32 protein-coding genes and 2 pseudogenes (1 of these 34 running past the window's edge) are annotated in these 57,671 nt (G+C 76.1%); 16 read left to right on the top strand and 18 right to left on the bottom strand.

The features are described from left to right. Nucleotides 1–1,662: the 5' portion of an asparagine synthetase B family protein gene (locus tag ACIGZJ_RS34825; protein WP_396461044.1), read on the bottom strand. It extends 198 nt beyond the left edge of the window; 1,662 of the gene's 1,860 nt are visible here — the first part of the coding sequence; the start codon lies at nt 1,660–1,662; its stop codon lies beyond the left edge, outside the window. A 199-nt stretch (nt 1,663–1,861) separates the two neighbouring features. On the opposite strand from ACIGZJ_RS34825, the gene ACIGZJ_RS34820 reads away from it, so the two are divergent. After that, nucleotides 1,862–5,077, top strand: coding sequence for a S41 family peptidase (locus ACIGZJ_RS34820; protein ID WP_396461043.1), 3,216 nt, complete (start codon nt 1,862–1,864; stop codon nt 5,075–5,077). Nucleotides 5,078–5,132: 55 nt separating this feature from the next. Here the strand turns inward: ACIGZJ_RS34820 and ACIGZJ_RS34815 are convergent, their stop codons facing one another. The 7 genes from ACIGZJ_RS34815 to ACIGZJ_RS34785 form a co-directional block, all read right to left on the bottom strand. Beyond that, nucleotides 5,133–6,263, bottom strand: coding sequence for an XdhC family protein (locus ACIGZJ_RS34815; protein ID WP_396461042.1), 1,131 nt, complete (start codon nt 6,261–6,263; stop codon nt 5,133–5,135). A 78-nt stretch (nt 6,264–6,341) separates the two neighbouring features. After that, complete coding sequence (locus tag ACIGZJ_RS34810) at nt 6,342–8,231, bottom strand: hypothetical protein (protein ID WP_396461041.1); 1,890 nt, start codon at nt 8,229–8,231, stop codon at nt 6,342–6,344. Next, complete coding sequence (locus ACIGZJ_RS34805) at nt 8,228–9,310, bottom strand: monodechloroaminopyrrolnitrin synthase PrnB family protein (protein WP_396461040.1); 1,083 nt, start codon at nt 9,308–9,310, stop codon at nt 8,228–8,230. The genes ACIGZJ_RS34810 and ACIGZJ_RS34805 overlap by 4 nt, the downstream gene beginning before the upstream one ends. After that, the gene (locus ACIGZJ_RS34800; protein WP_396461039.1) at nt 9,307–10,425 is read right to left on the bottom strand and encodes a radical SAM protein; all 1,119 of its coding nucleotides are present in this window, start codon (nt 10,423–10,425) and stop codon (nt 9,307–9,309) included. Before ACIGZJ_RS34800 ends, ACIGZJ_RS34805 begins: the two co-directional genes overlap by 4 nt. Nucleotides 10,426–10,512: 87 nt before the next feature. Continuing rightward, on the bottom strand, nt 10,513–12,942 hold the full coding sequence (locus ACIGZJ_RS34795; protein ID WP_396461038.1) for a DegT/DnrJ/EryC1/StrS family aminotransferase: 2,430 nt from the start codon (nt 12,940–12,942) through the stop codon (nt 10,513–10,515). A 43-nt stretch (nt 12,943–12,985) separates the two neighbouring features. After that, nucleotides 12,986–13,783: a hypothetical protein gene (locus tag ACIGZJ_RS34790; protein ID WP_396461037.1), complete on the bottom strand. Its 798-nt coding sequence runs from the start codon at nt 13,781–13,783 to the stop codon at nt 12,986–12,988. Continuing rightward, the gene (locus tag ACIGZJ_RS34785) at nt 13,777–14,853 is read right to left on the bottom strand and encodes a hypothetical protein (RefSeq protein WP_396461036.1); all 1,077 of its coding nucleotides are present in this window, start codon (nt 14,851–14,853) and stop codon (nt 13,777–13,779) included. The genes ACIGZJ_RS34790 and ACIGZJ_RS34785 overlap by 7 nt, the downstream gene beginning before the upstream one ends. Nucleotides 14,854–15,028: 175 nt before the next feature. On the opposite strand from ACIGZJ_RS34785, the gene ACIGZJ_RS34780 reads away from it, so the two are divergent. The 3 genes from ACIGZJ_RS34780 to ACIGZJ_RS34770 are packed head-to-tail and all read left to right on the top strand — an operon-like array spanning nt 15,029 to nt 19,364. Further along, nucleotides 15,029–16,405, top strand: coding sequence for a 2Fe-2S iron-sulfur cluster-binding protein (locus tag ACIGZJ_RS34780; RefSeq protein ID WP_396461035.1), 1,377 nt, complete (start codon nt 15,029–15,031; stop codon nt 16,403–16,405). After that, nucleotides 16,402–18,573 carry a xanthine dehydrogenase family protein molybdopterin-binding subunit gene (locus tag ACIGZJ_RS34775; RefSeq protein ID WP_396461034.1) on the top strand — a complete coding sequence of 724 codons (2,172 nt, stop codon included), beginning with the start codon at nt 16,402–16,404 and terminating at the stop codon, nt 18,571–18,573. The genes ACIGZJ_RS34780 and ACIGZJ_RS34775 overlap by 4 nt, the downstream gene beginning before the upstream one ends. 14 nt (nt 18,574–18,587) lie before the next feature. Further along, on the top strand, nt 18,588–19,364 hold the full coding sequence (locus ACIGZJ_RS34770) for a class I SAM-dependent methyltransferase (protein WP_396461033.1): 777 nt from the start codon (nt 18,588–18,590) through the stop codon (nt 19,362–19,364). Nucleotides 19,365–19,413: 49 nt separating this feature from the next. Here the strand turns inward: ACIGZJ_RS34770 and ACIGZJ_RS34765 are convergent, their stop codons facing one another. From ACIGZJ_RS34765 to ACIGZJ_RS34755, 3 genes are all read right to left on the bottom strand, one after another. Then, nucleotides 19,414–22,143 carry a LuxR C-terminal-related transcriptional regulator gene (locus tag ACIGZJ_RS34765; protein ID WP_396461032.1) on the bottom strand — a complete coding sequence of 910 codons (2,730 nt, stop codon included), beginning with the start codon at nt 22,141–22,143 and terminating at the stop codon, nt 19,414–19,416. A gap of 59 nt (nt 22,144–22,202) precedes the next feature. After that, entirely contained in the window at nt 22,203–25,178 is a 2,976-nt protein-coding gene (locus ACIGZJ_RS34760; RefSeq protein WP_396461031.1) for a condensation domain-containing protein, read from the bottom strand. 283 nt (nt 25,179–25,461) lie between these two features. Continuing rightward, nucleotides 25,462–28,974 (bottom strand): AfsR/SARP family transcriptional regulator, encoded by a 3,513-nt coding sequence (locus ACIGZJ_RS34755; RefSeq protein ID WP_396461030.1) that lies wholly within the window; start codon nt 28,972–28,974, stop codon nt 25,462–25,464. 269 nt (nt 28,975–29,243) lie between these two features. Between ACIGZJ_RS34755 and ACIGZJ_RS34750 the strand changes: the two genes are divergently transcribed. The 3 genes from ACIGZJ_RS34750 (at nt 29,244) to ACIGZJ_RS34740 (ending at nt 42,406) form a co-directional block, all read left to right on the top strand. Next, nucleotides 29,244–30,593 (top strand): helix-turn-helix domain-containing protein, encoded by a 1,350-nt coding sequence (locus tag ACIGZJ_RS34750; protein WP_396461029.1) that lies wholly within the window; start codon nt 29,244–29,246, stop codon nt 30,591–30,593. A 164-nt stretch (nt 30,594–30,757) separates the two neighbouring features. After that, nucleotides 30,758–41,674 carry a MupA/Atu3671 family FMN-dependent luciferase-like monooxygenase gene (locus ACIGZJ_RS34745; RefSeq protein WP_396461028.1) on the top strand — a complete coding sequence of 3,639 codons (10,917 nt, stop codon included), beginning with the start codon at nt 30,758–30,760 and terminating at the stop codon, nt 41,672–41,674. Nucleotides 41,675–41,761: 87 nt separating this feature from the next. Next, nucleotides 41,762–42,406: a class I SAM-dependent methyltransferase gene (locus ACIGZJ_RS34740; protein ID WP_396461027.1), complete on the top strand. Its 645-nt coding sequence runs from the start codon at nt 41,762–41,764 to the stop codon at nt 42,404–42,406. 762 nt (nt 42,407–43,168) lie between these two features. On the opposite strand, the gene ACIGZJ_RS34735 is transcribed toward ACIGZJ_RS34740, so the two are convergent. Then, the gene (locus ACIGZJ_RS34735; protein WP_396461026.1) at nt 43,169–43,747 is read right to left on the bottom strand and encodes a TetR/AcrR family transcriptional regulator; all 579 of its coding nucleotides are present in this window, start codon (nt 43,745–43,747) and stop codon (nt 43,169–43,171) included. Nucleotides 43,748–43,853: 106 nt separating this feature from the next. Between ACIGZJ_RS34735 and ACIGZJ_RS34730 the strand changes: the two genes are divergently transcribed. The 4 genes from ACIGZJ_RS34730 to ACIGZJ_RS34715 all read left to right on the top strand — a co-directional run bounded on the left by ACIGZJ_RS34730 (nt 43,854) and on the right by ACIGZJ_RS34715 (nt 47,039). After that, nucleotides 43,854–44,669: an NAD(P)H-binding protein gene (locus ACIGZJ_RS34730; protein ID WP_396461025.1), complete on the top strand. Its 816-nt coding sequence runs from the start codon at nt 43,854–43,856 to the stop codon at nt 44,667–44,669. A 39-nt stretch (nt 44,670–44,708) separates the two neighbouring features. Then, the gene (locus ACIGZJ_RS34725) at nt 44,709–45,572 is read left to right on the top strand and encodes a haloalkane dehalogenase (RefSeq protein WP_396461024.1); all 864 of its coding nucleotides are present in this window, start codon (nt 44,709–44,711) and stop codon (nt 45,570–45,572) included. Nucleotides 45,573–45,635: 63 nt separating this feature from the next. Beyond that, a complete protein-coding gene (locus ACIGZJ_RS34720; protein WP_396461023.1) occupies nt 45,636–46,181 on the top strand; it encodes a dihydrofolate reductase family protein in 546 nt (181 codons plus the stop codon). Between the two features lie 228 nt (nt 46,182–46,409). Continuing rightward, complete coding sequence (locus ACIGZJ_RS34715; RefSeq protein ID WP_396461022.1) at nt 46,410–47,039, top strand: LysE family translocator; 630 nt, start codon at nt 46,410–46,412, stop codon at nt 47,037–47,039. An 83-nt stretch (nt 47,040–47,122) separates the two neighbouring features. Here ACIGZJ_RS34715 and ACIGZJ_RS34710 read toward each other — a convergent pair whose 3' ends face one another. Together ACIGZJ_RS34710 and ACIGZJ_RS34705 are read right to left on the bottom strand one after the other, a co-directional pair. Continuing rightward, nucleotides 47,123–47,788, bottom strand: coding sequence for a DUF4097 family beta strand repeat-containing protein (locus tag ACIGZJ_RS34710; protein WP_396461021.1), 666 nt, complete (start codon nt 47,786–47,788; stop codon nt 47,123–47,125). 185 nt (nt 47,789–47,973) lie between these two features. Beyond that, a complete protein-coding gene (locus ACIGZJ_RS34705; protein ID WP_396461020.1) occupies nt 47,974–48,159 on the bottom strand; it encodes a hypothetical protein in 186 nt (61 codons plus the stop codon). A gap of 201 nt (nt 48,160–48,360) precedes the next feature. Between ACIGZJ_RS34705 and ACIGZJ_RS34700 the strand changes: the two are divergent. From ACIGZJ_RS34700 to ACIGZJ_RS34690, 3 genes and pseudogenes are all read left to right on the top strand, one after another. After that, nucleotides 48,361–48,531: pseudogene (locus ACIGZJ_RS34700) on the top strand (ABC transporter ATP-binding protein); the annotation flags it as partial. 238 nt (nt 48,532–48,769) lie between these two features. Beyond that, nucleotides 48,770–50,197: a rifampin monooxygenase gene (gene rox, locus ACIGZJ_RS34695; protein ID WP_396461047.1), complete on the top strand. Its 1,428-nt coding sequence runs from the start codon at nt 48,770–48,772 to the stop codon at nt 50,195–50,197. Between the two features lie 201 nt (nt 50,198–50,398). Then, nucleotides 50,399–52,210, top strand: coding sequence for a zinc-ribbon domain-containing protein (locus ACIGZJ_RS34690; protein WP_396461019.1), 1,812 nt, complete (start codon nt 50,399–50,401; stop codon nt 52,208–52,210). Between the two features lie 316 nt (nt 52,211–52,526). On the opposite strand, the gene ACIGZJ_RS34685 is transcribed toward ACIGZJ_RS34690, so the two are convergent. Beyond that, on the bottom strand, nt 52,527–53,639 hold the full coding sequence (locus ACIGZJ_RS34685; protein WP_396461018.1) for a glycosyltransferase: 1,113 nt from the start codon (nt 53,637–53,639) through the stop codon (nt 52,527–52,529). Between the two features lie 1,031 nt (nt 53,640–54,670). On the opposite strand from ACIGZJ_RS34685, the gene ACIGZJ_RS34680 reads away from it, so the two are divergent. Continuing rightward, on the top strand, nt 54,671–54,952 hold the full coding sequence (locus tag ACIGZJ_RS34680; RefSeq protein WP_396461017.1) for a hypothetical protein: 282 nt from the start codon (nt 54,671–54,673) through the stop codon (nt 54,950–54,952). Between the two features lie 27 nt (nt 54,953–54,979). Here ACIGZJ_RS34680 and ACIGZJ_RS34675 read toward each other — a convergent pair whose 3' ends face one another. Then, nucleotides 54,980–55,204, bottom strand: a complete 225-nt coding sequence (locus tag ACIGZJ_RS34675; RefSeq protein WP_396461016.1) for a hypothetical protein — start codon at nt 55,202–55,204, stop codon at nt 54,980–54,982. 1,179 nt (nt 55,205–56,383) lie between these two features. On the opposite strand from ACIGZJ_RS34675, the gene ACIGZJ_RS34670 reads away from it, so the two are divergent. Further along, a complete protein-coding gene (locus tag ACIGZJ_RS34670; RefSeq protein WP_209415364.1) occupies nt 56,384–56,665 on the top strand; it encodes a MerR family transcriptional regulator in 282 nt (93 codons plus the stop codon). Between the two features lie 285 nt (nt 56,666–56,950). On the opposite strand, the gene ACIGZJ_RS34665 is transcribed toward ACIGZJ_RS34670, so the two are convergent. Together ACIGZJ_RS34665 and ACIGZJ_RS34660 are read right to left on the bottom strand one after the other, a co-directional pair. Then, the gene (locus tag ACIGZJ_RS34665; RefSeq protein WP_396461015.1) at nt 56,951–57,331 is read right to left on the bottom strand and encodes a CBS domain-containing protein; all 381 of its coding nucleotides are present in this window, start codon (nt 57,329–57,331) and stop codon (nt 56,951–56,953) included. 157 nt (nt 57,332–57,488) lie between these two features. Beyond that, nucleotides 57,489–57,671 (bottom strand): annotated as a pseudogene (locus tag ACIGZJ_RS34660) (ATP-dependent helicase); the annotation flags it as partial.

The raw sequence follows: 57,671 nt of genomic DNA, 5'->3' as shown, positions 1-57,671 counted from the left end.
GGCCGCCTTGTACTGCCCGGCGTAGGTGATCGGGTAGGGCACCTTGGCCCTGGCCAGCACCGAGTCGGGGAGGAGGTCCCGGGCGATCGCCCGCAGCAGGCTCTTCTCCCGCCCGTCGAAGCTCTTCACCTCGGGCGGGACGTTGTAGAGGAAGGTGAGCAGCCGGTGGTCCAGGAACGGGAACCGCACCTGGAGCCCGGCCGCCGCGGACAGCCGCTCCGAGTGGCCGACGCCCTGCTCCAGCAGCCTGGTCACCACCAGGTAGTCCACCTGCCGCGCCAGCGCGTGCACGGCCGACTCCCCGGGCAGGTAGGGCACCTCCGCGCTGGCCTCGTGGAAGCGCCGGTCGAGGTAGCCCGTGACGTCGATGTCGCGCAGCAGGTCGGGGGCGAACAGCCCGGTGCCGATGCCGTGCTCGACGCCGAACCTGCGGGCCCGCTCGATCCACGGGAAGCTCTCCAGCCTCCGCTCCCCGTCGATCGCTCCGCCGATCCCGCCGAAGACCGAGTCCGCGGCCTCGCCGCTGAGCACCACCGGCACCCGTCGGGCGACCTGGCGGCTGAACAGGTACGGCGTGGTGTCCTTGTCCCCGAACGGCGAGGGGTAGTCCTTGGCGGACAGCACGTCGGCCAGGGCGACCGGGTCGGACAGCTCCTCCGGGCGGACCGTCACCTCCCGGGCGTCGCAGCCCCAGAACTCGGCGACCTCCCGGGCGAACGGCCGGTCGGGCACGGCCGCGGCGGTGGACCCGAACACGACGGTGAAGGTCCGGGGCGGTCGGCCCGTCCCGGACGCGACCAGGCCGGTCAGCGCGCTGGAGTCGAGCCCGCCGGAGAGCAGCACGGCCGGATCGGTGCCCCGCGCGTCGCGTTCGACGGCGCTGCGCAGCAGCTCGCCCGCCCGCTCGATGGTGGCGTTGCGGTCGAGCGTGTGCGGGCGGGCCTCCAGCGACCAGTAGCGGTACGCGCGTTCGCCGTCCACGCCGATCCGGACGAGGTGCGCGGGGGGTACCTCGCGGACCCCGCGCAGCGCGCCGCGGCCCCACGGCCGGAGCTGGGTCAGCACTCCGCACAGTCCATCGGCGTCCAACTCCGGGGTGACCATGGGGTGTTCCGCCAGGACGGCCACGTCGGAGGCGAACACGGCGCCGTCCGCGGTCGGCAGGTAGCTCAGCGGCTGCACGCCCAACCTGTCCCGGCCGAGCAGGAGTTCGGACCGCCGGGCGTCCCAGATCGCGAAGGCGAAGCAGCCCTCCAGCCGGGGCAGGGCGTCCTGCCCCCAGGCCAGGTAGCAGCGCAGCAGCACCTCGGAGACGGAGGGCTCCCCCCGGTCCGGCGAGCCCGGCCGGCGGGTCGAAGCGGCCGCGGGGGTCGCGGTGGCCGTGCTCCTGGACGCCGCCGCCCGCCACAGCTCGTCACCGTTGTGCAGGTACCCGTCGCAGACGGCCATCGCCACGAGCCGCCCGTCCCGGTGCACCGCCGCGGGTTGCGCGGCGCCCGTCCAGGCGGCGTCGACCCGCTGCGCGAACACCGCGTGGCGGTCGGTCAGCCAGCCCTCGCCGGCCTGGCCCCGGGCCGCCAGTCCGGCCGCCAGCCGGGCCGCCGACAGCTCCTGTGCGGCGAGGTCCCGCCCACGATCCACCCAACCGGCAATTCCGGACATGCCCCTCCTCGGTCAACCCCACTCGGTGGCAGCGTGGCAGTCCGGACCGCCCGGGCCACTGCGGGAAGCCGCAACCGCCCCCGCGCCGCGGGCGCTGCGGCTTTCCGCAGTGACGGCCCACCCGCCGCCGTGACACCGTCCTGCTCCGGCGACCGGCGCGCACGCGAGCGCGTCGGCGGACGTCAACGGGACGAGATCGATGCAGGCTTCCTACCTCCGGTTCCCGCACCTGCGCGGCGACCTGCTCACCTTCACCGCCGAGGACTGCGTGTGGGCCGCCCCGCTCGAAGCCGGCGGCGGCCCGGGCGCCGTGCGCACCGGACGGGCCTGGCGGATCACCGACGGCGGGCAGCCCGTGGCCCGGCCGAGGATCTCCCCGGACGGCCGGCACATCGCCTTCACCTCGGGCTCCGGCTCCGACACCGAGGTGTGCCTCGCCCCCGTCGAGGGCGGCCCGGTGCGCCGGCTGACCCACTGGGGCGTCTGGCGGACCGCCGTCTGCGGCTGGACCCCGGACGGCCGGGTGGTGGCCACCACCACCCACGGCCAGCCCACCCAGCGCCGCCCCTGGGCGTACGCGCTCCCGGTCGACGGCGGTCCGGGCGAGCGGCTGCCGTACGGGCCGCTCGGCGACATCGCCTTCGGACCGCAGGGCCGGGTGGTGCTCTCCTCGGCCACGATGATCCGTGAGTCCGTGGACTGGAAGGGCTACCGCGGCGGGCTCGCCGGGAGGCTCTGGTCGGACCCGGGCGGCCCCGGCGGGCCCCGGCGGATCCTGGCCGAGCTGGACGGCTCGCTGGAGTGCCCGATGTGGGTCGGCGACCGGATCGCCTTCCTCTCCGACCACGAGGGCTCGGGCGCCCTCTACTCCTGTCTGCCCGACGGCGCGGACCTGCGGCGGCACACCGGACTGCGGGACTGCTACGCGCGGCAGGCCTCCACCGACGGCCGCCGCGTCGTGCACGCCCGGGCCGGCGGCCTCCACCTGCTGGAGCACCTGGACGCGGAGCCGGCCCCGCTGGAGGTGCGGCTGGGCGGCGGCCGCGCCCGGCTGCGGCCGTACCCCGTCGGCGCCGCCGACCGGCTCGGGGACGCCGGCCCCGACCACACCGGCCGCAGCAGCGTGGTGGAGGTGCGCGGCACCGTCCAGCTGCTGCCCCACCGGCGGGGGCCGGTGCGGGTCCTGGCGGCGGAGCCCGGTGTCCGGGCCCGCCTCCCGCGTGCCTTCCGCTCCGACGGGCACGCCATGGCCGCCTGGGTGACCGACGCCGAGGGCGAGGACGCCCTGGAGTGCGCTCCCGCACCGGCCGCCCCCACGCCCGCGCCCGGCGACGGGGACGGGAAGCGGCGCCGGGTCGCGGCGGGGCGGCTCGGCCGGGTGCTCGGGTTCGAGGTCTCCCCCGACGGCCGGCAGGCCGCGGTGGCCGCCCACGACGGCCGGGTGCTGCTGGTGGAGTGGGCCACCGGCGAGGTCCGCGAGCTGTCCGGCGGCGAGCACGGCGACGCGACCGGCCTGGCCTTCTCGCCCGACTCCCGCTGGCTGGCCTGGTCGCAGGCCGGCCCCCGCCCGCTGCGGTGGCTGCGGCTCGCCGACACCCGGACGGGGGAGGTCCTGGACGCCACCGCGCCGCGCTTCAACGACCACTCCCCGGCCTTCACCCCCGACGGGGCGTACCTGGCGTTCCTCTCCGAGCGGGTCTTCGACCCCGTCCCGGACACCCACTCGCTCGACATGTCCTTCCCGCTCGGCTGCCGCCCGTACCTGATGGCCCTGGCCGCCGGCACGCCGTCACCGTTCGACCCGTGGACGCCCGAGCCCTCCCCCGGCGACGGCCCCGCCGCCGCGGCGGTCACCAGGATCGATCCCGAGGGCCTCGCCGCCCGGACGGTGCCGTTCCCGGTCGAGGCCGGACGCTGCACGGCGCTGCGCACCGCCGGTTCGAAGGTCCTCTGGCTGCGGGAGCCGCTGGCCGGACTCACCGGTGCGGCGGCCGCCACACCCGGAGCCCGGCCCGCCGCACCGGCGCTGGAGGGCTACGACCTCGCCCGCCGGGCGGCGCTGGCGGCCGAGGAGGGCGTCACCGGCTTCGCCGTCAGCGGTGACGGCACCGGGCTGCTGCTGCGCCGCGGCGGCGGCACACTGCACACCAGGCCGGTGGACGGCGGTGCCACGGCCCCGGTCGACCTCGAACGGATCCGGGTGTGGGTCGAGCCCGCGGCCGAGTGGCGCCAGATGTACGCGGAGGCCGGCCGGCTGATGCGGGACAACTTCTGGCGCGCCGACATGTCCGGCGTGGACTGGGACGGCGTGCTGGACCGCTACCGTCCGCTGCTCGACCGGATCGCCTCCCACGACGACCTGGCCGACCTGCTCTGGGAGGTCCAGGGCGAACTGGGCACCTCGCACGCCTTCGTCAGCCCGCCCCCGGCCGGCGGCGACCCCCGGCTGCGCCCGGGCCTGCTCGGCGCGGACCTGGTCCGCGACGCCGGCCACCGGTGGCGGATCGCCCGGGTGCTGCCCTCCGAGACCTCCGATCCGCGGGCGCTCTCCCCGCTGGCGGCCCCGGGCGTCGCGGTGGCCCCGGGCGACGAGCTGGTCGCCGTGGGCGGCCGCCCGGTGGACCCGGTCACCGGGCCCGCCCCGCTGCTGCTCGGCACGGCCGGCCAACCGGTCGAGCTGACCGTGCTCACGGCGGCCGGAGAGCACCGAACGGTCGTGGTGGTCCCGCTGGCGGACGAGGAGCCGCTGCGCTACCACGACTGGGTCGCCGGCCGGCGGGCGCTGGTCCACCGCACCTCCGGCGGACGGCTGGGCTATCTGCACGTGCCGGACATGCTCGGCGCCGGCTGGGCGCAGTTCCACCGCGACTTGCGGACCGAGGCGGCCCGCGAGGGGCTGGTGGTGGACCTGCGGGAGAACCGGGGCGGCATGCTCTCGCAACTGATCGTGGAACAGCTCGCCCGCCGGACCGTCGGATGGAGCCGGGCCCGGTGGGCGCAGCCCGTCGGCTACCCGCGCACCGCGCCCCGGGGGCCCGTGGCCGTGCTGGTCAACGAGTTCACCGGCTCCGACGGCGAGGTCGCCGCCGCGGCGCTCCAGGCGCTGGGGGTCGGCCCGCTGGTCGGCGTCCGCACCTCCGGCGCCGTGATCGGCATCGACCTGCGCTACACCCTGGTGGACGGGACGGGCGTGACCCAGCCGAAGTCCGCCAACTGGCTCCAGGAGTACGGCTGGGACGTGGAGAACCGGGGCGTCGACCCGGACGTCGAGTCGGTCCGGACCCCGCAGGACTGGCAGGCCGGGCGCGATCCCCAGCTCGACACGGCGGTCGGGCTCGCCCTGACCACCCTCGAAACCACCCCGGCCCGGACGGCGCCGCCGCTGCCGCCCTCGCGGCGCCCCGGCCGCCGCTGACCGGAGGCGGGGCCTATACGCACGGCCGGGCTGAACGGCGGCTCGGCCGGCCGGGTCAGGACAGCGCCGGGGCGCGGTGGAGGGCCAGTGCCGATCCGCACAGGGGCGCGCCGGTGGCGCCGTTGCGGTGGGCGACGATCTCGGCCGCGATGGACAGCGCCGTCTCCTCGGGCGAGCAGGCGTTGAGGTCGAGGCCGATCGGCGAGCGCAGCCTGCCCAGTTCCGCCTCGGTCAGCCCCTCGGCGCGCAGGGCCGCCATCCGCTCGTGGTGGGTGCGCCACGAGCCCATCGCGCCGACGTAGCCCAGCGGCATCCGCAGGGCGTCCCGCAGCAGCGGGATGTCGAAGCGCAGGTCGTGGGTGAGCACGCAGACGGCGGTGCGGGCGTCGGTGGCGGTGTCCCGGAGGTAGCGGTCGGGCCAGCCGACCACCACCTCGTGCGCCCCGGGGAAGCGGTCCGCGGTGGTGAAGACCGGCCGGGCGTCGCAGACCGTGACCCGGTAGCCGAGGTGCGCGCCGAGGGGTGCCAGCGCGACGGCGAAGTCCGTACTGCCGAAGATCAGCAGCCGCGGCGCCGGAGCGCAGACCTCCACCAGCGCGGTGACCGGGCCGTCCGCGGTGGACAGCCGGACGGTGGCGGTGCGCCCGGCCCGCAGCAGCCTCCGGGCCTGCTGCTCCGCGGCGAGGTCGGCACCGCGGTCGCCGAGTGTCCCGACCGCCGTCCCGACCACGGTCCCGGCGTCAGCGGCCGTCTGGTCCGGGCTCAGGGCCAGGGCGCGGCCGAGCAGCCGGTCCGGTCCGGACACGATCCGGACCAGCGCGGCGGGGCGGCGGGCGGCGGCCTGCGCCAAGGCGAACCCGGCCGGCGGCTCCGCCGGGTCGATCCGCTGGACGAGGACCTCGACCGAACCGCCGCAGGTCAGCCCGGCGCCCAGGGCGGAGTCGTCGTCGTACCCGAAGCGGTGCAGCCCGGGCGGGCCGCCGTCGAGCACCTCGCGGCAGAGCTCGTACACCTCGCTCTCCACACAGCCGCCGGAGACGGAGCCGAGCACCGACCCCTCGGCGTCCACCGCCATGGCCGCCCCCGGCCGCCGGGGGGCGCTGCCGTGCACCGCGGCCACGGTGGCGACGGCGAACGGCTCCCCCCGCTCGCACCATGCCCGTAGTCCATCGGCGATCTCCAGCACTGTCGCCCTCCCGCTCTCGATGTCTCGTCCGGGTGCCCGGCACGCTCCGAAACGCCGGCCCGCTCCGACGTGCCCGGTTCAGGTCCGCGCGGGCACGACCGCGAACTGCCGGCGGGCGCCGGACACCGCGAGGTCCTGCACGGCGAAGACCCGGTAGTAGTGCAGCTGCGGCAGCGCGTCGGGCGCCACCCGCAGGGTGAACTCGGCGGTGTGGTCGCCCGCCGCGGAGAGCCGCACCCGCGCTCCGGGCGGCTCCACCGCGCAGGCGCCGCGCAGGAACGGCGGGAAGTACACGCCGAGCTGCACCGGAGCCCCGGGCCGTCCCTCGCTCAGGGCGACCGTCAGCACCGCCTCCGCGCCGGCCTCCAGTGTCGGCGGCCCGTCCGTCCGCACCCACAGGGCGCCGGACTGGCGGACCGCGACGTCCCCGCAGCGCGGGCACAGCACCGGTTCGGTGTCGGGGACCACCCGGGCCAGCCCGGTGAGGACGGTCCGGGCCGCCTCCAGCCCGCACACGCAGCCGAAGGCCTCGGGGGGCCCGGCGATCCGGCTGCGCCGGGCCCAGTGCTCGGGGTACTGCGCCAGCGGGTCCTGGGGGTCGCGGCGCAGCTGCGCGGCGATCGCGTGGTCCAGCGACTGGAGGTCGCTGCGCAGCCCCTCCCCGACGGCCGGCGGGTAGGGCCGGGCCGCCCTGGCGAGCAGCGCCAGGTACTTGGCGGCGAACCGTTCCAGCCTTGGCCGCAGCGGGTGCCGGGCCGGGAGCAGCCCGCCCGACAGGTAGGCGACGGCCCGGTCGACCGGTACCGCCAGCCGCTCGGTCGGCAGGTCGGCCGGCAGATCGGTCGGCAGATCGGGTCCGCGTACGGGGCCCGGTGCCGTCGGGAAGCCGTACTGGAGGTAGACCGGGCCCGGGGTGACGTCCGCGAGGCTGCGGTTGAGCGGGCCGGCCAGGCCGCCGGGCCGCTCGTGGCCGAGGTAGACCAGGTTCTCGGGCCGGTCGCTGTCGTGCACGCCGGGCGCGGCGACCACCGACTGGGCCGGGCCGTCGAGCGCCGCCAGCATCACCTGGTACCGGCTGTCGTAGGCCGCGGTGTCGGCGAAGGGGCCGTTGGCGCAGGAGGACAGCACCAGCTCGGCGGTCAGCACGTCGGCCGGGCCGATCAGCCGGTCCTCGGGTTTGAAGCAGGCGTGGCCGTGGCCGCAGCGCGGCAGGGCGCGTGCCGGGCCCGCGGGCACGTCGGCGCCCGCGCGCCCGCACAGCGTCCAGGTGCCCAGGTTCACGTGGTCGTCGCTGCCGTGGCCCTGGACCATGACCCGGCGCCAGGGGCGTCCGGTGAGCGCGCCCCGCAGGTCGCCGGCCCGCAGGTCCGCCTCGCCGAACACCTCGCCCGGGCCGCCCGCCGGCGGGGTGTTGGTCTCCGAGAACAGGGCCCGGCCGACGACCTCCGGACGCACGCTCACGTACTGCTTGGCGAGCATCCAGCTGAGCGAGGGCACGTCCCGGCCGGTGAGCAGGGTCGGCGAGCGGTCCTGGCCCGGCTCCCGGCCCAGCTCCCGGCCGGGCCGCAGCAGCGGGCGCAGCGCGTCGTGGCGCAGCTGCGGGTAGGCGGCGACCACCAGCACCGACCCGGCGGACGGCGGCACCTCCTCGGCGGAGTGCACCCAGCGCCGGGCCAGCGGGCGCAGCAGCGGCCACAGTGCCTCGTGGCCGTCGGCCGCACCCTGACCGGCACCGACATCGGCGCCGGTACCGGGACCGGCGGGCGGGGTCAGGAACAGGCCGGTGTCGCTGCACGGCGGGGTGCGGCCGGCCGCGTACAGCGGGGCGGCGTACGCGGCCGCCGCCGCCAGGTCGGGCCGCCCGGCGGTGAGCAGGGGCACCGGCGCGGTCGGCCGCTCGGCGCGCTCCCGGGCGCGGTCCCGGTACTCCGCCGGGTCCGCGCAGCCGTGGAAGAGGGGGGCGGTCACGGTCGGCGCTCTCCGTCGGGGCAGGGGGCGAGGCTGTCCCCGGCCGCCCGGACCAGCTCGATCAGCCCTTCCAGCGGCTCGATCCGGTAGGGCCCGTCGGCCGACGGCCCGAGCCGGGCCTCCAGCGCGTCCCGGGCCAGCTTGCGGTGCGGGTAGCGGAACCGGAGGAAGGCCCGGGTCAGGTCGGCGACGGCGGCGCGCAGCGGCGCTTCGGCCTCGGTGGCCGGGCGGGCGGCCAGCCGGGCGATCAGGCCGGGCCCGCCCAGCCGGGCCGACACCAGCTCCCGGTGGTCGGGCCTCAGGTACGGCAGGGCGTCGGTGGCGTGCGCGGTGAGCGTGCCGGTGCCGGGCTCGGCCGCGGCGGTGCCCGCGTACAGCAGGACGTCCAGGGTGAGGATCGGCAGGTGGGCGCCGCTGGGCGCCTGCCAGGACGCCCCGCCGAGGTCGATCGGCGGGAAGAACGGCCTGAGCTCCTCGGCGAAGAAGCGGCCGGTCATGCCCCGCCGCACCGAGTGGAAGAGCCGGGTGAACGCGGCGAAGGCCTCGCCGGTCGCGCGTGCGGCGGCGACCGCGTCACGGTGCCGGCCCTCGTCGACGGCCGCGCCGAGGACCACGCAGTGGCCGACCGCCTCGTCCAGCACCCGGGCGCCGGTGGCGAGTCCGGCGATGAAGAGCTCCTCCTCCGGGGTGCCGGTGAAGGTCCGCCGGCGCCCGCCGGCCGGGTTGCGGGTGGTGTAGGAGGGGAGGCTGTCGCGGGGCGGCTCGCCGATCAGCGCCCCCAGCCGGAGCAGTTCGGCGGCGACCCGGTCCGCGGGCGGGCGGCCGGGGTGCAGCCGGCACCAGGACGCGGCGACGATGCCGAGGTCGCGCAGCGCCGCCCGGGCCGGGTCGGGGTCGTGCACGTCGCCGGCGCGCTCGGTGAGCCGGTCGGCGCGGTGCTGCAGCGCGGCGGCGTCGCCGTCCCGGTTGAGTGCGGGGAGGTCGGCGAGCAGGGCGTCCGCGCCGAGCGGGTCCAGCGCGGCGACGGCGGCGTCGGCCTCGGTGTGCGTCGGCGCGGGGCTCACGGGCACGGGGCTCACAGCCATTCCACGCCCAGCTCGAAGAGGCTGTCCTCGACCTGCCGCAGGCGCGCCCGTTCGCCGCTCTCGGCCGTCGCGCCGGTGGCCACCGGCCGGCTCGGCAGGATGGTCAGGGCCTCCGCGACCCGGGCGTTGAAGCGGACGTTGGACGGCTCACAGCCGTGGCACAGGCTCGGTGCCTCGACGGCGAACTTGCGCCGCTCCTCGGCGAACACCGGGTCGTTCCACACCTCGCCGAACGGCCGGTCCCAGGCGTTGGCGATGGTCAGCGGGCGGCCGCGGTAGTGCGGGAGGCAGTTGCAGGCGGTCAGCAGCCCCTCCTTGGCGTCCAGGTAACCGACCGTCAGCGGGACGCTGCAGGTGGCGTAGGTGACCGACCGGCCGCGGCTGCTGTTCTGGATCTGCTCCTCGGTGGCGCCGAAGATCTCCGGGCCGAGCGTGTTGGCGTCGACGCCGGCCGCCGCCATGGCCGGCAGCAGGGTGCGCAGCAACTCGTGGGTGGCGTCGATCTGTTCGCGGTTGAGGTAGAGGCCGCGCACCCCCTTGAGCGGGATCAGGTTCCAGCGCCGCACGCCGAGCCCGGCGAGCAGCGGGAGGAACTCGTCCAGGTGGCCGCAGGTGCGGTTGGACACGATGGTGTTGACGATCAGCGTGACGTCCGTACCGGCCGCGGCGGCGGCCGTGCGCAGCAGCTCCATCCCCTCGGTGGCGGCGGCCAGCAGCCCCTCGGTGCGCCGCAGTTCGTCGTGCACCTCCGGGCGCGGGGAGTCCAGCGAGCAGATGAGCTTGGTCAGCCCGGCGTCCACCAGCTCCTTGGCGCGCGAGGCCAGGTGCTCGCCGTTGGTGACGAAGGAGGAGCGCATCCCGCGCTCGGTCAGGTGGGCGACGATGTCCGGGAGCTCCGGGTACAGCAGCGGTTCGCCGCCGGTGAACCGGACCTCCTGCGTGCCCAGCTCGTGGAGGTCGTCCACGAGCTGGCGCAGCCGGTCCGGGTCCGGCCGGTAGGCGTCGGTGGATCCCGAGAACTTGCACATGCGGCAGCGGGCGTTGCACGCCTCCAGCAGGCGGATGTACAGGATCTGGGGGCCGGTGGTGCGGCTCGTCGTCGGCGGCACGAGGTCTCCTCGGGGCGGGTCGGATGCCCGCGGCGGCCTCGGTCGGCCGCCGCGGACGGGGTGATGGGGGGTGGAACGGGTTCGGCGCTAGCGGTCGAACCAGTGGGTGATCTTCTCCAGGGCGGCCAGGACCTCCCCGGCCAGCGCGGTGCTCACCGCGGGGCCGGTCGGCAGGTGGAAGGTCATCGGCTGCCAGCCGTCGGCCACCGGGCAGTGCGCCGGCCGGCCGGCCCGTGAGAGCCGCCGGTAGCCGTGCATCCCCCGGTAGCCGGCCTGGATCGGGACGTTCTCCGCGCGGAGCGCCGCCACCACGTCGTCGGCGTCGACGCCCCAGGAGTCGGGCACCCGGACGGGGTACTTGGCCCAGCTGAAGCGGGCTCCCGCCGGGGGTGGCACGGCCTCCAGCGCGGTGCCCGCCAGCCGCTCGGTGTACCGGGCGGCGACGGCGTCGCGGGCGGCCTGCAGTTCGGGAAGCCGTTCGACCTGGCCCAGCGCCACGGCGGCCTGCAGTTCGGTCATCCGGTGGTTGAGTGCCGGGGTCCGCAGCTGGTTCCAGCCGGTCATGCCGTTGTCCCGGAACGCCCGGGCGTAGTCGGCGACGGACTCGTCGTCGGTGATGACCATGCCGCCCTCGCCGCTGGAGGCGGCCTTCTCCGAGCTGAAGCTGAGCGTGCCCGCCAGTCCGGCGAGGCCCACGTGCCGGCCGTCCAGCCAGGAGCCCAGGGCCTGGGCGCAGTCCTCCACCAGCAGCGTGCCCGGCCCCACGGCGGCGGCGAGGCCGGCGGCGGGCAGCGGGACGCCGTACATGTGCACGCACAGCAGCACCCGGGCGCCGTCGGCGCCGGCCTGCTTGAGGGAGCCGTCGACCGGCCGCAGGGTCCGGCCGTCGACGTCCAGCGGCAGCGGTGCGCCGCCGGCCGCGAGGACGGCGTTGGCACTGGCCGCGAAGGTGTGCGTCGGCAGTGCCACGCCGGCGGCGAGCGGCGCCCCGGCGACCTCGGCGGCCGCCCGCAGCGCGATGTGCAGGGCCGCCGTCCCGGAGGACACCGCCACGGCGTGGCGGGCGCCGGTCACCGCGCGGACGGCGTCCTCCAGTGCGCGGACGAAGCGCCCCCCGCCGACGGCCGACAGCTCCCCGCTGTCCAGGACGGCGGCCACGTGGCGCCGTTCGGCCTCCTTCAGCTCGGGGCGCAGCACCACCGGCTCGGCCCGCACCGGGGTGCCCCCGGCGACGGCGGGCCGCACCCGGTCCGGCCGCGGGCCGTCCGGCCCGGCGCCCGGGGGCGGGTCCAGCAGCCGGGCCAGGTCGCGGACGATCGCGCGGGCGCCGTCGGTGCCGCCGAACGCGGCCGCGACCTGGCGGCACTGGCGCTCGGCCAGGGCGTCCCGGGCGGTGGGGCTGCGCAGCAGCCCGGCCACCGCCGCACCGAAGAGCTCCCCGGCGTCCGCCACCCGGGCGGCGTCCCCGAGCACCCGCTCGGTGGCGGCGGCCAGTTCGCCGGTGTCGGTGATGATCTCGGCGAAGGACGGGACGGCCGGCGGCGCCGGCGTGTCGAGGTTCCACGGGCCGAAGGCGTCGTCCGGGTCGATCTGCCGGCGGTTGATCCGGTGCCCCGCGTGCTGGTCCGGGAGCAGCAGCAGCGGGACCCGCTGGTCCGCGCACTCCAGGTAGGTGGTCAGCCCGGGCGGGGCGAGCACCACCCCGGCCCCGGCCACGGCGGCCGACATCGCGTCGGGGCCCAGCGGGCGCACCCGCACCGTGCCGGGCAGGGCGGCGAGGGCCCCGGCCGGGAGGCGGTCCAGCACCTCGGGGTTGCCGGTCAGCCAGATCGAGCCGTCGGGCGGCAGGTGTCCGGCGCAGCCGCGCACCAGCCCGGCGGCCAGCTCCGCGTACCGCACGGCCGCCTCCAGCGGGACCAGCGCCGAGCGCTGCCCGCTGAGCGAGACCAGTACGTCCGGGCTGTCCGCGCCGGGCCGCACCCGGGAGACGATGCCGCCGACCGGGACTGGCCGGCGCGGGGTGAGCGCCGACAGCGGGGGGTTCGGGCCCTGCTGGAGGTAGGAGCGCTCCGCCAGTGCGTGCGCCACGGCCTGGAGGTCGTGCGGGGCGAGTTCGGCGCAGACCCGCAGCGCGGCGCGCTCGTCGCCGCGGACCTCGTCCGCCAGTGCGGCGATCCGCCGCGCCGTCAGTTCGGGGCGCCAGACGTGCGGGAGGCTGTCGACGTACCCGACCGGGACGCCCAGCGCGGCGGCGCAGACCACGGCGGTCGGCTCCATCACGTCCACCAGCAGGTCGGCGCCGCGCAGCACCGCCAGGACGGCCGCCGCGTCGGAGGTGTCCAGCTCGGTGACCGACCCGAAGCGGTCGGCGGCGGCGCGGGCCGCGGTCAGGGCCGAGCCGTGGCCGACGAACTCCCACCGGCCCGGCACGGCGAGCGGCGCCGCCCGCACGATGCCGATCAGTTTGGCAACCGGGCCGAAGCCGTACGGCTCGGCCGTGGCCACGATGCGTGTCACAGATGCCCTTTCGTCCACAGGCCGCCGGTCGGCGGCCTGGCTGTCACTCCGGCGCGATCAGCCGCAGCAAGGTCGGTTTGCAGCCCGAGCACGGCGCCCCCGAGCGGCAGTCGCGCACGATCCGGGCGAGGTCGGCGCCGTCGCGGCGGCGCTGCCCGTAGCGGACGGCCCCGGCCAGGGCCGTGCAGCCGCCCACCCGGGTGGCCCCCGGGTCGCCGTCCGCGGTGCCGGACGGCAGCCGCCGCACCGCCCGCGCCAGCGACTCGGCCGGGGCGCGGCCCGGGTGCGGCAGCTGCCGCAGGGCGGCGGCCGGGGCCGACAGGAACAGTGCGGTGGTCCGCCGCCTGGCCCGGTCGGGCAGGCAGCGCAGCGCCGCCTCGACCGCGTCCTGGCGCTCCTGGGCGAACACCAGGGCCAGCCGCCCGCCGCCGGCCTGCTCGGCGAGCACGGTGACGGCGGCGGCCAGCGCCAGCGCCTCGGGCAGGCGGCCGCTCTCGGCCGCGTGCGCGGCCTCGGCCGGACCGAGCCGGCCCGCGCAGGACAGCAGCGCCTCGACGGTCGGCAGCCCGGCGCGCGGGACGACCCGGCCGTCGGCGGTGTCGGCGGTATCAGTGGTGTCGGCGACGAAGGTCGCCGACAGGCCGAGCGCGTCGGCGAGTTCGTCGACCAGCAGCGCCTCCGCGGAGTCGGGCCGGTCCGGCGCCGCGCAGAACCAGGCCAGCAGGCCCGGTGCGCCCACCAGCGCCGAGTCCGGCGCGCCCAGCCGTCCGACGAGGACCCGCGCCTGCACCAGCCGGGCGGGGAGCGCGTCCAGCAGTTCCCGGGACAGCGGCCTCAGCATGCGACCGCCCCCTGGAGCGCCCGGGTGCCCGCCCCGGTCGGTGTCAACTGCCGCAGGACGTCGGCCAGTCCGGCCGGGTCCTCGGCGTGGAAGGCCGGGTCGACGGCCGACCAGAACGCCGCCCAGACCCGGAACACCGGGTCGGGCATGCGGGCGAGGTCGTACTCCAGGACGGCCGGGTCGGCGGCGACGTGCAGCTTCTGGTCGGGGGCGGCGCGGAACATCCGGGCGCTGCCGTCCACGGCCGGGAACGGGCACTGGACCAGCCAGCCGATCCGCCCGCCCCGCGCGGCCGCGGGCACTCCAGGCTCTCCGGGTTCTCCGGGCTCTCCAGGCTCTCCAGGCTCTCCGGGTTCTCCGGGCCGGGCCGCGTCGGCCTCCGCCACCAGCGGCATCAGCGCCGCCTGTTGGGCGTCGGTGAGCACCAGCAGCCCCCCGACCGGCGCCCCCAGCACCTGCGCCAGTACGTCGGGCCGGTGGAAGGCCAGGCAGGACCGGGCCGCCTCGACGTGTCGGCGCGACGCCGGTCTGGGGGTGCCGAACAGGTCGTAGACGCCGTTCAGCCGGGCGTCCTCCACCACGCCCCGGGACGCCTCGACGGCCCGCCGCACGGCCGGGTGCCCGCTGTGCTCGCCGGTCTCGCACACGAGGTACTCCGGGACGCCGAGCAGCCGGGCGCAGTGCTCGGCCACGGCCCGGACGTCCTCGGCCACGCTCCGCCAGGTCGACGCCGACTGCGGGTCGGTGGTCTCCAGTTCGGCGGTGCCGATGTGCAGCAGCGGCCGCAGCCCACTGGCCCGGGCGGTCGCGAACAGGCCGTAGACGACGGCCAGCGCCTCCAGGGTCAGCCCCGCGGCGCAGTCCCCGAGGCAGGGGCCGGCGGCCACCCAGGTGTCCGGGCGGGGCCGTCCGGCGTCGCCGCCGAAGCCGAGGGCGAGTCGGGAGGCGACCACCGGGGAGTCCAGCCAGGACGGCGTCCCGGTCAGCCGGAGGTGCTCCCCGAGCCGTCGGGGGGTGGCTTCGTACCAGGTGGCGAGCAGGGTGTCACGGTCGGGCGACGGGTCTGACATCGAGGGCTCCTTCGCGGTGCGCTGCTCGAAGCCTGGCAACCGCGGGCGCTCCCGCGGCTGCGGGAACCCGCAGCCGCCGCGGGCTGCGGGTTCCCGCAGTGACGCGCCACGGGCCGCCTGGGAGCGTTCGAGCGGTAATCGACCGCAGCGGCAGGGGAAGACGGGAGGACGCCAGGTGCAGGACAGGCGAGGTGACGGGGTGGAGCTGCTCCGCCCGGCGGACCTGGAGGCCCTGCTCGACGCCCTGCGGCGCGGGGCGGTACCGCTGGGCGGCGGCGCGGGCCTGATGTCGGCGGCCTTCGCCGACGCCTGGGGCCGCACCGCCGTGGACCTGGGCGGGCTCGGGCTGGACGGCGCCGTCGACGGCAGGGTCGGCGCGATGGTCCGGCTGTCCCGGCTGGCGGGGCTGTGCGAGGGGCGTCCGGCGATCGCCCAGGCCCTCGCCGCCACCGGCCACCCCGGGGTACGGCGGCTGATCAGCCTCGGCGGTGTCCTCGGGGCCCGCTCGCCGCGCGCCGACCTGCCGGTCGCGCTGGCCGCCGCCGGGGCGACGGTCTCCGTGCTGGACACGGCCGACGGCACCGTCCGCGAGCTGCCCGTACTGGACCTGTGGGACCTTCCCGGCCCGTTCGCCGTGCTCGCGGTGGACCTGGGGCCGGGCATGCCCGGCGTCTACCGCCGGTTCACCGGGCACCAGGCGATCGCGCCCAGCCTGGTGTCCGTCGCGGCCGTCCGGCGGCCGGACGGCCGGGTCGCGGTCTGCGTCGGAGCGGCGCTGGCCCGCCCGCGCCTGGTCGACCCGGACGAACTGCCTGGCCCGGACGAACTCCTGGACGACGGGGAGGCCTCGGCCGGGTACCGCCACCGGATCATGCGGCTGCTGGTGGCCGAGGCCTGCGAGGCGCTGGCGTCGGACCAGGCGGACCATGCGCACCAGGCAGCCCCTGCCCCCCTCTGCAGGCCCGGCTCACCCTCGCCACTGCCCGCCGCCGCGTCCGCCGAGGCCACCGTCCTGGTCGACGGCGGGGCGCAGCCCGCGCCGGACGGCGCGCGGCCGACCGACAGCCTCGCCTGGTGGCTGCGCGACCGCGGCCACCTCGCGGTCAAGGTCGGCTGCGAGGAGGGGACGTGCGGGGCCTGCACGGTGTCCCTGAACGGCGAGCCGGTGCCGGCCTGCCTCGTCCCGGTGGCCCGACTAACCAACGGCGACCGGGTCGACACCGCCGCGGCGGTGGCCGGCCGGCCCGGGGGCCGGGCGGTGATCGGCGCGCTCGCCGAGGCGGCGGCCGTCCAGTGCGGCTTCTGCACCCCCGGCGTCCTGGTGTCCTGCGGCTCCTGGATGGACCGGCACGGCGCGCTGCCCGCCGACGAGGAGGGGATCCGGGGCATGCTCGCCGGCCACCTCTGCCGCTGCGGCGGCCTGGCCGCGGCCGCCCGGGCCCTGTGCGGGGTCTGCCCCGGCGCAGGGTCCGACGCCGCGTCCGGCGCCGCGCCCGCCACCGAGTGCAGCGCCGCGCCCGCCACCGAGGGCGTCCGGGAGGTGGCGGTATGACCACCCGGCACACCCACACCCGGGACCGGGCCGCCGGACTCGTCCGGTACGTGGTGGACGGCACCCCGCCCGACAGCCTGTTCGCCCGGCTCGTCCGCGCCCGCGGGCCGCACTCCACCGTCGTCCTGGACTGCGCGGCGGCCCGCGCGATCCCCGGCGTGCTCCACGTCCTCACCCCGGACGACGATCCCGGCATCCTGTTCTCCACCAACCCGCACGGCAGCCGCGACGACACTTCGGTGTTCACCCGCGAGGCCCGGTTCCCCGGTGACGTGGTCGGCGTCGTGGTCGCCGAGTCCCGCGCCGCCGCCCGGGCCGGGGCCGCGGCCGTGACCGTCCACGAGCGGCCGCTGCCCGCCGCCCTGGACCCGGCCACCGCGCTCGACCCGGCCACCCCGGCGGCGCACCGCGACCACCCCGGCAACGAGCTGGCCCGCTTCGCCATGGGCTGCGAGGAGGCGGACCTCGCGCAGGCGCTGGCGGCAAGCGCCCACGTCTTCGACCACACCTTCCGGATCGACGCCGGTCCGCACCACTTCCTGGAGCCCGTCGCCGCCATCGCCCGCTGGGACGGCCGGGGCCGCTGCCGGGTGCGGTCGTCCACCCAGTGCCCCAAGCTGAGCCGCCCGCTGCTGGCCCGGCTGCTCGGCCTGGACGAGGCGGAGGTGGAGTACGAACCGGTCGCCGTCGGCGGCTCGTTCGGCGGCAAGGAGGAGTTCCTGCTGGACGCGGTGGCCGCCCTGTGCAGCCGGGCGGCGGGCGGCCGGCCGGTGACCGTCGAGACCGACCGCCGCGAGATGACCGGCGCGTTCCGGCTGCGGCACGCGGCGACCGTGCGGGTGGTGACCGGTGTCGGCCCCGACGGCCGCATCCTCGCCCGGCACGTCGACGCGGTCTTCCAGGGCGGGCCGTACGCGGGCCACTCCCCCAGTGTCACCGCCAACGGGCTCTCGCTCGCGCTGACCCTCTACCCCGCCCCGGCCACCCGGGCGACGGGGGTGTGCGTGGCGCTGAACCGGGTGCCGTCCGGGGCGTTCCGCGGCTACGGCGCCCCGCAGGTGCTGTTCGCGGTGGAGAGCCAACTGGACGCCGTCGCCAGGAGCCTGGGGATCGACCCGGTCGCCCTGCGCGAGCGGAACGCCCTGCGCACCGGCGACCGCGACCCCCTGCACGGCTGGCCGGTCCGCTCGTTCGGCCTCCCCTCCTGTCTGCGCGCCCTCCCGGCGCCGCGGTCCCGCGAGGAGCCTGCCGGCGGGCGGCTGCGGCGCGGCACCGGGGTCGCCGCCCTGCTGAACCTCAGCGGTCTGACCGGCGTGATCGGCACCGACCGGGCCGAGGCGGGCTGCCGGATCGACCGCGGGCGCCTGCGGGTCCTCACCGCGTGCCCCGACGTCGGGCAGGGCATCCACACCGTGCTCGCCTCGGTCGCCGCGGAACGCCTCGGCATCCCCGCGGAACTGGTCGACGTCGAGCTGGACCTCGGGCAGGCCGACGCCGGGCTGTTCGCCTCGCGCGGGTCGTACCTGACGGCCGGCGCCGTCGCCGAGGCGGCCGCGGAACTGCTCTGCCGTGCACGGGAGTTGGCCCCCGACGGGCTGCTCGGACCGGACGGGCTGCTCCACGCGGACCTGGACGGACTGGCCGTCGACGGGGCCTTCGCCGCCCCGGACAACGCGCTGGCCGCCGGGGCCCAGGCGGCCGAGGTGGAGGTCGACTGCGCGACCGGCGTCATCCGGGTGCTGCGCATCGACTCCGCCCACGACACCGGCCGGGTGCTCCAGCCCGCGCAGGCCGCGGAGCAGGTCCGCGGCGGTGTGCTGCAGGCCGTGGGCATGGCGCTGACCGAGGGGGTCCGGTTCGGCCCGGACGGCGCCGTCGAGCAGCCCGCGCTGCTGGCCCAGGGAGTGCCCCGGCCGCCGTGGCGGATCCCCGTCGAGGTGCACCTGGTCGAGGAGCCCCACCCCGTCGGCCCGCTGGGCGCCAAGGGCCTCGGCGAGTCCCCGACGATGGGCGTCGTCCCCGCCATCGCCAACGCCGTGCGCGCCGCCACCGGTGCCGAGCTGGACCACGCCCCGTTCACCCCCGAACGGGTCCTGGCCGCCCTTCGCAACTCGCCGGACCCGACCGTACGGGCCTGGGCCGGCGACCCGATCCCGACCTCCGACTGAGAAGAGGAACCCCCATGGGCCAGAACTGGTCCTCGGACGCCGAACTGGCGACCGACTTCAACGCCTACGACGACCTCACCGAGCAGGCCATCGGCTTCCCCCTGGTGTTCCGGGCCCTCGGCCTCGACCCGTCCGGTCTCGACCCCTCCGGCCCCGGCCACCTCCTCGACTACGGCTGCGGCCCGGGCCGGGTGTCGCTGCTCGCCGCGCAGGCCCACCCCGCCCTGCGGGTCACCGGCGTCGACATCTCCCCGCACATGCTGGGCATCGCCGCCGAGCGGCGCACCCACGAGCGGGTGCACTACCGGCGGATCGACAGCGCCGACCTGTCGTTCCTGCCGGACGACTCGGTGGACGCCGCCATGTCCTGCTTCGTCTTCATCAACATCGGGGACTTGGAGACCGTCCGGGAGGTGACGGCCGAGGTCTTCCGGGTGCTGCGGCCCGGTGCCCGCTACGCCGTGCTGGACTCCAACCCGGAGACCGTCGGGATCCGCTTCGCCACCTTCCGCACCGGCGAGCCGGGGCGCCGCTACGCCGCGGGCGAGACCCGCCGGGTCCAACTCTTCGGCTCGGCCGACACCCTGGAGATCGAGGACTACCACTGGCCGCTGGACGTCTACCGCGACGTCCTGTCCGGGGCCGGCTTCGCCGGGGTCGAGGTCCGCACGCCGGTCCTGGCCGACGCCCTGGCGCTGGGGGCGCCCGTCGTGCCGCTGCCCGGCGGCGACGCGGCGCCCGAGGCGACGCACGCCCCGATGGTGCTCGCGGTCGGCACCAAGCCCGTCTGATCCCGGCCGGTCCGGAGCAGCCTCGCCGGAGCAGTACCTCCGGAGGGACCTATCCCGCGGCCCGCCGGGGACGGGCCGGGACGGGCCGCGGGAGGACCGACCGTCCCCGCGCCGCCATCCGCAGGCCCGGGCCCGCCGGGGCGTCCGCCGGGACCGCCGACCAGGGCGGACGCCGGACCGCCGGACGCTCCGCGGCCACCGGACCGCCCCCCAGGGAGGCGTGCAGCTGGGTGCGCCGGGAGATGCCGAGCTTGCGGTAGACGTTGGTCAGGTGGAACTCGACCGTCCGCTGGGTCACCGTCAGCCGCTCGGCGATCTCCCGGTTGGACAGGCCGTTCGCCGCCAGCTCGGCCACCCTGCGCTCGTGCGCGGTCAGCGCCCAGCCGTGCCCGACCATGCCGGGCGTGCGGCCCTCGCCCGACCGGCCCCGCGGCACGAGGGGGGTCGGGCCCCCCGCTCCGAGGTGCGCCCCCGCCGCCGACCCGGCGTCCAGGTCCTCGCGCTCGCAGGCGGCGGCCTCCTCGGCCCGGCCGAGCGCGCGCAGGGCCCGCGCCGCGGGCGCCCGCCAGCGCAGGACAGGTCGGTGCGCCGGATGCACCGAGGACAGGCGCCGCCCGCAGTCCAGCAGTTCGGCCAGGGCCTCCTGCGGGGAGCCCTCGGCCAGCAGCAGCCCGCCCCTGGCCAGCCGCAGCGCCAGCGCGCCCGCGGTCGACGGGAGCCGCCCGGCCGACCGGAGGCGTTCCAGCATCGCCCGGGCGGACTCGGGCCGGTCGCCGCGGACCTCCAGTTCGGTCCAGACCGCGAGGCTCCGCAGCGCCCACGGCGCCCGGGCCCGCTGCCCGTGGCACTCCAGCACCGCGTCCATCGCGATCCGGGCGTGCCCGGCGGCCCGGCCCTCCTCGCCGCGGGCCAGCTGCACCCGGGCCGCCAGCACGTGTCCCGCCGCCGCGTCGTCCTCGGCGCGGTGGCGCAGCGCGTACTCCAGCGCCTGCTGTGCGCACTCCAGCGCCGCCTCCGTGTCGCCGGTGAACAGCAGGGCGTTGACCAGCAGTTCGTGCTCCCAGTCGGCGGCGTCGGGGCCCAGCCGCGCCCAGCCGGGCGGCCAGCCCGCGGCCGCCGCCGGGTCGGCGGCGGTCAGCAGCGCCAGCGCCCGCCGCACGGCGGACGTCCGGGCCTCGTCACGGTCCTCGGGAGGGCACTGGGCGCCGCCGCCGTGCGGCCGCGTGGACGAACCGCCGTTCGCGACGGCCCCCCTGGTCAGCAGCCGGAGCCCGGCCACCGCACCCGGCGCCGGATCGACCCCGGGTGCGCCGGGCCTTCCGCAGGCGTCCCCGAACATGGTCCGGGCCGTGCGGGCCAGCACCGCGACGCCCTCGGGAGCCTGGGCCTCGTAGACGATCAGGGCCGCGGTGGCGGCCAGCCGCTCGGCGTCGGCCCGCCCGGTGGAGGCGTCGAGCGCCCGGTCCAGCCGGACCAGTGCCCGGACCGGCTCCTCCCCGGCCTCCGCCAGCGCCAGCTCGCAGAGCACCTGCGACCGCTCGGTGTCCTCCAGCGGCTGTTCCAGGGCCGCGCGCAGGCAGGCGACCGGCAGGGCGGTGTCCTCCGGCGGGGCGTCCGCGGCCGCCCGGCGCAGCAGCGGCGCCACCCAGGGCAGCCGTACCGGTGCGCCCGCCAGCAGCCGCCTGGCCACCTCGGCGGGCGGCGCGCACTGCTGGTAGAGCCGCACCGCCGCCTGCGCCTGCCAGCGGGCCCGTTCGGCGTCGGGGACCAGCGCGCGGACCCCGTCCCGCAGCAGCGGGTGCCGGAACCTCGTACCGTCCGCCGTCAGCACGCCCATCGCCGTCAGCACCCGCCGCGGCTCCGCGTCGGTGCCGGCGACCGCCGCGACCTCGCCGACCAGGCGCGGTGCGGCCGGCTCCAGCACGGACAGGCAGCGGGCGTACTCCGCGGCGTCCGGCGACTGGCGCCGCAGTCGCTCGACCATCCGGACGGCCGGCTCGACCGCGCGGACCCCGGCGTCGTGCGGCAGCGGCGGCCCGCTCTCCCGCGCGTCCAGCAGGACCCGCAGCAGGGCCGGGTTGCCGCCGGCGTCCCGCAGCACCTCCGGGGCGGGCCCGACCGAGCCGCCACCGCCACCGCCGCCGCGCGCCGCCGCCAGCCGGGCCACCTGCGGCCCGGTCAGCTCCGGGACGGGCACCTGCCGGGCCCGTGCGAGCAGGTCGGCGAGCGGCCCGGGCGCGGCCCCCCGCTCGGCCGGGCAGCGGGTCACCAGCAGCACCACCGGCGTGGTGACCGGGCAGCGGCTGAGGTAGTGCAGCCAGCGCAGCGACTGCGGGTCGGCCCAGGTGATGTCGTCGACGGCGAGCAGCAGCGGCGCGTCGAACACCAGCTGCTGCACCGCCTCCTGCAGCCGTTCCACGGCGGCGCGCTCCGCCGCCGGGCCCTCCGGGGTGTCCGGCAGGGACGGGTCCGCCGCCCGGTGCCCGAGGAGCTGGCGGGCCACCCCGTACGGGTAGTCCTGCTGGTGCGGCCCGGCGGCGGCCTCGCGGACGGTGAACCCCCGGCGGCGGGCGCGGTCCGCCGAGGCCTCCAGGACGGCCGAGGTGCCTGCGCCCGGCAGCCCGGCCAGGCAGACCACGGCCCCGCGGCCGCCCTCGGCCCGGGTCAGGGCCGCCTCCACCTCGGCGAGTTGGAGGCCGCGCCCGACCAGTGCCGATCCGGTGTGCGCTCCGGTCGGCGGCCGGTCCCCGGGCTGCGGGTCGACGTCTTCCACGAACATCCTGGCTCTCCAAGCGGCGGGGTGTCGGCGTAGGGCGGGCCTGCTCGGCCCGGTGGCGGTCAGTGCGCCGTCGGCGGCCGGACCGGCCCGTGCAGTGCGGACAGCCACTCCTCGACCTGGGGCCGGGTGACCAGGTCGCGCCGGTGGACGACCAGGCCGCGCAGTTCACTGCCGGTGTCGGTGACCCACAGGCTCAGGTCGAACAGCGCCCGGTCGAGCTCGGGCAGGCCCGCCTCGCCGGTCCGGCCGCCGAGGGTGAAGGCCTCCGGCGGGTTGCCGGCCAGGAAGAGGGCCCTGGCGGGCGCGGCCGGGTCGGCGCCGGGCCGGCCGACGCCGCGCACCGCCTCCGTCACCCGGTCCGACGGGACGTTCTGGTGGAGCAGGGCCCAGCGCACGCCCTCGTGCACGGCCTGGACGGTCGCGTCGAGGCCCGCCTCGCGCGGGGTGTCCACGAGGACCGGCAGCAGGTTGACGAAGTTCCCCGTCACCTCGCCGGCCTCGGGCACGTAACGGCCGGGGAACGGGCAGTAGAAGGCCAGTTCCTCGTTGACGATGGCGGGCCGCATGGCGTGCAGGACCTTGGCGCCCGCCAGGACGAAGCTCGTCACCCGGTGCCGCCGCGCCTGCTCGGTGTGCCGCCGGTAGGCCTCGCCGTCGACGGTGAACGGCACCGAGGCGGCCGCCACCGGGCCGGCCGGCCACGGGGAGTCGTCGCCCAGCAGCACCGGCGGGACCCCGTTGGGCAGCCGCTTGCGCCAGAGGTCGAGCAGCTCCCGGCTGCGGTCGCCGTCCAGCACCCGCCGCTCGGCGGCCGCGACCGCCGCCAGCGCGGGCCGGTTGCGGGTCCGGAGGAACGCCTGCTCCTCGGCGGTGTACGCGGCGCCGACGTCCTCCAGGAACCGGGTGTAGGACAGGCCGTCGCAGACCGCGTGGTCGATCCTCAGCACCACGGCGAAGCCCGGCTCCGCCCGGCGCACGCACACCACCCGCAGGTGGCGCCGCCGCCCGTCGCCCTGCGGCGCGGCCCCGGCCGCCGCGGCGTCGGCCAGCTCCCGGTCCGCGATCCGGCGGGCCTCGGCGCACAGCCCGTCCCAGTCCGCACCGCCCAGCTCGACCAGGTCGACCGTCGGCGTCCACTCCTCCTCGCGGTACTGCGGGCCGGCCGCCGGGTCGTCCCGGTAGGCGCTGCGCAGCGCCGGGTTGACCCGGACCGCCAGGGCCACCGCCCGCTGCAGCCGGGCCGGGTCCACCGAGGCCCCGGCGAACCGGAAGACCTTGCAGATGACGCTGACGGGTGTGCCGCCGCCGAGGTCGCCGCGGCGCACGCCCAGGCTCATCCGGTGCGGCAGCGCGGCCCAGCCGTCCGACGGCCCGGGCTCCGGCTGCCGTTCGGGCTCCGGCTGCCGCCCGGGGGCCGGTGCCGTCCCGGCCGTTCCCGCCGCGCGCTGCACCTCGGCGGTGAACTCCGCCAGCCGGGGGGAGTCGAACAGGGTCTTCAGCGACATGTCGGTACCGAACCGCTCGCAGACCCTGGCGACCAGCGCGTCGGCGAGCAGCGAGTGGCCGCCCAGCTCGAAGAAGGAGTCCTCGGGGCGGATCGGACCGAAGCCCAGCACCTCCTCCCAGATGGCGGTGACCGCGGCCAGCGTCGCCGCGTCCAGCGCGGTGGCGTCGGCGCGCCGGCCTTCGGTGTCACAGGCGTCTGCCGGCGCGGTCTCGGCGGTGGTCGCCGACCGCACGGGCGTGGCCGCCACCGCGGTGTCCGGGTCCTCGGCGATGTCCTCCAGGATCCGGACGTAGTCGTCCACCATCGCCGAGACGAGGGTCGGTCCGCAGGCCCCCTGCGGGTCCTTCCAGAGGAGGTGCGTGCCGGCGCTGTCCTTGCGCACCATCGCCGCCAGCGTGAACCCGGCGGTGCTCTCCATGGGCTGGAGGCTCAGCACCGCGTCCGTGTCCGGGCCGGTGAGCCGCACCCGCTGTACGTCCACCCCGTCCCGGGTGGTGGCGTCCCAGAGCTGGAACACCGTCTGGTGGGTGCTGGCCTGGGCCTGCGGGCCGGTCAGGCCGGCCGCCCGCATGATGGCGGGCAGCGGGAGGTCCCCGTGCGACAGCGCCTCCTTGAGCCGGCGGTACGCCCGGGGCAGCAGCTGCGCGTAGGAGTCGGCCCCGTCGACCCGGCAGCGCACCGGCAGGGTGTTGACGAAGTAGCCGACGCTGTCCCTCAGCGCGGCGTCGGAGCGCCCGTGGTACGGGACGAACGCCAGCGGTTCGGCGGCGCCGGTGCAGCGCGCGAGCAGCGCGAAGTACCCGCCGAGCAGCACGGCGGTGTACGAGATGCCGAGCCGGGCCGCGCGTTCGCGCAGCCGGGCCGCCAGGTCCGCCGGGAGGGTCCGCGCGACGGCGGTGTATTGCGGCCGGTCGGCGCCGGCCGGCAGCCGGAAGTCCCGGGCGCCCCCGTCCAGCGCCTCCCGCCAGTAGGCCCGGTGGACGTCCCCGTCCGGGCCGTCGGCCAGCGCCCGGGAGCGTTCCGCGTACGCGGCGGTCGGCCCGGTCGGCGCCTCGGGCAGCGGCTGCAGGTCCGCGTAGGCCCGGCGCAGCGCGTCGAGCACCAGCAGGATGGAGGCGCCGTCGTAGACCAGGTGGTGCACCGCGAGCAGCAGCACCGTCCCGTCGGGGCAGTGCAGCAGGTCCACCCGGGCCAGCGGTCCGCTGCGCAGGTCGAACGGGGACTGCCAGGTGCGGCGCACCGCCTCCTCGCGGGGCTCGTCGGTGGACGACTCGCGGACGGGGATCTCGGGCGCCTCGGACCAGTCCAGGACCGGTCGGCCCTCGTGCTCGGCGACCCGCCCGCGAAGCTGCGGCCAGGCCCGTCCGACGGCTCGCACCGCCCGGGCCAGGCGGTCGGGGTCGATCCGGCCCCGCACCAGGAAGGGCGTCGGGATGATGTGCGTCCACTGCGCCGGATCGCGTTTCCAGGCCACCCACATGGCCTGCTGCCCGACGGAGAGCGGGATGTACTGCGGTGCGGTGTTCACGCACAGTCCTTCCTGGGTGCTGCCGATGCTGCCGGGGTTCCGGGGGCGGCGGGCCTGGCACGCGGCACGGGCGGGGCCCGCGGCGGATCCGGCTCCTGCGGCCCCCGATGGCCACGATTGTGCTGGCGGCGCGCCTGCGGGGGATCGACGCGCGTTCAACACCCGGCCCGGCCCGGGGCGCCGGGCGCGGGTGGCCGGGCCGCCGCGAGGGGTCGGCCCGGGCCGCCCGGCGGCCTGTCGGCCCCGGTCGCGTCCACCGCGTTGAACGGAAGTTGATCGACGGTCAGGCGGACTCTGCGACAGTCCTCCTGTCCACCGCCCCCTGCCCGGAAAAGAGGTGCCCGTCGATGTCCGCCGGCTCCCCGCTCCCCTCCCGCCGCACCCGGTTCACCGCGGCGCTCCTGCTGTCCGGCGCCGCGTTCCTCCTCGGCACCGCGTACGGCGCCCCGGGCGCCGTCGACGGCGGGTCGAAGGTGTCCGCCGCCCCCGCGCCGGGCGGCACCGGGGTCCCGCTCGAATGGAACACCACGGGCTCCTGCGCGAGTTGCACCGGCAAGGCCGCCGAGAAGTGATCCCAGGCCCCGACGGCCGGGGCCGCCACGGCCGCGGCCCGGTCGGCCAGGGCCGCCGGGCGCGGCGGCTGCTCGGCCGGACAGCTCCGGCACTGGCCGTACGGTTCGCCGGCGCGTGACGGGTCGGGGACGCCGCCCGGACTCGGCCGCCCGCCGGCCCGCACCGCCTCGCCCATCCCGTCGAGCAGCCGCTGCGCCTGCGCCGCCTCCGGGAGGTCCAACTGCCGGAGCAGGTCGAGCGCCTGGCCGCAGGTGAGGCGGGCCTCCTCGGACCGGCCGAGCGCGGTCAGCGCCCGGGAGAGCGCCAGCAGGGCCTGGCCCTCGTCCCGGCGGGCGCCGGTCTCCCGGCAGAGCCGCAGCGCCGTGTCGGCGTGGCCGACCGCCTCCTGGGTGCGGCCGACCGCCCGCAGGCTGTCGGCGAGCTGGTAGCGGGCCCGGGCCTCCCGCCCCCGCATGCCCGTCCGCTGGGACAGCGCGATGCACTCGCGGTACCGGGCGATCGCCTCGTCATGGCGGCCCGACTGGTGCAGCGCCAGGCCCAGTACGTACAGCGCGTAGCCGGCGGACGCCGGGTCGGCGCGGGTGTCCGGCTCCGCGAACACCTGCTCGCAGGCCTCGACGGCCTCCTCCGTCCGCCCGCTGCAGGACCGGGCCAGCGCGGCGTTCAGCCTCGTCGCGGTCGCCCCGGAGCGGTGGCCGAGCTCGTGGGCCAGGGTGATCGCCTCGTCGAAGCAGGCCACCGCCTCCTCGTAGCGGTGCTGGAACTGCGCCACCATCCCGAGGTCGTTGAGGGCCTGGCGGAGGATCGCGGTGTCCCCGGCGATCCGGCACAGCTCGACCGCCTGCCGGGCATGGGTCTCGGCCTCGGCGAGCCGGGCGGCCTGGAGCGCGAGGTTGCCGTTCAGGAACCGGGCCCGGCCCAGCGTCCTGGCGTCGTCCACCTGGTCCGCCGCGGTCAGCACGGCCCGGGCGCCGCGGGCCAGCAGCCCGTGCCGGACCTCCCAGCCGAACGGGGTGAGGGCGATCAGCAGGTCGGTGGCCTCGCTCAACGCCCGGCGGCCGTACTCCTCGCCGCCCCGGGCGGTCTCCTCGGCGGCGGCGACCACGCCCTCGAACTCGGCGACCGCCCAGGCGCGGGCCGCCCGGGCGTCGGCCAGCGGCTCGCCGGCCGAGCGCGCCGGGCCGAGCATCCCGCTGACCGGGTCGCCGGGGACGGCCTGCTGGAACGCGGAACAGGCGGTGGCCAGCAGGAAGTCCAGCCACCTGGTCCGGGCCGCGACCGCCTCGCCGGGCCGTTCGCAGCGGGCCCGCTGCCGGGCGAACACCCGCAGCAGGTCGTGGTAGCGGTAGCGGCCGGCGGCCGGGCTCTGCAGCATGGCCGCGTCGACCAGCGACTCCAGCAGCTCCTCGGCCTCGGCCTCGTCCGCGTCCACCAGCACCGCGGCGGCGGGCACCCCCACGTCGGGCCCGTCCGCGAGGGAGACCAGGCGGAACGCCCGGGCCTGGGCGGGGGTCAGCTGGCGGTAGCCCAGCTCGAAGGCGGCCTCGATGGCCAGGTCCCCGACCCGCAGCTCGGCGATCCTGCGCCGCTCGTCCGCGAGCCGCCGGGCGAGCGACTCCAGCGTCCAGCTCCGGCGGGAGGCCAGCCGGGTGGCCAGGATCCGGACGGCCAGCGGGAGGAAGCCGCAGGTGGCCAGCAGCTCGACGGCGGCCTCGGGCTCCTGGTGCAGCCGCTCCGGGCCGGCCAGCCGGCCGAGCAGTTCGAGGGCCTCGTCGGGGGTGAAGACGTCGAGGTCCACCTCCAGGCCGGTGGGGAGGCCGAACAGCCTGGTGCGGCTGGTGGCGATCACGGCGCAGCCCGCCGAGCCCGGCAGCAGGTAGCGCAGCTGTGCGGCGTCGCGGGCGTTGTCGAGCAGGACCAGGACGCGTCGGCCGTCCAGGGAGGACCGGTACAGGGCCGCCCTCGCCTCCAGCCCGTCCGGTATCGCGTCGGCCGGGGTGCCCAGGGCGAGCAGGAAGTCGGCCAGCACGATGGACGGGTCGGCCGGCTCCTGGTCGACGCCGCGGAGGTCGGCGTGCAACTGCCCGTCGGGGAACCGGCGTCGGGTGCGGTGGGCGACGTGGACGGCCAGCACGCTCTTGCCGACCCCGCCCATGCCGGCGACGGCCACGACGGCGGGAGCGCCGCGTCCGGCGCCGGTCAGCGCCTCGCACATCCGGGCCGCGGGCGCGGTGCGGCCGACCAGGTCGGCGGTCTCGGCGGGGAGTTGCGCGGGTGCGGGCAGTGCCACCCGGAACCCGCGCCCGGGTGCGTCGGCGTGCGGGGACGGCCGCTCGGCCGGGGCCGGCGCCCGCTCGTCGGGCGCGGTCGGGGTGGTCGGCGCGTCCGGTGCGTCCGGTGCGTCCGACGGCTCGGAGGCGTCCTCCCCCCGGGCCGGGCCGAGCAGGCAGGGATCGCCGGCCAGCACCCGCCGGTGGATCCCGGTCAGCTCCGGGCCCGGGTCCAGGCCCTGCTCGGAGATCAGCCGCTGCCGGATCCGCTGGTAGACCTGCAGCGCCTCGGTCTGCCGGCCGCCCGCGAACAGCGCCCGCATCAGCAGCCCGTGGGCGCTCTCGCGCAGCGGGTTCTCGGAGACGAAGGCGGTCAGGTCCGGGACGGCCAGGGCGTGCCGGCCGAGCGCCAGCGCCAGGTCGAGCCGCTGCTCGATCAGGGTGAGCCGGAGTTCGGTGAGCCGGGCCCGCTGGCGCTTCGCGAAGGGCCCGGGGATCTTGGCGAGCGGGTCGCCCCGCCACAGTGCCAGGGCCTGTTCGAGGAGGGCGTCGGCCTCCTCCAGGCGCCCGGCCGAGCGGGCCCCGGCCGCCCGGCCGACGAGGTCCTCCGCCTGCCAGAGGTCCAGGGAGTCCGGCGGGACGAGCAGCCGGTAGCCGTCGCCGGCCGACACCAGGACCACCGGCGCGACGGAGCGGTCCGGCTCCATCAGCCGCCGCCAGCGCCATGCGTAGGTCCGCACGGTGGTGACCGCGGCATCGGGTGGCGACTCGCCCCAGAGCGCCTCGACCAGGCCGGCGATGGTCGAGGACCCGTTGGGGCTCAGGAGCAGCACGGCCAGCATCGCCTGCTGCTGCGGGGTCCCCACCGCGAGCTGCACCGAGCCGCAGTGCGCCCGCAGGGATCCCAGCACGCCGAACCCGAGCCCGCGCGCCTGGAAACATCGTTCGTCCACCTGTGCTCCGTTCATATATGCAGGACTTGGCATGTCCCCGAATGGTTCCCGCGGAGGAATCCCCGTCGACCGGGCGCCCGCGTCCCGCTCCCACCGGCCTTCCCCGCCGGTGCCCGGCGATCTACATCCGTTCAACCCCCGGATCAACGGACGGCCGCACGGATTCCCGCGGATTCCCGCTGGTCCCCGCCGGGCGGAGCAGCGCGGACGCCTACGGAGACGGTCATACTAAGTTCAGTCATAATCTGCAGTCACAGGGGGAGTTCAGCGTGGAACACCTGCAACGGCTGGGCGCCGGGATCCGGCGGCTGCGGCGCGCCGCCGGCCTCTCCCAGACGGACCTGGCCGGACCGGACTTCTCCCCCAGCTACATCTCCCTGCTGGAGTCCGGCAGACGGACGCCGTCACCCGACGTCCTCCTCCGGCTCGCCGCCCGGCTGGGCTGCGAACCGGAGCACCTCGCCAGGCTCCTGGACCGCGCCGACCGCGGCGAGCTGGAGGTCGAACTCCAGCTCGCCGACGCCGCCCTGGAGCGGGACGGCTCCCCCGAGGCCGCCCTCGACCGGTACCGGTCCGTACGGGAGCGGGCCACCGGCGCGGACCTCAGGGACCTCGGGCTCGCGGCCGACCTGGGCACCGCCCGCGCCCTGGAGCGGGCCGGCCGGTTGACCGAGGCCGTCGACCGCTACGAGCGGCTGCGGACCGCCGCCGCGCAGTCCCAGGGCCGGGTCTCCCGGCTCGCCGTCGTGGTGGCGCTCTGCCGCTGCTACCGCGAGCTGGGCGACCTCGACCACGCGCTCACGCTCGGCGAGGGCGCCCTGGCCGAGGTGGAGCGGCTCGGGCTGGTCCCGACCCAGGTGGGGGTGGAGCTGCTGGCCTCCCTCGCCGCCCTGCACTGCGAGCGGGGGGACGTCCACCGCGCCCGGCAGCTCACCGGCACCGCCGTCCGGCTCGCCGAGTCGGTCGGCACCCCGGGGGCGCTGGGTGCCGCGTACTGGGGCGCCGGGCTCGCCGCACACGCGGGCGGCGACCCGGGGGACGCCCTGCCGCTGCTCAGACGGGCGCTGGCGACCCAGCCGGCGGGCGAGCACGAGCGGGTGGCCGGGCGGCTGCGCGTCCTGCACGCCGAGGTCCTGCTCGGCCTGGACCCGCCCGAACCGGCCGCCGCCCGGGCCGAACTGGCCGCGGCGGCGGCACCGCTGGCCGGGCACGGCTCTCCCGCCGACCGGGCCGCGCACGCCCTCGCCGCCGCCCGGGCCGAGCTGTTGCTCGGCGAGTCCGCCACCGCCGCCGAGCTGGCCGGCCGCGCCCTCGCCGTGCTGCCGCCCGAGGCCGGACCCGAGCGGGCCCGGGCCCTGCTGCTGATCGCCGAGGCCCGGACCGGTAGCAGCGCGGCCGCCCCGGCCGTCGGCACCGCCCTGCGGCAGGCCGCCGAGGCGCTGACCGGGGCGACCCGCGGCCGTCGCGCCGCGGGCGCCTGGGCCGAACTGGCCACCGCGCTCCACCGGGCCGGCGCGCACGAATCGGCCGCCCGGGCCTTCCGGCAGGCGCTGCGCTGCCACGGCCACCGACTGCCGGAACCACCGCCCGGCGAGGGCGCCGAATTCGCCGACCGGTAACCCCCTTTCCGGCCGGGAAAACGAACGGCCGGTCAATGCCAAAAGTCACGGACCCCCTTCCGGGAAACTCGCGTTGACACCCAATTCGGCCGCCCGGAGCGGCCTTTGACGGCCCGGTCGCACCGTGGTCTCATCGTGGTCGCTGGCCGACCGAGGGAGACCTGATGAGCCGGATACCACTCGCGCTGAGCCACGGCGAGCCCATCGATCTCACCGCCGACGATCCCCGCACACTGCCCGAACTCCTACGGCTGGCGGCGGTCCGCTTCCCCTCGGCCGCGCTGGTGACCCTGGACCGGCAGGGCGGGGCCCACACCGTCCGCTACCCGGAGCTCCTCGACACCGCCGGGCGGCTGCTCATGGGGCTGCGCCGGCACGGCCTCGCCCCCGGGGACCGGGCGATCCTGGTCGGCCTGCCCCCGGCCGACTTCTTCCCCGCCCTCTGGGCCTGCCTGCTGGGCGGCGTGCAGCCGTTGGCGATCAGCGAGCCGGTGGAGAGCGCCGAGCTGCACGCCGGAACGGGCCGGTTCGTCCACGCCTGGCAGCGGCTCGGCCGCCCGCCGGTCCTGTCGTCCGCCACCGGGGTCGCCGCGCTCACCGCGGCCGGGATACCCGCCATCGACCCCGGCTCGCCGACCGACCCAGGCTGGCTGACCGACCGCCACGGCACCGACCCGCACCGGCCGGACGGCGCCGACACCGCGCTGCTGATGCTCTCCTCCGGCAGCACCGGCCAGGCGAAGGCCGCCCGGCTGACCCACCGCGGCCTCGCCGAGTTCGGCCACGGCTCGCGCCGACTGCTCGGCTGGCAGCCGGGCGAGGTGGCGCTGAACTGGCTCCCGACCGACCACAGCGGCGCCCTGCTCCTCTACCACCTGCTGCCGCTCTTCACCGGGACCACCCAGATCCACGTACCCACCGACCTGGTGCTGGCCGATCCGCTGCACTGGCTCGACCTGATGGACCGGCACCGGGTGAACCACTCCTGGGCCCCCGCCTTCGGCTACCAGCTGGTCCGCGACGCGCTGGCCAGGCGTCCGGAGGCCGACCCGGACCTCTCCGCCGTCCGCACCCTGGTCAGCGGCGGCGAGCAGATCACCCCCGGGCTGGTCCGCGGATTCCTGGCGGCGACCGCCCGCCTCGGCCTGCCGGGCGACTCCTTCGTGCCCGCCTGGGGCATGGCCGAGACCTGCACCGGCATCACCATGGGCCGGTTCGGCGCCCCGGGGGGCACCCACCGGATCCGTCGGGCCAGTCTGGCGGGCGCGCTGGAGTACGCCGGACCGCAGACCCCGGACGACGAGTGCGTGGAGTTCGTGTCGGTCGGCCGCCCGGCCCCGGGCACCACCCTGCGGATCGTCGACCCGCGGGGCGAGGTGCTGCCCGAGGGCCGGATCGGCACCCTCCAGGTCGGCTCGGCACGGGTGACCCCGGGCTACGTGGACGACCCGGCCGCCGACGAGCGGGCGTTCCCGACGGGCGACTGGGCTCCCCGCAGCTGGCTGGACACCGGGGACCTGGGCTTCCTCCGCAACGGCGAACTGGTGGTGACCGGACGGGACAAGGACATCGTGATCCTCAACGGCCACAACCACCTCTGCCACGAGATCGAGGAGGTCGCGGCCTCCGTCGAGGGCGTGCTGGCCGGCGCGGTGGCCGCCTGCGGCCTGCCCGGTGCGGGGAGCGGCACCGAGGCCCTGGGGGTGCTGTTCGCACCCGATGGCCCCGCACCCGATGGCCCCGCATGCGACGACCCCGCGCGCGAGGCGGCGGCGACCGCGCGGGCGATCCGCGCGGCGCTGTTCACCCGGCTCCGGCTGACCGCCGCGGCCGTCGTCCCGGTGGCGGCCGCGGACTTCCCCCGCACCTCCAGCGGCAAGGTGCTGCGCCGGGCCGCCCGCGAGATCCTGCTGGCCTCCGGCCCGGACGAACCACCGGCCCCTGCGCAGCCGACAGCCCCTGCGCAACCGCCTCTCGCCTCGCAGCCGCCTCTCCCTCCGCAGCCGCGGCCCGCGCTGGACGCCGTCCGCCGAACCGTCCGCGAGGTCCTCGCCGCGCGGTCCGGCGGCGCTCCCGACGAGGGCCCGGGGGACGCCACGCCCTTCCACGAACTGGGGCTCGACTCGGTGGCGCTGGTCCGGCTGCACGTCGGGCTGGAGCGCGCCCTTGCCGTCGGGTTCCCCCGGACAATGCTCTTCGAGCACCCCACCATCGCCTCGCTGGCGGCCGCGCTGGACGGGCTGCACGCGGCCCCGGCGTCCGCCACCGGGAACGCCGCCGGCACCACCACGGCCGGGACCACCACCGGGACGGCTCGAACGGCAGCACCGACAGACGCACCGGAGCCGCCCGACCGACGGGTCGCCGTCATCGGCATCGCCCTGCGCTTCCCCGGCGCCTCGGACCCGGAGGGCTTCTGGGCCGACCTTCGGGCCGGCACCCGGCGCATCTCCACCTTCAGCGAGGCCGAGCTGGCCTCGGCCGGCCTCACCCCCGAGGACGCCGCCGATCCCTTGCTGCGGCCCTTCGGCGGGGTGCTGGACGACGTCACCGGCTTCGACCACCGCTTCTTCGGCATCAGCCCGCACGAGGCCGCCCTCACCCACCCCGCCCACCGCCTGTTCCTGGAGTGCGCCTACCACGCGCTGGAGGAGGGCGGCTACGCCGACCCCGCCCGGGCCGAGCGGATCGGCGTCTTCGCCGGGTCCGGTATGAACCTGCTCGACTACCAGGGCGACGCCGGCCGCCCGCCCGCCGATCCGGGTCTGGCCATGCAGTCCTCGCTGGGCGCGGCCCCGGACTTCCTGGCGTCCCGGGTCGCCTACCGGCTGAACCTGCGCGGCCCCGCGGTCGGCGTGCAGACGGCCTGCTCCTCCTCGCTGGTCGCGGTCCACCTCGCCGTCCAGGCCCTGCACAACGGCGATGCCGAGCTGGCCCTGGCGGGCGCGGCGGCGGTGCACCTGCCGCAGCACTCCGGGTACCGGCTGCACCCCGGCAGCGTCCTGTCGCCGAGCGGTGCCTGCCGTCCCTTCGACGCGGCCGCGGACGGCACCGTCGGCGGCAACGGGGTCGCCGTCGTGCTGCTCAAGCCGCTTCGCCGGGCGCTGGCGGACGGCGACCGGATCCACGCGGTGATCGCGGGCTCGGCGGTCAACAACGACGGCGCGGCCAAGATCGGCTTCACCGCGCCCGGCGTCACCGGGCAGACCGAGGTGATCGCGCAGGCCCTCGCCCGCGCCGGCGTGCCCGCCGACGGCATCGGCCACCTGGAGGCGCACGGTACCGGCACCCCGCTGGGCGATCCGGTCGAGTTCGCCGCCCTCGGCGCCGCCCTGCGCAGCCCCTCGGGCCGCACGGGCTTCTGCACCCTCGGCTCCGTCAAGGCGAACATCGGGCACCTGGACACCTGCGCCGGTATGGCCGGTCTGATCAAGTCGGTGCTGATGCTGCGTCACCGCACCCTGGTCGCGATGCCCGGCCCGACCACCTGGAACCCCGCCCTGGAGGCGGCCGGCAGCCCGTTCGTCCTCGCCACCGACACCCGCCCCTGGCCGGCCGGCCACGGACCGCGGCGTGCCGGGGTGAGCGCGCTCGGCGTCGGCGGCACCAACGCCTTCGTCGTGCTGGAGGAGGCGCCCGAGCCCGTCGGGCCCGCCGCCGCCCCCGCCGGCGGGCCCGCCGTGCTGACGCTGTCGGCCGCGGACCCCGAGGCACTGCGCGACCTGGCCGCGGAGCTGTCCGGCCGGCTGGCCGCCCGGCCGCGGACACCGCCGGGCGCCGTGGCGGCCGAACTGGCCCGCCGCCCCCGGTACACCCACCGGCTCGCGGTGACCGGTCGGACCGCGACCGGACTCGCCGAGGCGCTGGACACCTGGCAGCGCACCGGCGCCACCCCCGCCGGGCACCACGGCAGCGTGCCCGCGGAGGGGTTCGGCACGACGGCCTTCGCCTACTCCGGCCAGGGCGCCGACCCCCGGCCGCTGCTGGCCCTGCTGCGCACGCACCCCGCCCCCGGACGCCTCCTCGCGGAGTGCGACGAGGAGTACCGGCGGCTCACCGGCACCGGACTGCTGGACCGCCTGGCGGCCGCGCCGCCCGGCCCGCTGTCCACCGAGCTGGCCCAGCCCGCGCTGTTCGCCGCCCAGGCGGCCGCCACCGAGCTGTGGCGCGGCCGCGGCCTGCGACCGGAGCACCTGCTGGGCCACAGCATCGGCGAGTACGCCGCGCTGTGGGCCGCGGGCGGCATCGGCACCAGGACCGGCCTTCAGCTGACCGCGCTGCGCGGACGGCTGATGCAGGGCACCGCACGCGGCGCGATGCTCGCCGTGCGGGCCGACCCCGCCCTCGCCGGGCGGATCGCCGCGGCGACCGGACTCACCGTGGCGGCCGAGAACGCGGCCGACGGCCAGGTGCTCTCCGGCCTGCCCGGGGACGTCGACCGGGCCGCGGCCCTGCTCGACGCCGAGGCGGTGGCCTGGCGGCGGCTGCCGGTGGACCGGGCCTTCCATTCGGCGCTGCTCGATCCCGTCCTGGCGGAGTTCCGCCGCGAGGCGCAGCGGTGCGAGTACCTCCCGATCCACACCTCGTTCGCCTGCGGGCCGGACGGCACCGTCCTGCCGCCGGGCACGGTCCTCGGGGCGGACCACCTGGTGGCCCAGCTCCGCGGCCCGGTGCGGTTCCGGCGGATGCTGACCGCGCTGGAGGCGGCGGGCTGCCGCGGCTACCTGACGATCGGACCGGACGAGGAGCTGGCCGGACTGGGCCGCAGGACCACCCGGGGCCGCCCGTGGACCGCCTCCCAGCGGCGCGCCCTCCCGGCGGAGTCGGGGGACGCGCTGGCGCAGGCCGAGCTGTACTGCCTGGGCGCTCCGCTCGGGCTTCCGCGCGAGGGCGGGCCGTCGCCCGATCCGCTGCCGCGCTACCCGTTCCGGCGAACGGACGTCCCGTACTCGCGCGGACCGTCGTCGGCGCAGCCGTTGCCCCCGGAGCCGTCCGCCCCAGTGCCGTCGTCCCCCGAGCCGTCCGCCCCAGTGCCGTCGTCCCCCGAGCCGTCGTCCCCCGAGCCGTCCCGGCCGGGCGGCCTCGCCGCCGCCTCCGGCGTGCCGCTGGCCGAGGTCATCGCGCTGACGGCCGGCCATCTCGGCTGCGCCCCGGGCGAGGTGGCACCCGACGACACGTTCGTCCGGCTGGGCGCGGACTCGCTGACGCTCGCCGCGATGGGCCGCGAGCTGACGGAGCGCTTCGGCTCCCGGGTGGCGCTGCGCGACCTGTTCGACTCCCTGGACACGCCCCGCAGGCTGGCCGCCGCGCTGGCGCCCCACCGGCCGGCCGCTGCCGCTGCGGTTCCCGCCGTTGACGCCGCCGCCGCTCCCGCTGTCGGGTCCGCGCAGTCCGACCCCGTCCAGGCACTCATCGCCCAGCAGCTGCGGCTGGGCGACCGGATGGCCGACCTGATCGAGCGCCAGCTCACGCTCCTGGGAGCCGGCCCGACACCGTCCCCGGCGCCGCCCGCACCGGTCACGCTCCCGTCGCCCGCGCCCTCGCCGTCCCCGGTTTCTGCGCCAACCCCGGTGCCGGGCCCGTCGGTTCGGGGCTGCGACTTCAGTCTCTACTTCTTCGGCGACTACCCGGAGCAGGACGGCCGACACAAGTACGACCTGGTCCTGGACGCCACCGCCTACGCCGACCGGCAGGGCTTCCACACCGTCTGGCTGCCCGAACGGCACTTCCACTCCTTCGGGGCCCTCTTCCCCAACCCCTCGGTGCTCGCCGCCGCGCTCGCCACCCGCACCACCCGGATCCGGCTGCACGCGGGCTCGGTCGTCCTGCCGCTGCACCACCCGATCCGGGTCGCCGAGGAGTGGTCCGTGGTGGACAACCTCTCGGACGGCCGGGCCGGCCTCTGCGTGGCATCCGGCTGGCACGCACGGGACTTCGCGCTCGCCCCGGAGGGCTTCGGCCGGCACCGGGAGCTGATGTACGAGCGGCTCGACACGGTGCGGGCGCTCTGGTCCGGAGCGTCGGTCGGCGCGACGGCAGGCGACGGCAGGCCCGTCGACGTGGCCCTGTTCCCCCGGCCGGTGCAGGCCGAGCCGCCGCTGTTCGTGGCGGTGGCGCAGAACCCGGACAGCTACCGGGCCGCCGCCCGGAACGGGCTGGGGGTGGTCACCAACCTGATGTCGCAGTCCGTGGAGCAGCTCGCCGAGAACATCGCGATCTACCGCGGCGCCCGGGCCGAGGTCGGACTGGACCCGGCCGCCGGCCGGGTGGTGGTCCTGCTCCACACCTACCTCGGTACCGACCGGGCTGACGCCCGGGCCGAGGCCCGCGATCCCTTCTGCGCCTATCTGCGCTCGTCGATGGCGCTGCTGGGCCAGTTCGCCAACAGCCTCGGGCTGGCCGCCGACCTGGAGCGCACCCCGCCCGAGGACCTGGACTTCCTCCTGCAGCGCGCCTACGAGCAGTACTGCGCCGACCGGGCGCTGATCGGCACCGTGGACAGCGCCGCGCCCGTGGTCGAACGCCTGCTGGCCGCCGGGGTCGACGAGATCGCCGGCTTCGTCGACTTCGGCCTGAGCCGCGAGCGGGTGCTCGACGGGCTGGTCCGGCTCGACGAGCTGCGGCGCCGTTTCACCGCCGCTGCCACCGAGCCCGAAGCCGCAGCCGAGCGCGAGCCCGAGGTCGAACCCGAGGCCGAGGCCGAACTGCCGCTCTCGCCCGCGCAGCGCGGCGTCTGGTTCATCGAACAGCTCGATCCCGACAGCACCGACTACCTGGAGCCGCGGGCGATCCGGCTGGACGGCCCGCTGGACCGGGCCGCCCTCGACGCGGCGCTCGACCTGGTGGTGCGCCGGCAGCCGGCGCTGCGTACCGCGTTCCGCCAACGCGACGGCGTGCCACGGCAGGTGGTCCAGGCGCAGGCCGCACTGGACTGCCCGCTGGTGGACTGCTCCGGCCGCTCCGAGGAGGACGCGGTGGCCGAGCACCTCGCCGAGCTCGGCGCCGAACCGCTGGACCTCACCCGGGCACCCCTGGTCCGGGCCCGGCTGCTCCGGCTGTCCGCCCGTCGGCACGTCCTGCTGCTGCTGACCCACCACCTGGTGTTCGACGCGGCCTCGCTGCACATCCTGGGGCAGGAGCTGGCCACCCATCTGCGCGCGTGGCCGCACGCGCCCGCACCGCTGCCCGCGCTGCCCGCCCGCCGGCCGGAGAGCCGCTCGGAGAGCCGCCCGGAGAGCCGGCCGACCGCGCCCGACCGGCTCGCCTACTGGCGCCGCCGGCTCGCGGACGCACCCGCCCCGGCACTGCCCACCGACCGGCCGCGCTCGGAGCGCCCCCCGGTCCCCGCCTGGCTCTCCCACAGCTTCGGACCGGCCACCCGCCAGGCCCTGCACGGCTTCGCCCAGGGCAGCGGTGCGACGCCGTTCATGGCCGTCGTGGCCGCCGTCGGCACGGTCCTCGCGAGGTTCGGCGGCCAGGACGACCTGGTGCTCGGCACGGCCGTGGGCAACCGCCCCGCCGACTGCGACGGGGTGATCGGCTTCTTCGTGGAGACCGTCCCCCTGCGCCTCGACCTGGCCGGGGATCCGGCCTTCGCCGAGCTGCTGGACCGGGTCAGGACGCTCAGCGCCGACGCCTACGACCACGCGGTGCCCTTCGACGAGCTGGTGCACGCGGTCAACCCCGAGCGCGGGGCCGGCCGCAACCCGCTCTTCCAGGTGATGGTGGAGTACGAGGCCCCGGCCGAGCCGGGGTTCGACGCGGGCGCGCTGCGCGGCGAGGTGGTCGACCTGCCCAACGGACGGGCGCCCTTCGACCTCAGCCTCTGCCTGTCGTACCGCGACGGCCTGCTGCACTGCCTGGCGCACTACGACGCGGCGCTGTTCACCGAGGAGACCGTGCGCCGGATCCTGGCCTACGTGGAGCAGGTGCTGGAGCTCGCCGCCGAGGATCCCGTCGGCCGGAGGCTGTCCTACCTGACGGCGCCGCCCGCGGCCGAGGCCCGCCTCCTGGACGGCTTCGAGAACCACCCGGACGCCGCCGCCCCCGGCGGACCGGACCTCCCGGAGCTGCTGCACCACGCGTTCGAACGGCAGGCCCGCCGCACGCCCTCGGCACCGGCCGTGGTCGACGCCGGGCAGCCGGTCGGCTACCGCGAACTCGACCTGGCCGCCGAGGCATTGGCCGCCCGGCTGCGCGGCGCCGACTGCACCGGGGCCGGGGTCACGGGGGCGGTGGTGGCCGTCTGCCTGCCGCGCGGTGTGCCCGCGGTGTCGGCGGTCCTGGCCGTGCTCAAGGCCGGAGCCGTGCTGCTGCCGCTGGATCCCGCCCAGCCCGCCGCCCGGCTGGCGCACATGCTGACGGACAGCGGAGCGGTCCTGCTGGTCACCACGGCCGCGGCGGAACCGGCGGGCCTGCGCACCGCCGTACCCGGGCTGCGGGTGCTCGACCTCGACGACGAGCCCGCCCGGCCCACACCGGACACCGCCCCGGACACCGCCCCGGCCGGCGGCCCCGACGACCCGGCGCTCTGCCTCTACACCTCCGGCTCCACCGGCCGCGCCAAGGGCGTGCTCCTGCCGCACCGCGGACCGGTCAACCTGTTCCGCTGGTTCCGCCGGACCAGGCCGCGACTGCGGACCCTCCAGTGGGCGTCCGCCGGTTTCGACCTCAGCCTCTTCGAGCTCTTCACCACCCTCGGCTCGGGCGCCGCCCTGGTGCTGCTGCCCGAGGAGGACCGCTACGACGCCCACGCGCTGGCCGACGCCGTACGCCGCAACGGCGTCCAGCGGCTCTGCCTCACCGCGAGCGCCCTGGCCCATCTGATGGAGGCCGAGCCCGAACTCCCCGAGCTGCGCGAGCTGGTCTCGGTCGGCGAGCGGCTGCTGCCCACCCCGGCCCTGCGCCGTTTCCTGGCCGCGCACCCGCACTGCGCCCTCTTCAACGAGTACGGCCCGACCGAGGCCTCGATGATGGTGACCTCCCACCGGGTGGACCCGCTCGACGACGCCCCGGCCGTCGGCCGCCCGGTGTCCGGGGTCGCGGTCCGGCTGCTGGACGGCGCCGGGCGGAGGGTCCCGCTCGGCGCGGTGGGCGAGATCCACGCGGGCGGCGCCGCGCCGGCCCTGGGGTACCTCGACCGGCCCGGGGAGACCGCTGCCGCCTTCGTCCCCGACCCGCTGGCGCCCGGCTCCCGGCTCTACCGGACGGGGGACCTGGGGCGCTGGACGGCCGCCGGGGAGCTGCGCTACCTCGGCCGGCGCGACGACCAGGTGAAGATCCGGGGCGTCCGGATCGAGCCGGCCGAGACCCGCCGGGCGCTGCTCGCCCTGCCGGGCGTCCGCGACGCCGAGGTGGTGGTCCGCACCGGTCCCGACGGCGGGCCGAGGCTGGTCGGCTACCTGGCGCTCGGCCCCGGCACCGATCCGGCGGAGGTGCACGCCCGGCTTGCCGCCCGGCTGCCCGGCCCGTTCGTCCCCGGTGCCTGGGTCCGGCTGGACCGACTGCCGCTCAACGCCGCCGGCAAGCACGACCTGGCCGCCCTGCCGGAGCCCGACTGGGCCGCGGCCGAGGGGGGAGCCGAGCCGCTGACGCCGGCCGAGCACGCCGTGCACACCGTCTGGTGCGAGCAGCTGGGCCTCGGCTCGGTGCCGGTCGACCGGTCCTTCTTCGCCGTGGGCGGTCACTCGCTGAGCGCGGTCCGGCTGCTCGGCCGGCTCCGCGCGGAGCTCAAACTGGACTGCTCCCTCTCCGACTTCCTCCGGCAGCCGACCGTCCGGGCGCTGGCCGGCCGCCTGCCGGCCCCGGGAGACGAGGGCGCCGAGCTGTCCGGCGTGCAGCTGCGGATGTGGCGGCGGCACCGGACGCATCCACGGCCGGAGGTCTGCAACGCGAGCGTCCGCCTCGACCTGACCGGGGAGCTCGACCCGCAGGCCCTGGCCGACGCCCTCGGGCTGCTGGCCGGGCGGCACGAGGCCCTGCGGAGCCGGTTCACCGAGACCGCCGAGGGGCCCCGCCGACACGTCCCGGCCGAGGCCCGCCCGGAGGTCCGGGTGGAGGAGGTCGACCCGCAGCAGGTGGACGCCTGGTGCCGCGGCCTGGCGGACCGGCCGTTCCTCCCGGACGAGGCGCCGTGGTGGCGCGCCGGGCTCGCCCGCCTCGGCGAGGGCTCGTGGACGCTGGTCATGACCTTCCATCACCTGCTCGTCGACGGCTGGTCGCTGGGCGTTCTGCTGGCCGAGCTCCCCGCCCTCTACACCGCGGCCGGCGCCGGCGCCGAACCGGACCTGCCGGAGCCCTCGGTGCCGTACCGCGACTACGCGACCTGGCGCACCCGGCAGACCTCCGGCGCCGCCCGAGCCGAGCTGGAGGGCTTCTGGCGGGCCGAACTCGCCGGAGACCCGGGCGGCCCCCGCCTCCCCCGGGACCTCCCCCGCCCCGCCCGGCCCTCCGGCCGCGGAGCCGTGGTCGCCACCGCCCTGCCGGCCGCCGCGACCGAGCGGCTCCGCCGGCTGGCCGCCGAGCAGGGCAGCACCCTGGCCGCCGTGCTGGCCACCGTGTGCGCCCGCTGGCTCGGCGGGCTCTGCGACCAGTCCGACCTGGTCATCGCCCTGTCCAGCGCCAACCGCCCGGACCCGGCCCACTTCCACACCGTCGGCATGCTCGGCGGCCCCGTCCCGCTCCGCCTGTCGGCCGACCCGCACACCCCCTTCGACGCCGCCCTGGCCCGGACCACCCGGTCGCTGTTCGCCGCGCTCGAACACCAGGCCCTGGCCTGGGACGAGGCGGTCGCCGTCATCCCGCCCCCGAAGGAGGGCGAACCGCCGCTCGACGCCGTGATGCTGACCGTGGCCGACACCGCCGGGCCCTCCGTCCGCCTGCCCGGCCTCCGTACCGAACTCCGTACTGTGCCCAGCGCCGGGGTGTCCCGCACCGATCTCTACATCCGCGCCGAACCCGGCCCGGACGGCATCCGCCTCTGGTTCGAGTACAGCACCGACCTCTTCCGCCCCGACACCCTCACCGGCTGGGCCGCGGAGTTCACCTCGGCACTGGAGCGGACCGCCGACGCCGCCGACTGACGCCCGGCCGACGCCGGGGGCGCCGACGGCCGGGAGCCGGGGCCGTGCCCACCCGGCGCCGACCTGACACGCCCTACGCTGCCGGTCATGACGAGTACGGCGGAGCAGATGGCGCGGGCGTTCGACGAACTGTCGGGCGACTACGACGACGCGCACCACGACGCGATCGCGGCGGAGCTGACCGACTGGCTGGCGCCGGAGGAGGGCGAGCGGGTGGCGGATGTCGCCTGCGGCACCGGGGCGGTGGCGCTGGCCGTGGCCCGTCGGCGGAAGGCCGCGGGCCGCGGGGTACCGGTGCTGGCGGTCGACCTCTCGGCCGGGATGGTGGCGGCGGGACGGGCCCGGATGGAACGGGCCGGCCTGGCCGGGGCGATCGACTGGCGGGTCGGCCCGGCCGTGCCGCTGCCGGTCCACGACGGCGGTCTCGACCTGGCCCTGTGCGCGTCCTCGCTGCACTTCCTGGGGAGCGCCGCGCCGGCCGACTGGCTGCGTGCGGTGCGGCCGGGCGGCCGGGTCGGCTTCAGCCTGCCGGTCGCCTCGGGCTTCCGGCCGGGCGGGGTGTTCGCCGAACTGGTCGCCTCCGACCTCGTGCTGCCCGAGGACGCCGAGGGCGCGGTCCGGCTGGCCGAGGCGGCGGGGCTCACCGCCGCGGCCGCGCGGCTGCTCCGACTCGGCACCCGCGCGGTGGTGCTGGTCCGGGCCGAGGTGCCCGGCGGACCGGCGGCCCGCTGACGCCTCTGCTTTCCCGTCGGCCCCTTTCCGCGGCGATTTCCACGTTCATCCATTCGGCAATAACCCCGCCGCACCGTGCGGGCACCCAGGCGGGTCGGCGGGCGGAATTCCCGCCACCGGAATTCCGGTGAACGGCGGAGTTCGACGCCGCCCCGGCGGATCGACCCCCGTCACCCCCGTCACCCCGGGCGTCCGGCCGTTCCGGAGGCACGGCAGCCAGGCTGACGGCTGGTCATCGCGTTCACCTGCAGGCCATTGCAAGGACCCGCCGACCCGGGTTGCATTCATCGACATTTCCATTGCAACAATCCGGCGGGATATGGCCGGTTTGACACCGAAATGCGGCATCGTTTCGATTGACCCTGCCCGGCGCGCGACATAGTTTTCCCTTCCCGGGAGGAATACGGCCCGACCGGGGGCGAATTCGCCCCCGCAGCACCGGACCGCCCCACGCCGAGACCCGCGCCGATTCCCGGCCCGGGATCCGCGCCGGGAAACGGTCGGCCACACCGATCCAGCGGCACCACGGACCACCCGGACACCCCGGACACCCCGAGCGAAGGAAACGGCCGAACACCATGGGAAAGCCCCTCCACCGTGCACACCCGCCCCCCGACGGCGCCCCCGCCGTACCGTCGACCCCCGGCCGCCGGCCGCCGGGCACGGGCCACCGGACGTAGGCCGCGACCCCCGCCGGACGCGCGGCCGCGGCCGCGGTGACCCGCTCCGGCCTGCGGCCCGACGGGGGCACCCGGGGCGGCGTCAGGCCAGCGAGTCGATCCAGCGCTCCAGCCGGCGCCCCTCGACGGCCATCAGCTCGGGCTCGCGCAGGGTGTTGGTGAGCAGCGAGATCCCCTGGTACGCGGCCACCAGCGCGACCGCGAGTTCGCGGGAGTCCTCGCGGCCCATCGCCTCGAACTGGCCCTCCGCCCAGTCGATGAGCTGCCGCATGACCTTGGCGATGGACTCGTCGAGGCCGTCGGCCCGCTTGTCGAGCTCCGAGGCGAGGCTCCCGGTGGGGCAGCCGTACCGGGCGGTGAGCTCGCGCTGCCCGACCCAGCCCGCCAGGAGCGCCTTCAGCCTCTCCTGGGGGGTGGGGAGCGCGTCGAGCGTTTCGATCATCGTCTGGAGACCCTGCCCGTGCGCGGCGATCGCCGCCTCGACCAGCTCGTTCTTGGTCTTGAAGTAGTAGTAGACGTTGCCGACCGGGACGTCCGCCGCCTGGGCGATGTCGGCCAGCGTGGTCTGTTCGACGCCCTTCTCGTGCAGCACCTGCGCCGCGGCGGCCGCCAGCCGCTCCCGCTTGCCCGACGATCGCCGGGAACTCCTTGAGTCAGTCACCTGACTGACTGTAGACGCCTGACGCGGTGTCGGCTACTGTTCCGAGTGAGTCAGCCAACTAACTCACTCCGCTGGCCCATCGACGGCCTTACCCATGGGGGTTCTTGTGATTGTTGTGACGGGTGCGACCGGAAACGTCGGCCAGGAGCTCGTGCGGCACCTCCTCGGAGCCGGTGAGCAGGTGACCGCCGTGTCCCGGCGGTCCGGCCGACTCCCGGACGGCGTACGGCACTTCGCGGCGGACCTCGCCGACCCGAAGAGCCTGGACGCCGCCCTCGACGGGGCCGAGGCGCTGTTCCTGCTCGTCGCCGGCGACGACCCGGCGGGCGTACTCGACCTCGCCGCGGCGCGCGGGGTGCGGCGGGTGGTCCTGCTCTCCTCGCAGGGCGCCGGGACGCGGCCGGAGGTCTACGGCCACCCCGCGGCGTTCGAGGACGCGGTGCGCCGCTCGGGTCTGGAGTGGACCATCCTGCGCTCCGGCGGCCTGAACTCGAACGCCTTCGCCTGGGCCGAGTCGATCCGGGCGCAGCGGACGGCCGCCGCGCCGTTCGGCGAGGTCGGGCTGCCCACCGTCGACCCGGCGGACGTCGCGGCGGTCGCGGCCGCGGTCCTGCGCGAGGACGGCCACGCGGGCCGGACGTACGAGCTCACCGGACCGGCGCCGGTCACGCCGCGCGAGCGGGCCGAGGCGATCGGCGAGGCGCTGGGCGCCCCGGTGCGGTTCGTCGAGCAGACCCGCGCCGAGGCCCGCGCGCAGATGCTGTCCTTCATGCCCGAGCCGGTGGTGGAGGGCACCCTCGCGATCCTCGGCGAGCCGCTGCCCGCCGAGCAGGCGGTCAGCCCCGACGTCGAGCACGTGCTCGGCCGGGCACCGCGGAGCTTCGCCCGGTGGGCCGCCCGCACCGCCCCCGCGTTCCGCTGAACCCCCCACCCCGTCAGCACACTTGAGAGGAAGGCCGTCGTGCCCGTCCAGCCCGTACTCGACTCCGTCATGTTCCACCGGGAGGTCGGCGCCGGCGCGCCGATGGTCTTCCTGCACGGCAACCCCACCTCCTCCCACCTGTGGCGGGACGTCCTCCCGGCGGTCGGCGCACCGGGGCGGCTGCTGGCCCCGGACCTGATCGGGATGGGCGAGTCCGGCAAGCCCGACCTCGCCTACACCTTCGCCGACCACGCCCGTTACCTGGACGCCTGGTTCGACGCGCTCGGCCTGGAGGACGTGGTGCTGGTCGGCCACGACTGGGGCGGCGCCCTGGCCTTCGACTGGGCCGCCCGGCACCCCGGGCGGGTTCGCGGCCTCGTGTTCACCGAGACCATCGTCAAGCCGATGGCCTGGGCGGAGTTCCCCGAGGGCGGCCGGGAGCTGTTCCGGTCGATCAGGACGCCCGGGGTGGGCGAGGCCATGATCCTCGACGACAACGCCTTCATCGAGCAGGCGCTGCCCGGCTCGGTCGCCACCCCCCTCTCCCCCGCCGACCTGGACGTCTACCGCCGCCCCTACCCCACCCGGGAGAGCCGCCGACCGCTGCTGCAGTGGCCGCGGTCGATGCCGCTCGAAGGCGAGCCCGCCGACGTGGTGGCCAGGATCCAGGCCTACGACCGCTGGTTGGCGACCAGTCCGGACGTCCCCAAACTGCTGCTCGCCTTCGCGCCCGGACCCGGCGCCATGATGGGCCCGGAGATCGTCGACTGGTGTGCGGAGAACATCGCCGGCCTGGAGATCGAGCGCAGCGACGCCCCGGCCGGACACCACACGCCGGAGGACCAGCCCCTCGCGATCGCCGCCGCCGTCGCCGTCTGGGCCGACCGCCACAAGCTCCGCTGAGCCCCCTCACCCGACGGTGTTCGGCGGGACCGGAAAGCACCACCCACGACTCGGAGGATTCGCATGACCGCACAACGCAGGATCGTGACCGGCCTGTTCATCTCGTTGGACGGCGTCGTGGAGGCGCCGGAGACCTGGCACTTCCCGTACCTGAACGACGAGATGGGCGCCGCGATCGGCGAGATGTACGGCGCGGCGGACACGCTGCTGCTCGGCCGGACGACCTACGAGGCGTTCGCCGCCGTCTGGCCGCACCGGAGCGGCGAGCTGGCCGACGCCATCAACGGCATCCGCAAGCTGGTCGCCTCCACCACCCTGACCGCCACCGACTGGAACAACTCGGCCGTCATCGAGGGCGATGTCGTCACCGCGCTCAAGGAGCTCAAGCAGCAGCCGGGCGGGACCATCAACCTGACCGGCAGCATCGGTCTGACCCGCACCCTGCTGGAGGCGGGGCTCGTCGACGAACTGCGGCTGCTCGTCCACCCGGTCGTGCTGGGCACCGGCCTGCGGCTGTTCCCCGAGGGCTCCGCGCGGGTGCCGCTGAAGCTCACCGGCTCGACCGCCTTCTCCACCGGCGTGCTGGACCTGACCTACCAGCCCGCCTGACCGTACGGGGCCGGCCCGCCGTGCGCGTGCGGCGGGCCCGGCCTGCTCCGTGCTCCCCCGCAGGCCCCGGTGGATCGGCGCCGGCTCCGACCGCGGCGGCCGGCCGACGGGCGTCAGCCGCACAGTGCGGCTGTCCCGGGTGGACGGAAGCAGGCCCGCGGACGGGGGGCGCCCCCGTCCCGCGAAATCCGGTTGCCCGTCGACCACCGGGAGAAAAGGATGCCGCTCATGATCGACACACCGCTGTACCTGACCTTCGTGATCGCCGCCCTCGCCCTGTGCGTCACCCCGGGGCCGGACATGATGTTCGTGGTGGCCATGGGCGGCCGCGGCGGCCCGGTCTCGGGGGTGATGGCCGCCCTGGGGGTGGCCTTCGGGGCGATGGTGCACGCCCTGGCCGCGATGCTGGGGCTGTCGTCCCTGTTCGCCCACCTGCCGGTGCTGTACGAGGTGCTGCGCTGGGCGGGTGCGAGCTACCTGGTCTACCTGGCCGTCCAGGCGCTCCGCGACCGGTCGTCGCTGGTCGGGGGTGACGACGGGCCGGCTCCGGCCGGCCGGCTGCGCGCCTTCGCCAAGGGCGCCGTCACCAACCTGCTCAACCCCAAGGTGATCATGTTCAACATCGCGTTCCTGCCGCAGTTCGTGAACCCCGACCGGGGCAGCGTGACGGGCCAGCTCCTGGTCCTCGGCCTCACCCTGGTGGTCGTCGGCCTGGCCGTCGACGCCACGGTGGGCGTGCTGTCCGGCAGGCTGGCGGCGCTGCTGCGCAACAGCCGCCGGGTCGCCCGCGGCCTCGACGTCTTCAGCGGCGCGGCCTTCGGCGCCCTGGCGGTCCGGCTGGTCACCGCCTCGGACTAGCTTCTGTCCGGGCCTGCCCGGCCGGTGGCGCCCAGGGCGCCCCGGCCGGCAGGGGGCGGCAGGGGGCGGCAGGGGGCGGCCGATCAGAGGCTGCGGGCGGTGATGTCGCCGTAGGCCGTGGTCGCGTGGATGACCAGGTCGGCGGCGCCGCCGGTGTTCCGGAGCGCGTTGTGGATCCGGCCGTACGAGGTGCCGGCGTCCAGGGAGGCGCAGGCGCCCTGGGCCGCGCCGACCGCGATCTCGCCGGAGTCGGTGCGCAGCGTGACGGTGCCGCGGACGGCCTCGGCGATCCTGATGTCGCCCTTCCGGGTGCCGATCTCCGCGGGGCCGCCGAGGCGGCCGACCGAGACGTCGCCGGCGAGGAGGGTGACGCGGGCGCTCGCGGCCTCGTCGAGCGCGACCGACCCGTGCGAGAGCTCCAGCAAGACGTCGCCGAGCCGCCCCTCGCCCCGGAGTTCGGCGCTGGCCGCCTTCGCCTCGATCCGGGAGCCGGCGGGCAGCCGGACCGTCACCTCGACGGATCCGGAGGCGCCGAGGACCTGGTTCCTCTCCGGGGCCTCGATCCGCAGCACGCCGTCGCGGTACTCGACCGCGGTCTGCTCGGCCGCCTTCACGTCGCGGCCCTTGCCGGCGTCCGCCGGCAGCACCTCGACCACGGTGTCGGCGCGGTCGGCGGCGATGAACCGGATGCGCCCCGCGGGGATGTCGAGGACGGCGGCGATCGGGGCGGTGGTGTCGAACTTCTGCATTGTTCCGTCCTTCGCTTCGTTGTTTCTTACATCGCAAACGCTACGTTGCCTTCACTGTTTATGGCAACATCACCGTTGCGGAAAATCTGCATCACTGCAGCTCAAAGCGCAATTATCGTTGCAATAGATGGCAATTCAACGCAACGGACCTACCTCAGGCCGTTGCATTGCAATGGAGCCGAACGCTACGCGGCAGGCCTCGGGGAGGCGTGCCGGAGCATCAGGACGTCCGGGGCCGCGTCGTCGCGGGCGAGACCCGTGAACTCCTCGACTGTCAGCACCTCCCGGCATCCGGGGTGCGTGGTGAGGAAGCGACAGGAGGCGAGCGGGTCCGCGACGATCCGCGCCATGGTGGAAGCGAGGGCGTTCACCGCGGTCGGCACCCCCCGGCTCCGGGAACGGACATCTCGGTGTTGCTCCTCTTCTGCGTGCTCCGGGGACGGATCAAGCATTCCGCCACCGTGATCACCGGAACAACGGCCGAGCACGCAACGGTCGTTAACCCCCCGGTTGACGAACCCCGTTGACGAACCCCCAGGCCAGGGGCCCGGGCCGCGGCCGCTCGTCCCGGCGCCCGGGCGCTGATCACCCGCCCGGCCGTGCTGCTGGCCGACGAGCCGACCGGCGCGCTGGACACCGGGAGCGGCCGCGAGGTCCTCGCCCTGCTGCGCACCATGGCCGACGACCCCGGCCGGGCCGTGGTCATGGTCACCCACGACCCGATCGCCGCCTCCTACGCCGACGAGTACCAGCTCGACCTGCCCGCCGACCGACCACTCCCCCCAGGCCGGCGTACGGGCGGTGGTGGCCTCGGCCAGCCCGTGAACACCGGGCCCGGTGAAGAAGCCCCCGCGTCGTCCAGGTCGGACGCCGATGCGTCGGCCGTGTTCAGGAGCCACAAGGATGACAGTAAAGATGACAGTGACGACATGCCCGAGTTGATGGCTTGCGAAGCCAGGACCTGCGGAAATGGGACTTGTGATGATTGACGTGATCGTGGTCGGCGCAGGACCAACCGGTCTGATGCTGGCCGGCGAGTTGCGGCTGCACGGGGTGCAGGTGCTCGTGCTGGAGAAGGAGGCGGAGCCGACCCGGCAGTCCCGCGCGCAGGGGCTGCACGTGCGCAGCCTGGAGGTCGTGGATCAGCGCGGTCTGCTGGAGCGGTTTCTGGCGATCGGCCGGCAGGTCACGGCCGGTGGCTTCTTCGCCGGTCTCGGCACGGCGTGGCCGGAGCGGATGGACACGGCCCACTCGTATGTCCTGGCGATCCCGCAGCAGGTCACCGAGCGCCTGCTGACCGAGCACGCCATCGAGGTCGGTGCCGGGATCCGGCGCGGCTGCGAGGTGGTCGGGCTGAGCCAGGACGACCAGGGGGTGGGCGTCGAGCTGGCCGACGGCACGGCGCTGCGTGCGCGTTTCGTCGTCGGCTGCGACGGCGGCCGCAGCGCGGTGCGCAAGCTGATCGGTGTCGGCTTCCCCGGTGAACCCTCCAGGGTCGAGACGCTGCTGGGCGAGATGGAGCTGACCACACCGCCGGACGATCTGGCCGCCGTGATGGCGGAGGTCCGCAAGACCCAGCAGCGGTTCGGCGCCATGCCGCTCGGGGACGGCGTGTACCGGGTCATCGTGCCCGCCGAGGGAGTGGCCGGGGACCGCAGGGCCACGCCGACCCTGGAGGAGTTCAGGCAGCAGCTCCGGGCGACCGCCGGCACCGACCTCGGCGCGCACTCACCGCGCTGGCTCTCCCGCTTCGGCGACGCCACCCGGCAGGCCGAGCGCTACCGCGTCGACCGGGTCTTCCTCGCCGGCGACGCGGCGCACATCCACCCGCCCACCGGCGGGCAGGGGCTCAACCTCGGTATCCAGGACGCCTTCAACCTCGGCTGGAAGCTGGCCGCCGAGGTCGCGGGCTGGGCCCCGGAGGCACTGCTCGACAGCTACCACGCCGAACGGCACCCGGTGGCCGCCGCCGTGCTGGACAACACCCGCGCGCAGATCCAGCTGATGTCGACCGAGCCGGGACCGCAGTCGGTGCGCCGCCTGCTGGCGGAGCTGATGGACATCGAGGAGGTGAACCGGTACCTGATCGAGAAGATCACCGCCATCGCGGTCCGCTACGACTTCGGCGAGGGCCACGAACTGCTCGGTCGACGGATGCGCGACCTTCAGCTGACGCACGGTCGCCTTTACGAGCGGATGCACACCGGCCGGGGGCTCCTGCTCGACCAGACCGGCCGGCTCTCGGTCGCCGGCTGGGAGGGCCGGGTCGACCACGTCGTCGACGTCAGCGGGGAGCTCGACGTGCCCGCCGTACTGCTGCGGCCGGACGGCCACGTGGCATGGGTCGGCGAGGACCAGCAGGCACTCCTCGGGCGGCTGTCCGCGTGGTTCGGCACCGCGGCCGGCTGAGCCCGCGGATCCGGCGTCGGTGTCCCCGGGTCCGGCTGTGGGACTGCAACGGCACCGACGCCCAGCGGTGGGTCCGGTACGAGGGCAACGTCCTGATCAACCCGCAGTCCGACAGGCGCCTGTCGGCGGGCCTGGAGCCGGACCGCCCTGGGCGACTTCGCCCAGGGCGGTCCCCCAGGGGCGGCATGGGAGAATCCGCAGGTGAGTCCCATATCGCCGCAGAAGACGGTCCAGCTGTGTGCGGATCCCGGCTGTTCCCAGCCGACCGCGTACCGCACACGCTCGCGCGACGCCTGGTGCGACGGCCACATCACGGAGATCCTCCGTACCGGCGGCGTGGAACCGCTGGAGCCGTTCACGAAGCCGACGGCGTGGCGTCTGACCCGGTGTCTGACCTGCGGGTGCGAGGCTCACTACCGGTTCGAGTACACGCTCGCCAACAACGCGGTGGGCGAGGTGACGTGCCGGGCCTGCTTCTGGCGGCAGTGGGCACAGGAAGCCCGCCGGTCCCGGGGCGCCCACGCGGACCTGGCTCCCGTCCCGGCGGCGGAGGCACGGCAACACGCGGAGAACAACGGTTACGACTACCTGGCGCCGCTGACCGCGCCGTCCCTCGGCGACGATCCTCACCACGTCCGCTGCCGGCACTGCGGGCGCCTGAGCGCCGAGCGGCTGGGGGACATCGCGTTCGGCTGCCGGTGCCAGACCAACCCGAGTCGCGCCCGGCAGACGCCCAACGCCCCCGGCGAGAAGCAGCGGGCCCTGCTCAAGGACTCCGGGCTGCCCGTCCTCGACTGGTGGGACCACGAGGCCAACGGCGTCGCGCAGTGGGAGACCGTCACCGTCACGGCCCTCCGGGAGGTGGCCTGGCGCTGCCCCGACTGCGGCCAACGGTTCACCGCTCGGGTCAGCCACATGCTGCACAGCCGGCAGTGCCCCGCCTGCGAACCGAAGCGCCGCGCCGAGCGGGAGGCCGACGACGAGCGCCTCCAGGCGACGCCGGTCGCCGACATACCCGAGCTCCTCGAAGCCTGGGCCGACGACGAGGACCCCCGCACCGTGTTCGTGGCCGGCGACCTCACGCTGCGCCGGTTCCGCTGCCCGCGGGGGCACCACCCCCGGGTGTCGCCGCACACCTACCTGCACTCGGGCTGCCCGTCCTGCCGGGGCCACCGGACACGCACCACCCGGCTGGAGGCCGCCGGAGCCGATCCCGCTCCCTTCAGGGGCAGTCCGGAGATCGCCTCCCAGTGGCACCCGACCCTCAACGGCCGCCTCAGCCTCGCCAAGATCTCCCCCCGCTCCCGCAGGACCGTGTGGTGGCAGGACCCCGGCTGCGGCCACGAGTGGCAGGACACCCCGGAGCAACGGGACAAGGGGCAGCGACTGCGGTGCCCCCTGTGCCGCACGATCCTCGACTCGCTCGCCTTCCACTTCCCGGACCTCGCCGCCGAGTGGTCGCCCGCGAACCCCGTCTCCGCCTGGCAGGTGCGTCCGACCGCCCAGACGCCGTTCGTTCCGGCCTGGGTGTGCTCCACGGCCCCCGAGCACGTGTGGCAGGCGCCCCTTCCCTCCCGCGCCAACGGCAGCGGATGCCCCGAGTGCCGGGAACACGGCAAGTCGCGGGTGGAGCTGAGCCATCACGAGGCCGCGGAACGCGCCTTCGGCACGGCCTCCTCCGGCCAGACCGTCCGCCATGACGCGTTCGTCCGACGCGGCACCTGGTCCGTCGACATCACCGTCGACCTCCCTGGCGGCCGCAAGCTCGCCGTCGAGTACGACGGCTCCTACTGGCACGCGGACAAACGCGACCTCGACATGGAGAAGTCCCGCGACCTCCTCGCCGCCGGGTACCTCGTCGCCCGGCTTCGCGAACACCCCCTGCCTGCGTTGCCCATCGACGATCCCGGCTACGCCGAGTTCGTGGTCCACTCCGCTGCATCCGACCCGGACGGCGTGATCGAGCGGGTGAAACAGTGGGCGTCCGGCCACCGGTCACAGGACGTGCCGTAACGGCCGTGCGAGCTGGGCCGAGCCCCCGCCCGGCCACGGCCACGAGCACGGCGACCACCTCCCCGAGACCGACAGCAACGCGGCCCGGCTGCCGCCCTTCGTCGGCCTCGCCGCACTGGTTGCCCTCACGGCGGGCACGCTCCTGTTCCTGAGGAGCCGCCGCACCCGCTGAACTCCGTGACCGCACGGCCTTGTGCTGCCGGGCTGCGCCGCACGTGCCGCGCCCCTCGCCAGGCGCCTCCCGTGACCGAACGCTCGTCACCCGCTCAGGATGCACCGCTCAGGATGCACCGCTCAAGGCCGTGCAGCCTGCGGGTCAGGAGAGCAGCGACTCGAAGTTCGCGACGAGCTCGGCCGGGGACGGCAGGGCCCGGATCTCCGCCCGGATGGTGCCCGCCGACTTCCGCAGCGCCTCGTCGGTGAGCAGCCGGTCGAGCAGGTCCGCGTCCACGGCGTCCGTCGTCGACCGCAGCGCGAAGCCGTACGCCTCCGCGGCTGCGGTGTTGATGAAGTGGTCCGCCCCGTGAGGAAGGATCAGCTGCGGGATGCCCACCGCGGCGGCGGTCATCATGGTGCCCGAGCCACCGTGGTGCACCACCGCGTCGCAGGCGTCCAGAAGCTGGGCGAGCGGCACCCACGGCACGGGCCGGACGTTGGCCGGGAGCCCGCCCAGCGGCGCCAGGTCCGTGCCACCGACCGCGAGCAGTATCTCCGCGTCGAGGCCGCCCGCCTGCTCCAGCAGGCGCTTGAGGGGCGCGATCCCCTCCCACTCGGGGACGACCGTGCCGAGCGTCACCGCGATCCGCCGACGCGCGCCCCGCCCGACCAGGTCCGCCGGCACCGTCCCGCCCCCGTTGAACGGCACGTACCGGACGCGCCAGCCGCCACCGTCCCCGCCGAGCGAGGCCGGAACGACGTCCAGGACGGTGGACTCGGCGGGGCCTTCCAATCCGTGGGCACGGTACTCGTCCGCGAGCAGCCCGGCCAGGAGGCCGGCCGTCCCGCCGGTCGACACGCCGAAGTTGTGCACCACCGCGGGTATGCCGAGCTTGGCGGCCACCAGCGGCGCGGCGGCCTGGAACGGGGCGTACACCAGGACGTCCGGCCGCCACCCTGAGGCCACCGCCAGCAGCCCCTCGATGGTCACCCGGCCGTGCTGGGCGAAGCCGCGCGCGCCCAGCGCCATCGTCTCAGCGTCCGACCGCTCGCCGTCCGCGAACTGAACGTCGGGGAGGACCCGGGCGAAGGCCTCGCGGAGGTCGGTCCCGTCGCCCACGTCGACGGCGGGCAGCCCGGTGCTCCGGAGCTGGTCGATCGGCGTCTGTCCGGCGAACAGCACGTCGTGGCCGACCGCCCGCAGCGCCTGCGCGACGGGTACCAGCGGGAAGATGTGGCCGACCGACGCCGGGGCGGTGAAAAGAACGCGCACGGTGGTGCTCCCTCGTAACGGAGTTCGTTGGTGCGAAAACGTATCCCCGCACGAAGAATTCATTCCTGGGCTGAAGACACAGGAACGACACCGCTGGTCACGCCGACATCTGTTCCATCGACCGTGACGTCGACGGCCTGCGCCCGGTGTGCGCGTGGTACGGCAACCTCCCGGCGAACGGCTGCTCTTGAGTGAGTGTCACGATGAGCATCCGCCTGGCGACGGCTGACCGTCCCGGGATCCGGCGGCACGCGGGACAGCCGTTCAGGTCCACGTCCCGGGCCGCGCCGGCAGGGATGGTGTTCATGCGACTTTCCCGGCGGGCCATTGCGACCGGGAAGGGGGCGGCTGGGCTTTCGGCCTGCCAGTCCCGGGAGCAGCTCCTCAGGGCCTACCCCGAAGGTGCCGGTCCCCAGCTGGTCCCCGGCAAGATCATTTATGGGCGTTCGCGAGCGGCTCATTTCACTGACGGCGCATCACGCAAAAGCCCGCCGACCTGGGCTTTCACCCGGCCAACGGCCTTTCCGACATCACTGTCGGGACGACAGGATTTGAACCTGCGATCCCTTGACCCCCAGCCCGGCTATAGCCATCGCCGCACGTCAGGCGGGCAGACAGCCCGCGCTGTTCGTTCCGCGAAAGGCGACTCAGAGGCAATGGTGAGCAACGCGTGGTCCCCGGCAAGTCCCCACCGGTCCCCCTTCCGCTGCACCCCTCAGCCACACTCCGTGGGCAACCGCATACAAGGAAGTGGCTCGGGGTACTCAGTTCTCGAACCGTGCAAGAAGGTCCACCCCCGCGAGATCACCATCACGGCCAAGGCCGAACGCGAGGCCATCACCGCCTGACCCCGGGGTGCGGCCGGGACCCTCTTCCTCCGCACACCGGGCCTTGGTGCGCCGCCCCGGGGCGCCCCTCAGTGACACCGATGAACGCCACCTCGGCGCGGCGAGCCGCGCGCGGGGTGGACGCCGGCCACCCCGCGCCCCGGTGCGGTCGCGTTCGCGGCCGGGCGCGCGCACGGTTGCCCCATGGGCATCGTGGTTCCGCTGGAACTGGTCGAGCCGCTGGACACCCTCGCCCTGGGGATCGGCGACGACCAGGTCGATGCCATGTCGGTGCGGCGGGTACACGCCGCACCATCAGAGCCGAAGGCCACCGGCGGCCCGGGGGCGCTGACCGCATGCGGAATGGACACCTCGTCCATGGTGGTCGACCGGTGGAGCCCGCAGCGGCCCGGACAGGGCAGGTGTCCGCCGCGCTGGGCCGGGTACGCCTGCCCGACCTGCAACGCCGCCGCCCGCGCCTTCTGATCCGGGAGCGCGGCGGGCCGGCTCGGCCTAACGGGTTCCCGGCGGGCGGTCGCCGTGCTTCCCGGTGGTGTCGATGGCGTCGCGCAGGGCGGGCAGGTCGGTGAGGGCGACCTGCTCGGCGAAGCGGGCCAGCAGCCGGCGCAGGACCCGCTCGTCGCGGTCGCGGACAGCTTCGGCGATGGCCGCCGCCAGCGACACCTGGGTATCGGGGTCGGGGGTGCGCACCTGCCGCGCGGCCTGCTGCCCTTCCACCGCTCGCCTCCCGTTCGTTCGTCGTCGTGGCCGCCGGACGCGGCGTCCTCCGTCCTGGCGCCGCTGCGGCGACCGGCCGCCCCGCCTCGTGCGGGGCGAAGACTACCTCGCCGACCGACACCGCAAAATCTATGCCCGTCGGAGTAGACATTGCCGCACGCCGTGGTTAGTGTTTCTCTCGTAGACGAGGTCAAGCGGTACCCGCCAGACACGAACTGGCGGGCAGCAGGAAAGAAGTTCGCAGGTCGGCACGGTTGCAGGGCCCTGAAGCCAGGGATGGTGCAGTAAGGCGACAGGACCGGTGGCCGGGCCGGGCGGCCCGCAGGTATCAGGGGCCGCCGCCCAGCAGTACCGCGGTTCAGCAGGACACGCCGCGCAGGTGGGCGTGAAGCAGGTGACGCAAAAGACGGCGCGGTAGCGGAGTCCCGGAGCCACAGCAGGTGCTTGACGGCGACGTGACTGGCGACCGGGCCGGGCGGCCCGCAGGTATCAGGGGCCACCACCCAGCAGTACCGCAGTTCGGTAAGTGCATTACCAGCAGGTCAAGTTGAGTTGCGCAGTACCAGCAGTCGCAGTACGCGGTATCCCAGTGAAGGCGCCCAAGACTGCGGGCGCGCGTGCTGGGAGTCCGGTAGTGGGGTTCCAAGCCGAGCGGTTGAGCAGGACGGGCGACGGGGCTGGCTGCCGGAACCGGCGGACCACCAGGACCGCCACAGCAGCACCGGGTAGTTGGCACTACCACGCAGTTCGCAGTACCAGCAGCACCGCAGTTCCGAGCAGGTCGCAGTACCCGGTAGTGGAAGTACCCGCAGTTCGCAGCAATCGGCCAGTACAGAGGATGAACGGAGGGGACAGAGCGCCATCAGGATCGCCCGGCCCGTGAGGCATCACCCGGGCGGATTCCGAAGACCCCAAGGCAAGGACGGTGGTTTCCGGTCACGCATACGCGATCCCCGCTCGCCCCCTCCCCCGGGGCGAGGCGGACATGAGGAAGTCGGCCACAGGCCGGCAGATGGTGTAAAACCCTTCGGGGCCCCGGGAGCCGAAACGGCCCCGGGGCCCCTCAGCGCGTCCCCGGACACAACAACAAGAAGAGGTGCAGTGACCACGGCAACCATCCGACCCCACACCCCCGACGCCGTCAGCTCGTTCGACGATGACGACTACCCCGCCTACACCATGGGCCGCGCCGCCGAGATGACCGGCACCACCCCCGGCTTCCTGCGCTCGCTCGGCGAGCAGGGCCTCATCACCCCCCTGCGCTCCGACGGCGGTCACCGCCGCTACTCCCGTTACCAGCTTCGGATCGCGATGCGCGCCCGCGACCTCGTCGACCAGGGCACCGCCATCGACGCCGCCTGCCGCATCATCATCCTCGAAGACCAACTCGAGGAAGCCCTGCGCATCAACGAGCAGCTCCGCCGCTCCCAACACGGCCAGGAACCCTCCGCCGACACCTGACCCAGCCATCCAGGCCGACGAAACCGGCCCGCGGTGAGCAGCAGGTGCTCACCGCAGGCCGCCCGGGACACGAGCCCCTCGGGTTCCGGTTCGCCGGCCGACCGTTCTCCACCGGCCCGGCCGCCCGAGTTCCTGCGTCACCGGCGCGGACCACGCAGACCGCGTCCGCGCAGGGGATTTCGGGTTCGTGTGAGGCCGCACCGGCCCGGCACATCCGCTGGTAGGGGCGAAGCGCGCTGCGGGCGATACCGCGATGGCCGGCGCGTCGGCGCCGACGCGCCGGGCCTAGAAGCTGAGCAGGCCGATGGCGTGGCCGTCGTGGTCCACCACCGGCCACACGGCCAGGCCGCGGGAACGCATGGCGGCGGCCGCAGTGGCGGCGGGCATGTCGGCGGTGGCGAACGGGGCCCGGTCGAGGACGATGTCGCGCACCGGGGTGCGCTCGGTGGACCGGGAGCGGGTCTGGAACGGCGCCAGGTGCAGGCGGGTCAGCAACCCCGCGCAGCGGCCGTCGTCGTCGCGGACCAGGAGGTGGTCGGCACCGGAGCTCTGCAGGATGTCCATCGCCATGTCGACCATGACGTCGTCGCTGATCTGCAGCTCCGGGCAATTCATGAGGTCGCCGACCGTGGCGGTGGTCGCGGGGCGTTCGAGGGTGATCGTCATGGGCAGAATCCTTCGCGTATCCACCGCCGGGACCGGCGGTAGTCAGGGCTGGCGGTGGAACGACCGGCGGGTGCGCCGGAGCGGGCCGAGACTGCTCTGCGCTTGGTGGGTGGTGGGAGCCCGGACTGCGGCGGCAGTCCGGGCCCCCACGTACGCGCTAGGCGGCGAGGGCGACGCGGCGGGGTGCCCGGCGACGGCCGGAGGAGCCCTGGTTGTCGCGGCCTGTGGCGGTTGCGCGGGCGCCGGCTCCCGCGTAGGCGGGGCGGCTGCGGCGGCCGCGGCTCGTGGACGCGCTGCGGCGGGGGCGTTCGACGACGGGGGCCGCGATCACGGTGGGGAT

It is taken from the genome of Kitasatospora sp. NPDC052868, assembly GCF_044547105.1.
Classification (GTDB): Bacteria; Actinomycetota; Actinomycetes; order Streptomycetales; family Streptomycetaceae; genus Kitasatospora.
Note: the sequence above shows the minus strand (reverse complement) of the source record. Positions and strands in the feature narration are given on the sequence as shown.

What these genes read in the sequence shown, in the direction of transcription:
- ACIGZJ_RS34665 (WP_396461015.1), bottom strand. Translation starts at nt 57,331, where the DNA reads ATGACGATCACCCTCGAACGCCCCGCGACCACCGCCACGGTCGGCGAC.
- ACIGZJ_RS34680 (WP_396461017.1), top strand. Translation starts at nt 54,671, where the DNA reads ATGGGCATCGTGGTTCCGCTGGAACTGGTCGAGCCGCTGGACACCCTC.
- ACIGZJ_RS34820 (WP_396461043.1), top strand. Translation starts at nt 1,862, where the DNA reads ATGCAGGCTTCCTACCTCCGGTTCCCGCACCTGCGCGGCGACCTGCTC.
- ACIGZJ_RS34740 (WP_396461027.1), top strand. Translation starts at nt 41,762, where the DNA reads ATGACGAGTACGGCGGAGCAGATGGCGCGGGCGTTCGACGAACTGTCG.
- ACIGZJ_RS34790 (WP_396461037.1), bottom strand. Translation starts at nt 13,783, where the DNA reads ATGCTGAGGCCGCTGTCCCGGGAACTGCTGGACGCGCTCCCCGCCCGG.
- ACIGZJ_RS34770 (WP_396461033.1), top strand. Translation starts at nt 18,588, where the DNA reads ATGGGCCAGAACTGGTCCTCGGACGCCGAACTGGCGACCGACTTCAAC.
- ACIGZJ_RS34775 (WP_396461034.1), top strand. Translation starts at nt 16,402, where the DNA reads ATGACCACCCGGCACACCCACACCCGGGACCGGGCCGCCGGACTCGTC.
- ACIGZJ_RS34710 (WP_396461021.1), bottom strand. Translation starts at nt 47,788, where the DNA reads ATGCAGAAGTTCGACACCACCGCCCCGATCGCCGCCGTCCTCGACATC.
- ACIGZJ_RS34715 (WP_396461022.1), top strand. Translation starts at nt 46,410, where the DNA reads ATGATCGACACACCGCTGTACCTGACCTTCGTGATCGCCGCCCTCGCC.
- ACIGZJ_RS34670 (WP_209415364.1), top strand. Translation starts at nt 56,384, where the DNA reads ATGGGCCGCGCCGCCGAGATGACCGGCACCACCCCCGGCTTCCTGCGC.
- ACIGZJ_RS34745 (WP_396461028.1), top strand. Translation starts at nt 30,758, where the DNA reads ATGAGCCGGATACCACTCGCGCTGAGCCACGGCGAGCCCATCGATCTC.
- rox (WP_396461047.1), top strand. Translation starts at nt 48,770, where the DNA reads ATGATTGACGTGATCGTGGTCGGCGCAGGACCAACCGGTCTGATGCTG.
- ACIGZJ_RS34785 (WP_396461036.1), bottom strand. Translation starts at nt 14,853, where the DNA reads ATGTCAGACCCGTCGCCCGACCGTGACACCCTGCTCGCCACCTGGTAC.
- ACIGZJ_RS34765 (WP_396461032.1), bottom strand. Translation starts at nt 22,143, where the DNA reads ATGTTCGTGGAAGACGTCGACCCGCAGCCCGGGGACCGGCCGCCGACC.
- ACIGZJ_RS34720 (WP_396461023.1), top strand. Translation starts at nt 45,636, where the DNA reads ATGACCGCACAACGCAGGATCGTGACCGGCCTGTTCATCTCGTTGGAC.